Origin of the sequence: Aeromonas sp. S16(2024), from assembly GCF_041403065.1 — a bacterium.
Lineage (GTDB): Bacteria > Pseudomonadota > Gammaproteobacteria > Enterobacterales > Aeromonadaceae > Aeromonas.
This window is the reverse complement of record NZ_JBGLQX010000016.1, coordinates 1-57,278: the sequence shown is the minus strand read 5'-3', so window position 1 is coordinate 57,278 and position 57,278 is coordinate 1. Positions and strand designations below refer to the sequence as shown.

The window sequence follows — 57,278 nt, the reverse complement described above, 5'->3', positions numbered from 1 at the left end:
GTTGCTTGGCGACGCGATCCACCTGGGCCAGCACGGCATCCAGGGGCAGGTGGGGATCCAGGCCCGAACCTGAGCGGGTCAGCATGGCGGGGGACTGGTAATGACCCTGTGCCTTGGCAAATTCGCTGCGCAGGGGGGAGCTCATCCCCAGGTTGCTGGCGCCGCTGCCTATGGTGGTGAAGTCGCTGGCGGAGGGGCGGGAGTGGAAGTACTCCGCCCGCTCGAATTTTTGCGCCAGCAGGGCGCTGCCGATCAGCTGCTGCTTGGCATCGGTCAGCTGGCTGCCGTTGGCCTGCCAGGGGAACAGCAGCTGGGCCAGTCCGGTGACGGCCAGGGGGTAGCCGACACCCAGCAGCAGGGTCAGGGTCAGCAGGGTTCTGATTGCTATCATGATTTTCTTGCTCCAAAAAGGATGGCTGGGGATGCGGGTTCGCCCTGCATCCCGGTTACGTCGTTACACCAGACCCAGGCCTGTGATGACCAGATCGATCAACTTGATGCCGATAAAGGGCACGACCAGGCCACCGAGACCATAGATCAACAGGTTGCGGCGCAGCAGACTGGCGGCAGAGCCCTTCACGTTGACCCCCCGCAGCGCCAGCGGTACCAGCGCCACTATGATCAGGGCGTTGAAGATGATGGCCGACAGAATGGCGCTCTCTGGACTGCCGAGTTGCATCAGGTTCAGTGCCCCCAGCTGCGGGTAGGCGGCGATGAAGAGGGCCGGCAGTATGGCGAAGTACTTGGCCACGTCGTTGGCGATGGAGAAGGTGGTCAGGGCACCCCGGGTGACCAGCAACTGCTTGCCCACCAGCACCACGTCCAGCAGCTTGGTGGGGTTGGAGTCCAGATCCACCAGGTTGCCCGCTTCCTTGGCGGCCTGGGTGCCTTCGTTCATGGCCAGCCCCACGTCCGCCTGGGCCAGGGCCGGTGCGTCGTTGGCGCCGTCACCGCACATGGCGACCATGCGGCCATCGGCCTGCTCCTGGCGGATATAGGCCAGCTTCTTCTCCGGGGTTGCCTCGGCGATGAAGTCATCCACCCCGGCTTCGGCGGCGATGGCGGCGGCGGTCAGCGGGTTGTCCCCGGTGATCATCACGGTGCGGATCCCCATGTGACGCAGGATCTGGAAGCGGGCCTTGATGCCTGGCTTGATGATGTCCTTGAGGTACACCACCCCCAGCAACTGCTCGTGGGTACAGACCAGCAGCGGGGTACCGCCCTGGCGGGCGATGTTGTCGACCGCCTTCAGAATGATCTCGGGCACTCCCTTGCGATCGAGGGAGAGGTAGTTGAGCACAGCATCCACGGCCCCCTTGCGATATTGATGACCGTTGCGATCCAGACCGCTCAACCGGGTCTCGGCGCTGAAGGGGATCACCTTGTCGCTCTCGAGCTGGCTCGGCTTGGCCATGCTCTTGCCGGCCAGGGTCAGGATGGACTTGCCCTCGGGGGTGTTGTCGCCGAGGGAGGCCAGCATGGCGGCCTGGGCCAGCAGGGAGGGATCGACGCCGGGGGCAGGGATCAGCTCGTCTGCCATGCGGTTGCCGAAGGTGATGGTGCCTGTCTTGTCCAGCAGCAGGGTGCGCACGTCACCGGCGGCCTCCACGGCACGACCTGACTTGGCGATCACGTTCAGCTTCACCAGTCGGTCCATGCCGGCGATGCCGATGGCGGAGAGCAGGCCCCCTATGGTGGTCGGGATCAGGGTGATGAAGAGGGCTAGCAGGTAGAGCCGCGGTACCTGGGTGCCGTTGTAGTCGAGGAACCAGGGCAGGGTGGCGACCACCAGCAGGAAGATCAGGGTCAGACCCACCAGCAGAGCATCGAGTGCCATCTCGTTCGGGGTCTTCTGGCGCTTGGCCCCCTCGACCAGCGCTATCATTCGGTCGAGCGTGCTCTCCCCGGGATTGTTGGTCACACGGACCCAGATCTCGTCGGACACGACCGTGGTGTTGCCGGTCACGCCGCTGCGGTCGGTGCCGGACTCGCGGATGACGGGGGCGGATTCACCAGTGATGGCGGCCTCGTTGACGGAGGCGATACCGGCAACGACTTCACCGTCGGCCGGGATCATCTCGCCGCTGCGCACCAGCACCAGATCCCCTTTTTGCAGGCTGGTGGCCGCGACCCATTCGCCCTGGCCATCTTTCGGATCCCGCACCTTGCGTGCCTGGAGCTGGCTCATGCCCGCCTTCAGGCTGTCGGCCCGCGCCTTGCCGCGGCCTTCTGCCAGGGTTTCGGCGAAGTTGGCAAACCACAGGGTCAGCCACAACCAGGCCGTCAGCTGCCAGGCCAGTGAAGGGGTGACCCCGGACAGGGGCTGGCCCAGCAGGGACTCCACGGTCGCCATCACGGCGGCCAGCCAGAGGGTGAACAGGATTGGGCTGCCAAACAGCGCCTTGGGGTTGAAGCGATAGAAGGCTTCGATCATGGCCTGCACGACTTGTGAGGTCTGTTTCTTGCCCTTGCCCTTCACCTTTTCGGTGCGGGCAGGGATGGAGATGGACTTGCTCATTTGAATGCTCCCAGCATCAGATGTTCGGTCATTGGCATCGGTAAAGTGACTGACATGAACAGGGTCATCAGAGCGCTCCCAGTATCAGGAGATGCTCGGCGACGGGGCCCAGCGCCAGTACCGGCAGGAAGGAGAGACCGCCTATCAGCAGCACTGTGATGATCAGCAAGGTGATGAACAGCGGACCGCGGATGGGGAAGTCACCCTCGCCGGCATCCTGTTGGGAGGCGCGCGAGAGCTGACCTGCGATGGCCAGTACCGGAATGATGTAGCCGAAGCGACCGAGCAGCATGGCCAGACCGATGGCGACGCACTGCCAGTTGTCCGCGGCGGCGAAGCCCCCGAAGGCCGAGCCGTTGTTGCCGGCGGCCGAGGCGTAGTTGTAGATCAACCTGGACAGGCCGTGGGGGCCATCGTGACCCAATATGGTGGCGGCATCCGGCATCAGCAGCGTTACTCCTCCGATCACCAAAACCCCGACCGGCATCACCAGCATGCTGGCGACCACCCATTTCATCTCGGTGATCCCGAGGCGCTTGCCGAGATAGGTCGGGGTGCGCCCGACCATCAGGCCGCACAGGAACACGGTCAACAGCACGAACAGCATCATGCCGTAGATACCGGCACCCACGCCGCCGAAGATGACCTCACCGAGCAGCATGTTGATCATGCCGACCATGCCACCCAGCGGGGTGAAGCTGTCGTGCATGGCGTTGACCGAGCCGTTAGAGGCCGATGTGGTCGCCACTTCCCAGATGCTGGAGAGCACGGGGCCGAAGCGGCTCTCCTTGCCTTCCCAGTTGCCTGCCATATTGCTTGCGTGAGTGGTGAGCTGGGCGAGCGCCGGATCCGGTTGCAACTCCTGATAGACGGAGAGGCCGAGCCCCAGCACGAACAGCAGCGTCATGGCGGTGAGGATGGCGCGGCCGTGGCCGGTATCCTTCACGTAACGGCCCAGGGTACAGACCAGGGCGGCGGGAATGGTCAGCAGGGCGACCATCTCCAGCCAGTTGGAGAGGGCGGTCGGGTTCTCGAACGGGTGCGCCGAGTTGACACCGAAGAAACCGCCACCGTTGGAGCCGAGCTGCTTGATGGCGATCTGCGAGGCGGCAGGGCCGAGCGGCAGCAGCTGCTCCTGACCTTCCAGGGCGTGGAACGGCAGATAGGCCGACAGACTCTGGGGAACCCCTTGCCACACCAGCAGCAGCGCCATGATCAACGCCATGGGCAGCAGCACATAGAGGCAGAAGCGCACCAGATCCTGCCAGAAGTTGCCAAGGTGTATGGTCTGCTGGCGGGAGAGGCCGCGGAACAGCGCGACTGCGACGGTGGCGCCGGTGGCGGCGGAGACAAAGTTCTGGGTGGTGAGCCCCACCATCTGGCTGAAGTAGGAGAGGCTGGCCTCACCGGAATAGGCTTGCCAGTTGGTGTTGGTCATGAAGCTGACGGCGGTGTTGAAGGCGAGTTGCCAGTTCAGGCCCGGCAGCTGTTGCGGGTTGAGGGGCAGCAGGCCCTGGGCCATCAGGATCAGGAACAGCAGACCGAAACCGGCGCCGTTGAAGGCCAGCAGGCTGAGGGCGTAGGACTTCCAGTCCTGCTCCCGTCCGTCCGTGCCGCAGCAGGCCAGGGTGGCGCGCTCGACCGGCGCGAGCCAGCGACTCTTGCCCTCGAACACGCGATACATATAGCTGCCGAGCAGGGGTGCCGGCAGCAGGACCAGCAGCACGAAGGCCACCGGATAGATTATTTCTTGCCACATATCAGATCCCTCACTCGTGGTCGCAGTGCATCAGTGCACGCATTGGATAGTCCGTGAGGCCCGGTTGCTCGCAGGCCACCGGATGGATAATTACTTGCCGCATCTTCAAGCCCCTCGCTCGTGGTCGCTGTGCATCAGTGCACGCATTGGATAGCCCGCGAGGCCCGGCTGCTCGCAGGCCACCGGATGGATAATTACTTGCCGCATCATCAAGTCCCTCACTCGTGGCTGCGCGTTAACGCACGCAGCAGATAGCCCAGCAGGGCGAGGACCAGCAGCAGATATAGCCAATTCATATCGACTCCATTGAAATAATTAGCTGCAAGAGTCGATGTAAAACAGCATCGACTCCGTTGGTGTAGTTGACGCTGAAAGGGTATGTAAAACAGGCGTAAAGGCGCCATAAAGGGGCATTGGGGGAGCGTAAAATCGGCGTAAAGAAGGCCGCTTTCAGAGGAAATCGGGTGGGAGGGGAGCAAAAAACCCGGCCTGGGTCGGGTTGGATAGTTGGGTTAGGCCGTTGCCGAAGCTGACCAACCAGCTTCAGATGCACTTAGCGCATGGTCACAAATTCTTCCGCGCTGGTGGGGTGGGAAGGGGAACGCAGTTGTTGAAGCTGGCCTGATAGTGACAGGCCAGCTTCAACCATGCTTATCGCATTGTCACAAATTCTTCCGCACTGGTCGGGTGGATGGCGACGCAGTTGTCGAAGTCTGCCTTGGTGGCCCCCATCTTCATGGCGACGCCAAAGCCCTGCAGTATCTCGTCCATGGCGAAGCCGATGCCGTGCAGACCGACCACCTTCTCTTCCGGGCCGACACAGACCAGCTTCATCCGGGTGGGCTGGCGGTGCTGGGTCAGCGCCGAATACATGGCGGTGAACTGGCTGCGGTAGACCTTGACCTGATCTTCACCGTATTCGGCGATGGCTTCCGGCTCGGTCAGCCCTATGGTGCCGATGGGCGGATGGCTGAACACCACGGTCGGCACCAGATCGTAGTTGAGGTGCTCGCTCGGCTTGTTGTTGAACAGCCGCTCCGAGAGGCGGCGACCGGCCGCGACGGCCACCGGGGTTAGCTGGATGCGCCCCGTGTTGTCACCCACCGCATAGAGGTTGGCGACGGCGGTATTCTGGAACTTGTCGGTGGGGATGAAGCCCTGCTCGTCCAGGGTGATGCCGGTGGCGGCCAGGTTGAGGTTGTCGGTGGCCGGTACGCGGCCTATGGCCCAGATCAGGCAGTCCACAGTGAGGTGACGGCCATCTTCCAGTTGCAGGGTCAGGCTGTCGTCGGCGTTCTTGACCACCGCCTTGGGCACGGCGTGGGTGTGCAGCTTGGGCCCTTCCTGGGCCATGATCTCCACCAGGGTCTCGTGGATCATGGGGTCGAAGTTGCGCAGCGGCGCGTGCTTGCGCACCACCAGGTGGGTCTCTGAGCCGAGGGCCTGCATCACGCCGGCGATCTCGACCGCGATATAGCCGGCGCCGACCACGGCGACCCGCTTGGGCTGGCTTTGCAGATCGAAGAAGCCGTCGGAGTCGATGCCGAGTTCGGCGCCCGGTATGGTCGGGACCTCGGGGCGGCCGCCGGTGGCGATCAGTATGTGATCGGCGCTGTACTGCTCGCCATCAACCTCGATGGTGTTGCTGCTGACGAAACGGGCGAAGCCCTTGATGACGGTGATCTGGTTCTTGCCCAGCACATTCTCGTAGGACTTGTGGATGCGGCCAATATAGGCCTGACGGGACTCGACCAGCTTGGCCCAGCTGAAGTGATTGAGGGTGGTGTCGAAGCCGTAGTCGGCCCCGTATCTCAGGGCATCGGCGATCTGGCCGGCATACCACATGGCCTTCTTCGGCACGCAGCCGACGTTGACGCAGGTACCCCCCAGCTCTTTGGCTTCAATCAGGGCGACTTTCTTGCCATACATGGCAGCCCGGTTGGCCGAGGCGATGCCGCCGCTGCCGCCGCCGATGGCGATATAGTCAAAATGCTGTGCCATTGCGAGGTTCTCCGCTCGTTAAGAATGCAATCACAGCATGATGGGGACAAAGTGGCCGGCTCACAAGAGCCGGCGCTCAGTTCTGCCGGATCGGCAGGCGGATATGGAACTGGGCACCCAGGCCAGGTTCGCTGGCGCAATGGATGCGGCCGCGCAGCAGTTGCACCACCAGGTTGTAGATGATGTGAGTGCCGAGCCCACTGCCACCCTGGCCCCGCTTGGAGGTGACGAAGGGATCGAAGATGCGCGGCAGTATCTCCGGGGGGATGCCGCGGCCGTTGTCACTGTAATCGATGACGAGCTCGTCACCCTGCTGTTCCACCCTGATGGTGATCTTCTTGGGCCTGTCCCAGCCGTCGAAACCGTGGTGGATGGAGTTGAGGATCAGGTTGGAATAGATCTGGGTGAAACTGCCGGGGAAGGAGTAGATGGCCAGCTTGGGATCGCATTGAATGTCGACCTCGCACTGGGCCTTCTTCAGCTTGTAGCCGAGGGAGACCACCACCTGATGCAGGTTGTCGGCGAGGCTGAAGTTGTAGCGCGCCTCGGACGACTGATCCACCGCCACCTGCTTGAAGCTGGCGATGAGCTCCGAGGCTCGCCTCAGGTTGCCCTGCAGCAGTTGCATCGACTCGTCGAGATTCTGGGTGAACTCGTTGAGATAGGAGCGCGACAGCTGCTTGGCCTCGAGGTGCTGCTTGAAGTCCGCCACCCGCTCCTGCAGATAGGAGGAGGCGGTGACGCTGATGCCGATGGGGGTGTTGATCTCGTGGGCCACGCCGGCCACCAGGGAACCGAGGGAGGCCATCTTCTCCGACTCCACCAGGGTCTGCTGCGCCTGTTTCAGGTCGTCATAGGCCTTGCCCAGCTGGTCGTTGGCATCGCTCAGGCTGCGGGTACGTTCCGCCACCTTGCCTTCCAGCTGCTCGCTGAACAGTATGATTTCCCGCTCCACCTTCTTGAGGGGGGTGATGTCATAACCAAAGCCAATCAGATACTTGAGATTCGGCCCCTCGTAGAAGGGGGCGAAGGTCCACTGCAGGACGAGTTCGTGGCCCTGCTGGTCATGCATGGTGATCTCCCTGTCTTCGAGGGAACCCTGGTCCGTCAGGGCGGCCGCCAGCTCGGCCCGCTGCTCCTCGCTGACGAAGAGATCCAGCCAGTTGTGCTGCAGCAGCTCCTCGTGGTGGTAGCCGGTCAGCAGGATGGCGGCGGGGTTGATGCTGGCGATGTTGAGATCCGGCTCCATGCAGCAGATGACCATGTTGGCGGAGTTGATCAGGGTGGCGGAGAAGTCCCGCTCCTGCTGGAGTTGATCCGCCGCCTGATGGCGGGCCGTGAACTCGTCGTTCAGACGGGTGCGCATCTGGTTGAGGGTGGCGGCCAGCGCATCAAACTCGTCCGGGTGCTTGCGGGGCAGGGGACGCCCCTCCAGCGTCAGCTCCACCGCGAGGCGATCCAGGCTCAGTTTCTGGGCGTAGCTGACGATGCGGTTGATATGGCGGATCACCAGGTAATAGATGATGACCAGGATGCAGAGCGAGACGACCAGGGTCTTGATGGTCTGGCTGACCAGGATCAGCACCGACTTCTCGATGAGGCGCTGGTAGACCTGATCCAGGGTGGCGGCGACGAACAGCTTGCCGACCACCTCGCCCTGATAGGTGAGGCTGAATTCGCGGGAGATGTCGTATTGCGCCTGCTCCACCCCCTGGGTCAGCAGCGGCACTTCCGAGTTGCCCAGCATCTCCTTGACCATGACGAACTGCATGTTGGGCAGGTTCATGATGCCTTCGATCTGCACCTTGACCTGCTCTTCATCCAGATTCCACAGGCTGGCTGAGATGGGTTGCAGGAAGGAAGCCTCGATCTGGTCGATGCTGGCCTCTATGACGGTGACGTCCTTGTTGTAATCCCAGGCGAGCTGCAACACCGTGATGACCAGCGCCAGCACTGTACTGCAGATCAGAATGTAGGAAAGCAGACGATAAGAGAGTCCGTTAAGGCCTATGGCCTTGGAGAAGATTCCTGACATGGCATCCTTGCGGTCTGGATTGCGAACGGCCTAGTTTAACTGCTTCATGGACTCATGTCGTGTGCCATCAAATGGATAAAAATAAGGCCCCTTTCGGGGCCTTGTTGCTGTTGGCTGAGGATCAATGGTTTCCTTTCGCCTTGGCCGGAATGGACTCGTCGAATTCCGGCAGCGGTTTGTGCTCCGAGGCCAGGAAGGTGTAGATCACCGGCAGCACGAACAGGGTGAACAGGGTGCCGATGGCCAGACCCGCCACGATGACGATGCCGATGCTGAAGCGCTGGGCCGCACCCGCACCCGCCGCATAGAGCAGCGGGATCAGGCCGGCGATCATGGCCGCCGTGGTCATCAGGATGGGGCGCAGCCGCACCTTGGCAGCCTGCATCACGGCCTGCATCCGGTTCATGCCGTGCAGCAGCTGCTCCTCCTTCGCCACCTCGCAGATCAGAATACCGTGCTTGGTAATCAGACCGACCAGGGTGATGAGGCCCACCTGGGAGTAGATGTTCATGGTGGCCAGGCCCCATGCCAGGGCAATCAGGGCCCCGCTGATGGCAAGGGGGACCGACACCATGATCACCAGGGGGTCACGCACCGACTCGAACTGGATCGCCAGCACCAGGAAGATGATGGCCAGGGCCAGGGCGAAGGTGGCATAGAGCGCATTGCCCTCGGTCACGAACTGGCGGGCTTCACCCATGAAGTCGTAGCGATAGCCTTGCGGCAGCTTCTCTTCGGCGGTGGCCTTGAACCAGTTGATCGCATCCCCCATGGCCACGCCGGGTGCCGGTACGGCGCCTATGGTGGCAGAGTTCAGCTGGTTGAAGTGGGGCAGGGCGCGGGGCTCGCCAACCACTTCAATCTTGATCAGGCTGCCCAGCGGGATCGACTTGCCGTCGGCGGCGCGCACGTAATAACCCTTGATGGACTCGGGGTTGAGACGGAATTTGCGCTCCACCTGGGGGATCACCTCGTAGGAGCGGCCATCCAGATCGATCCGGTTGACGTAACCGTCCGCCATCATGGTGCCCATGGTGATGCCGATGTCCTGCATGGTGATGCCGTAGGCACCCGCCTTGTCCTTGTCGATGCTGATCTTCATGGTGGCCGAGTCGTAGTTCAGATCGAGATCCGAATAGACGAACTGGCCGTTGGCCTGGGTTGCCGCCAGCATCTCACCCGCGATCAGGAACAGGCTCTCGAAGCTGTTCGGGGTGGTGATGACGAACTGGATGGGCAGACCGCTGGAGGCACCTGGCAGTTCGGGGAACTGGAAGGTGGTGATGGCCATCCCGGGGATGTCCTTCACCAGACCGGCGACCCGATCCAGCACCTCTTTCTGGCTCGCCTCACGCTGGCTCCAGGGCACCATGGAGGCGATGCCGAAGGCCTGGTTGGCGTTGAACACCCCGGAGAAGACCTGGGAGTAGGCGATCTCGGGCTGGTCATCCAGCACCTTGTTCACGTCCGCCATGGTGTTTTCGATGTAGTCCAGGTTGGCATTGGACGGTGCCGTCCCCAGCACGGCCATGACGCCCTTGTCCTCGGACGGGGCCAGCTCGCTCGGGATGAACTTGAACAGCAGCGGCAGGCTGCCGAACACGATGACGGCGAACAGTATGACCACGATGCGGCGCTGCATGACCGCATGCAGCATGCTGTCGTAGCGTGCCGTCATCCGGTCCAGCAGATCGTGTACTGTGCGCTCGAACTTGCCCGGTTCCTCGTTGGCCTTGAGCATCTTGGCACACATCATGGGCGACAGGGTCAGGGCTATGATGCCGGAGACGAACACCGCCCCCGCCAGGGTCAGCGCAAACTCCTTGAACAGGGAGCCTGTGATGCCCCCCATCAGGGCGATGGGCGCGTACACAGCCGCCAGGGTCACCGTCATGGCGATGACGGGCACGGCGATCTCCCGGGTGCCTATGATGGCGGCCCGGAACGGTTCTTCCCCCTCCTTGATGTGTCGGTCGACGTTCTCCAGCACCACGATGGCGTCATCCACCACCAGACCGATGGCGAGCACCATGGCGAGCAGTGTCATCAGGTTTATCGAGAAACCGAACATGTCCATCATCATCACCACGCCGATGAGGCTCAGCGGGATTGTGATGATCGGGATGATGACCGCCCGGAAGGAGCCGAGGAACAGGGTGATGACCACCAGTACGATGGCGGCCGCTTCCAGTATGGTCTTGATGACCTCGTTGATAGACTCGTTGATGGCGATGGTGGAGTCATACAGGATGTTGACCTGCATGGTGCTCGGCATGTTGCTCTTCAGGCTCGGCAGCAGCTCCAGCACATCGTGGGCGATGTTGATGGGGTTGGCGGTCGGCGCGGCATTGATGGCAAGTACCACGGCCTCGCGGCCGTTGGCGCTGGCGCGATAGATGTCGTGGCTCTTCTCCAGCGACACCTTGGCAATGTCGGAGAGACGGATCACCTTGCCATCCCGGGTCGCCACCACCAGACGCTTGAGCTCATCGGTATTGCTGACCTGGGTCTCGGCATTGCCGTTGAACAGGGTGAAATAGCCGGTGGCCTGACCGGTGGCCGACTGATAGTTGTTGCTGTTGAGCACAGTCATCACGTCGCTGGAGGTCAGGTCGAAGGCGGCCATCTTGGCCGGATCCAGCCACACCCGCAGGGCAAACTCGACCCCGCCGTAGAGGTCAACCTTGGATACCCCGCCCACGGTGAACAGCTGGGGCTTGATGACCCGCTCCAGGTAGTCGGTGATCTGGCTGGAGTTCAGCTCCGGGCTGGTGAAGCCCATGTAGAGCACCGCTGTGGTGGAACCCGTGGAGGAGGTGACCGAGGGGTCTTCCGCCTCTTTGGGCAACTGGGAGCGCACCGAGTTGACCTTGGCCAGGATGTCGGACAGCGCGGCGTTCGGATCGGTGTTCAGCTTCATGTAGGCCGTCACCGTGGAGCTGCCCAGCTGGCTGGAGGAGGTCATGAAGTCGATGTTGTCGGCTTGCGCGACCGCCTGCTCCAGCGGCTGGGTGATGAAGCCCTGGATCAGATCCGAGCTGGCGCCATAGTAGCTGGTGTTGACCGTGATGACGGTGTTGATCACCTCGGGATATTCCCGCACCTGCATCTTGAAGATGGCCTGGAAGCCCAGCAGGGCTATCAGGAAGCTGAGCGAGATCGCCAGCACCGGCCGTTTTATGAATATGTCAGTAAATCGCATCGCAGATCTCCGCGCTTACAGCATCGGGGTTTGTGCCGGAACGGCAAGGGCATCATTCTCGACCACGTGCACCTTGGTATCGTTGCTCAGGCGAACCTGACCCGACAGCACGATTTGATCGCCAGCCTTGATGCCGGACAACACATGGACATCATTGCCGCGACGCTCACCCGCCTTGACCACCACCTGCTTGGCGCGTTTCACGCCGTCTGCCTCGTGAATGACATAGACGTTCTCGCCATAGAGGGTGAAGGAGATGGCGGACTGCGGGATCACTATCTGGTCTTTCACCGTGGGCAGTATGATGCTGGCGCGGGCGAACATGCCGGAGCGCAGCTGGCCGCCGTTGTTCGGGATGTTGGCTTGCACCTGGATCAGGCCGCTCTGGTAGTTGACCGCCGGCTCGATGGCGGTGATCTGACCGTCAAACTGGGTCTGGGGATAGGCATCCACGTTGATCTTGACGGTCTGGCCGAGGGAAATCTTGGAGATGTCGGTCTGGGGCACGGTGAAGCGCAGGCGCATCACGCTGGTATCTTCCAGTCGCACTATCTCGGTACCGGGTTCCAGGTACTGGCCGAGGAAGACGTTGCGCAGACCCACGACGCCACCGAAGGGGGCGCGGACTTCGCGGCGGGCTATGGTGCCCTTCAGGCTCTCGATATCCGCTTCCAGTGAACGGTAGCTCGCTTCGGCGTCATCCAGCTGATCCCGGGAGATGGAGTTCTTCTGGTACAGGTTCTGGTAGCGCTCGAACTTGGCACGAGCCGCAGGCAGCCTGGCCCGGGAGGAGTTCAGGTTGGCCTTCTCCACGCTGGAGTCCAGGCTCAGCAGCAGTTGATCCGCCTTGACCTGAGCCCCGGATTCGAAACTGATGTTGTCTATGGTGCCTGCCAGTTCACTGGAAAGGGTGACCCCCTGGTTGGGCTCGATGAAGCCGATCGCCTCTATGGTGGGGACCCAGTCCTGCGCCTTGGTCACCATGGCGGTCACCGGGAACTCGGGCTCGGGTCGATTGGCCATGAACTCTGCAATCTTCTTCTGCTTGAACATATTGAAGCCGATGACACTGCCGAACAGGGCGAGTGCTATCAGCAACATGATGGCCATCCACTTTTTCATGAACAGGCTCCTGTGATGGAATAATTAGGGTTTAAAATGGCATTCCAGCTGGCCCGGATGACCGTTTCCAACTGTTCTTGCGTCAACTCAAATTCGTGAGCCTGGCGTTGTTGCACCAGGTTGACCACGCTGCTCAGACTCAGTGCCTCCAGCACCAGAACGGGCAAATCGATGAACAGACCCTGCTGGCGTCCCTGTTCGAAGAAACGCTCAAGTGGGGCCCATGTCGCCATTATGACCGGATCCCTCTCCAATTCAGCCCCCAATGGAGAACTTTCGTACTGCAATTTGCATTTAAGTACATTGGGGTGGCTGGCAAAGAGGGCGTCGATATTGAGCCAGAGGCGTCGATACTGCCGATAGGACACCTCTTCTATCTGCACATCTTCCATGACCAAGGGATGACACTTGAGAATGGTGTGCTGATAAAGCTGGCGGACAAGATCATCCTTGTCGCTGAAGTAGCGATAGATGGTGCCTGCCGCTACCTTGGCTTTCTTGGCAACCGCGGCAATGGAAAGGCCGTAGAAGCCCTGCTCGCCGAGGATTTCGTGCGCTGCCTCGAAAATCCGCTCTTTCTTATCCATGATGATCAGGCTTTGGCGAGTGAATGAACGTTCATTCATTCTAGGTGGAGAAGAAAGCAAGTCAAGGGATGCCGGCCACTTTACTGTCAGAAGAGGATCCAAAAGTGGGCCGAGTGAGGACGTTTTTGGCCGAACGTCTGAAGAAGAGGCATAAAAGTGAACGAAAAGATTGAAAAACAGACACTTGAATCATGGAGATAAAAAAAGAGTGGACAAGGTGGGCGCCATCATCAATAATGCGCCCCGTTCGACAGCGTAGCGCCCGTAGCTCAGCTGGATAGAGCGCTGCCCTCCGGAGGCAGAGGTCACAGGTTCGAATCCTGTCGGGCGCACCATCAAAGTGCGCCAGTTAAGCGGGCGTTGTTGTGGAACAAAACAGCTGTGGTGGCTGTAGCTCAGTTGGTAGAGTCCCGGATTGTGATTCCGGTTGTCGTGGGTTCGAGCCCCATCAGCCACCCCATTTTACAGCTTGTCAGGTATGCGAAGGTGGCGGAATTGGTAGACGCGCTAGCTTCAGGTGTTAGTGCCCCCCGGGTGTGAGGGTTCGAGTCCCTCTCTTCGCACCATACTTGCTGTATGACGAGGATGACCATATGGTCATCTTTGTAGTTTGGAAATACCCATCGGTGATTAGCGCAGCCCGGTAGCGCATCTGGTTTGGGACCAGAGGGTCAAAGGTTCGAATCCTTTATCACCGACCACATTCTGAAAACCTCGCTTAGGCGGGGTTTTTGCTTTTCTGCGTATCTATCACTCCTCTGTCACCTCTTCTTACATTTCTGCAGGCGCCTGTTCGCCGCGAGTTCGTTATGCTTGGCCGGGAGCCACCAGAATAGTGGACACCCGCGACCCATTCAGACACAGGCCTATGCATCATCATGCCACTTCACATCCGATTGCTAGCCCTGATGGCACTGCTGCTCGGCGGCTGTGCCTTGCAGCCGAGACCAGAGAACCTTCTGTTGGGGGCCGCTCCCAGGTCAACGCCGGTTCCACCGGCCACCCTGGTGACCGGCGGCGGCTTCTGCGTGGCCCTGAGCGAGCAGGGTCGCCTGCTAACCGAGCCTTGCGATCAGAGCTCCCGCCAGCTGTTCACCTGGGATGCGGGGGCCTTGCAGCTGGCGCAGGGTTGCCTGATTGCCAGGGAGGATGACGGTCTCGCCGTGGGAGAGTGCCAGGATGACAGCCGTCAATGGCAGTGGCAGGGGGATCGACTGTTCAACCGACAGGTTTCACTATGCCTGGATGTGGCCGGCCGCCGCCACAGAGCCGCGGTGCCGCTGCGGCTGGCCGAGTGCTACGGTGGCGCCAATCAGAGCTTCACCTGGACGCCGACCGGCAGCCTGCTGGATCGCCTTGGACTGCCTGGCCTCAGCGGATGAGGCTGTCCCTCGACTCCTGACGGGACCCGCGCTGGACACCGGGCAGGGGCACCAGACGCCAGACATCCTCGGGACCGGCCCCTTCCAGTGCATCCAGCCGGCTGATGAGCAGGGTCTGGATGCCGTGCAGTTGATCCGCCCGTTGCAGCGTCTCGACCAGCGGGCAGTGGAGGTGCCGGGGTGACTCGTCCAGATAGTGGAGCGGCCTGACCCCCCGCAGTATGGTCATCTGGTTGAGCAGTGGCTGATCATCGGAGAGCGCCCAGATGGGCCCCTGGTGCGCGCCGCGGGAGATGGCGGTGACGGCCTGGCCACCCTTGGTCAGGATGGCGATGCCGCAGGTGTTGTCCAGGCCGAGGCTGGATGTCAGGGGGGTCAGCGCCCTGTGATGACCGGCTTGCACCTGGGGTGTGCTGCCCTGAAGCCAGAGTGGCTGCCCGCCGCCCCCGTCCTGCTCGGCCCCCAGGGTGATGCGGGCCATGGCCTCCACCGCCTCGACGGGAAAGTGGCCGGCGGCCGACTCGGCCGAGAGCATGACGGCATCGGTCCCGTCCAGCACGGCGTTGGCCACATCCAGCACCTCGGCCCGGGTCGGCATGGGGCTGGCGAGCATGGACTCCATCATCTGGGTCGCCGTGATCACCGGCCGACCGAGCAAGCGGCAACGCTGGATCAGTGTCTTCTGCACGCCGGGCAGCCTGGCATCCCCAATTTCGACCCCGAGATCTCCCCTGGCCACCATGATGATGTCGGCGGCATGAATGATCTCGTCCATGGCCTCGATGGAGGCGACCACCTCGGCCCGCTCCACCTTGGCGATGATGGCCGCCCTGCTGCCGGTGGCGCGGATCAGCTGGCGAGCCTCCTGCAAGTCCGCCGCGCTGCGAGGGAAGGAGACGGCCACGAAATCGGCGTCAATCTGCCGGGCAAGGAGAATGTCGGCCCTGTCCTTGTCGGTCAGGGCCGGTGCGCTCAGGCCACCGCCGAGCACATTGATCCCCTTGCGACTGGACAGGGTACCGCCGACCAGCACCCGGGTGTGCACCTCGGTCCCCGCAATCCGCTCCACCCTGAACTGCAGGCGACCGTCATCGAGCAGCAGTATGTTGCCGACCCCGACCTCCGCCACCAGTGCCGGATAGTCGAGCCCGACTCTCTCTTGGTTGCCCTGTGCGGGATCCAGATCTGCGTCCAGGATGAAGCCGTCTCCCGGCTTCAGCTGAATGCTGCCCGCCGCCAGGCTGGCGATCCGGATCTTGGGGCCCTGCAGGTCGGCCAGTATGCCGATGTGCAGCCCGAGCCGGCTGGCGACCTCGCGGATCCGCCCTGCGACTTGCCTGTGCTGCTCGTGGCTGCCGTGGGAGAAGTTGAGGCGAAAGACATTGGCGCCCGCGAGCAGCAACTTCTCCACCATCTCGCAGGAGGAGCTGGCCGGGCCCAGGGTGGCGATAATCTTGGTTTTACGCATGGGGTGACTCTCTTGGGTAGTGCAGGAAACAAAAAAGGTGGTCAAGCGACCACCTTTTTTGCGAGCAGGCATCAGTAGTTGACGACTTTCTTGGCATTCCACACCGTCATGGCGAGCAGCATGGAGACCACAGAGGCTCCGAGCCAGAAGTACTGGGCACTGCTGAAGTCATAGTGGGTGACTCCGTCGACCACGCTGGTCTCGATCAGGGCGGCGGAGACCAGCTCCTGGCCGGAGGCGGCGATGTAGGAGCACAGACCGATGAAGCCCTTCACCGCCCCCACTGCCGTCTTGGGCATCAGGTCGCAGGCGGTCAGGCCGGCCAGGAACACCACCAGACCCCCGATGGAGTAGCCGATCAGGGAGAGGGCGACGGCATCCATCATGCGGCTCTGGGGGCCCCAGAACATCAGGCACATGCCGGCGATGTTGGCCAGGCCGTACAGCAGGGTCGGAATGTGGCGGTTGGCGTTGAACAGCTTGTCGGAGATGACCCCGGCCAGGATGGCGCCGATGAAACCGGCGATGGGGTAGGCGGACATGGCGAAGCCGGCATCGATCAGGCTGTAACCCTTCTGCTCCTGCAGATAGAGCACGGCCCAGGAGCTCATGGCATAGCGGGACATGTACATGCAGGCGCAGGCGGCGGCGATGAGCCAGACCACCGGCTGCTTGAGAATGAACAGCTGGGCGCGGCGGATCTCGGCCGGCTCGACCTTCTTGGCGATCTCGGGCTCTTCGCCGAAGGCGACGGCAGGCTCCGGCAGGGCATAGGTCTGCGGGCGATCCTTCAGGACCAGGTACATCAGGATGGCGGCGACACCGGAGGCGATACCGGCGCCGATGAAGCCGGCCTGCCAGCCGAAGTAGCTGACGACGGTGGCGGTCAGGATCCAGGAGATGCCTTCACCTATGTTGCGCGAACCGCCCCAGATGGAATAGACGGAGCCGCGCTGCTTGGGGGAGAACCACTGGAAGATGGAGACGCAGGAGGGGGCCGAGCCGATGGACTGGAACCAGCCGTTCAGGCCCCACATCAGCACCAGGAAGAAGGTGGCTGTGTTCATGCCCATCAGGATGGTGCAGACCGCGGAGGCGCCCAGGGCGACCGACATGAAGCGGCCTATGTTGGCGTAATCCGACAGGAAGCCGTTGGAGAATTTGCCGACCGCATAGGTGAACAGGAAGGCGGAACCTATCACCCCCAGCTCGTCCAGGGTGACTATGCCGGCATCCAGCAGGGGCTTCTTGACCACGTTAAGGCTCATACGAACCACGTAGAACATGGCGTAGCCCAGTACCAGACCCAGGAAGACCTGCCACTGATATTTGCGATAGATGGATCTTATCTTGTCCGGCGAGGCGTCCATGACCGGCAGGTCGGCTCGCGTCTTGAAGAAGTTGAACATGTTGTGCTCCGTGAAGGTGGGTAGCGGAAGTGCAGAGAGGCTCTGACTGTCGCCGCCATCTTAGGGAGCCTGTTCGGACCCTTACAAAACGCGCTTTTCGGGTCAGTTGTGACTCAAGGGGCCGCTTTCCTGAGTCAGAAATGGCAGCTTTCGCCTGGCCCGCCCATGCGGGATCAAAGACAATAAGCCAGGAGGAGGAGGGGGAATGAGTCAGATCCGGCCCATGGCCCCGGCCGGGTGTTTTTGACCGGATCTCGAATCTTTGATCGTTCGCACACATTCGATGACCACGGGGAGTCAGCCAGCCGTTATGCGTACCCATTGCCGACTGCTATCCATCTTGATGCTGATCTGTGGCGGACTCGGCAACGGGGCCGGTGCCGCCTCGCTGACGGTGCTGACCTCCTTCTCCGAGAGCCCGGTCAGGGCCATGGTAGCGGGGTTCACCGAGGCCAACCCCGGGGTCAGGGTCGAGGTGATCTACAGGCGCACCTTGCCCGCCCTGCGACTGCTGACCCAGGCCGACGGGGCCCCGGTGGACGTGGTGCTCTCCTCGTCCCCCACCTTCTTCCACTCGCTGGACAGGGCGGGCCTGCTGACCGAATTGCCGATCAAGAGCCGGGCCCCCGCCTGGTTGAGCCCGCATACCATGGGGCTGGAGGAGAAGGTGGCAGTGGTCGGCTATTCCGGCATCGGCATCATGTACAACAGGCGCTATCTGGAAAAATACCGGCTGCCGGTGCCGACCAGCTGGCAGAGCCTGGCCGACCCCGCCTTCATGGGCCATGTGATGATGAGCTCCCCCTCCCAGTCCGGCACCACGCACATGATGGTGGAGAGCATACTGCAGCAATATGGCTGGCAGCAGGGCTGGGCCATGCTGATGCAGATCGGCGGCAACCTGTCCGCCATCACGGCCCGCAGCTTCGGGGTCAGCGACGGCATCAGTCGCGGGCTGGCGGGGGCTGGCCTGGTGATCGAGAGCTACGCCCGCACCAGCAAGGCCCGCTTCGATTACATCGGCTTCACCCCCCTGCCACAGGCGGCCATATTGCCGACCTACCTGGCGGTGACCCGCAGCAGCCGGCAATCGGCGCTGGCCGGTCACTTCATCGATTACCTGCTCTCCGCCGAGGGGCAGGCCATAGTCGGCACCTCGGAGATGGCCAAGGTGACGCTCACCGAGCCGAAGCTGGCGCAGCAGACCGAGTTCGTGATCGACAAGGCGCTGCTCTATGGGCGCGCCAACCTGTTGAAGGCGCTGTTCGATCAGACCATCACCCAGCAGTTGCCCAAGTTGCGACTCACCTGGCAAGGCCTCGCCGAGGCGGAGGCCGGAGGGGATGTCGAGCGGGCCGCTCTGCTGGCCAAGGCGAGGGCCCTGGCCAGCACGCCCCCCCTGAGCGAGGCGGAGGCGCGGGAGCCTGCCACCCTGGCGCTGTTTGATGCCATCTACGAGCAGGACAGGCCCAATCCCCAGGCCGAGCGTCTGCAACATCGGTGGCGCCAGCTCACCCGGGACAATCTGACGGCCGCCATGGTGCTGGTGGAACAGGCGGCCAAACCGTGAGGCGCTGGCGGCTGCGCTGGCCCGGCACCCTGGGGCGGCGGCTCAGGCTCTCCTTCGTGGCCATCCTTGTCCTGGCCCTGGCCATGGGGGGCACGGCCTATGTGATGTGGGACAGGCTGGGCCGCCAGGTGGGGCTGATCGTCGAGGAGAGTCTGCCGGCCATCGATGATGCCTACCGGCTGGAGCGGGCCAGCTCCCGTTTGCTGCTGCAACTGGCCCAGCTCAGGGACGCCCCCACCCTGGGGGATTACCAGCGGCTCTCCCGCCAGGTATCGGTGACCCTGCGGCAGATGCGCCAATCCGCCCTCTCCAGCAGCCCGGACAACCGGGAAACCCCCAGCCAGCGCCAGGCCTTCGCCGAGCTCGGCGAGCGGGTCGAGCGCCACGCCGGCTACCTGCGCCAGCAGCTGGATCATCAGGAGATGCTGAGCCAGATGCGAAAGCGCAGCGCCTGGCTGCACCAGGATCTGGTCGAGGAGGTAGCCCCCCTGCTGCAGGAGGTGGAGTGGCACCTGACCGGCATGGTGGCGAACCAGGAGCAGCGGGAGACCCTGGCTGAGGTGATCAAGGAGTTCTCCGCCCTGCAGGATCTGACCTTCAAGGAGAACGAGCTGCAGGGCCTGGTGGAGGAGGTGATAGCCCAGCGTTATCAGCAGGATCTGGAGAGCGCCTTCCTGTTCATCGGCTACAAGATCGACGAGATCGACGGCCTGACGGCCCGTCTCGCCGATTACCCCTCGACGGTGAGCTATCGCCAGATCCTCGAAGAGATAGTCACCCTGGTCAAACCCGGCGGCCAGCTGCAACAGCTGCTGGCCGCCGACGTGCAGACCCATCAACGGCTGGAGGCGCTGCGCCCCCAGTTGGATGAATCCGTCTCCCGCTACCATGCCAGGGTGAGCCGGGTGGTGACCGAGGCCAACCAGGCGCTGCGCACCCTGAGCCATGACAGTCATCGCATGGTGGCCACCGGCAAGACCGTGATCCTGGTGGGGCTGAGCCTCTCTGTGCTGATCGGGGGCCTGGTGCTGGTGGTGCTGATCGGGCGGCGGCTGATCCGGCGCCTGGACATCCTGGGTCAGGATCTGGCCAGGGTCGCCGCCGGGCAGCTGGATCAACCGATCCGCACCCTGGGGCGGGACGAGATTGGCCGCCTGGGGGAGAGCCTGCGCAGCTTCTGCGAGCAGTTGCAGCAGATGGAGAAGAGCAATGCCCTCAACCTCATCAACAACACCCAGGCCTCCCTCATCACCTGTCATCAGGACGGGACTATAGAGTCCGTCAACCCGAGTGCCCTGACCCTGTTCCAGCAGAGCGCCATCGCGCCGGAACAGCCGCTGTGGCAGCTGTTCCCCGGCGAGGGCTGCGCCGTGCTGGCGGCCCAGTTCCAGCCCGATCAGCCGTTGCAGCGCTTCGGCAGCAGCGAATGCACCCTGGCCGTCGAGCTGGCGGGGCAGATACGCTACCTGCACTTCAACTTCCGCCGCTTCGAGCAGGCCAGACGATCCAAGTTCATCATCACCATCACGGATGTGACCCGCCAGGAGCTGACCGCCCGGGAGCTGGGGCTGCTGGTGGCGGAGCGTACCAGGGAGCTGACCGAGAACAACCGGCGGTTGGCCGAGGAGGTGACCCAGCGGGAGCAGGCCCAGCGCAACCTGCTGCAGACCCAGGACGAGCTGATCCAGGCGGCCAAGATGGCGGTGGTCGGCCAGGCCATGACCAGCCTGGCCCATGAGCTCAACCAGCCGCTGTCGGCCATGATGACCTACCTCTACACCAGCCGGATGGCGCTGGCGACCGGGGAGAGCCAGCGGCTCGGCCAGGAGCTGGACAAGATAGAGCGACTCGCTCAGCGGATGAACCGCATCATCACGGCGCTGCGCAACTTTGCCCGCAAGTCGCCACAGCTCGACGCCCTCTGCCGGCTGGACCTGCACGAGCTGGCGGAACAGTCCCTGCTGCTGGTGGAGAACCGCGCCAGGCACGAGGCTTGCCAACTGCACAACGAGCTGCCCCCCGGGCTCTGGATCCAGGGCGACCCCGGTCTGGTGGAGCAGGTGCTGGTCAACCTGCTGGTGAACGGCCTCGATGCCATCGCCGGGCGGGAGTCGCGCCAGCTGCGGCTGATACTGCTCGAGCGGGGGAGTGCGCGGGTGCGCATCGCTCTGTGTGACAGCGGCCCCGGTTTCGCCGAGGCCATATTGCCCAGTCTGTTTACCCCCTTCACCAGCTCCAAGGAGGTGGGGCTGGGACTGGGGCTGACCATCTGCCGCTCCCTGCTGGCGCGCTGCGCCGGTGAAATAGGGCTGGCCTCTGCCCTGGAGGGCGGTGCCATGGTGGTGCTGGAGTTTACCGTCGACCCATCGGCGCTGCCGATGACGTCTGCCTATGATGACGCGCGGGAGTGAGAACCATGCTGTTGACCCGTAGTCGCCCCACCGATGTGCTGCTGGTGGATGATGACGAAGATGTACTGGAATCCTATTGCCATCTGCTGAACTTGTCGGGCTACAAACCCAGGGGGCTCGCCGATCCTGAGCAGGCACTGGCTCTGCTCGACGACCAGTGGCCCGGCGTGCTGGTGTCAGACATCTACATGCCGGCGATGAATGGCCTGGATCTGCTGGCCCAGGTGCAGCAGATAGATGCCGAGATCCCGGTGATCCTGATCACCGGGCACGGGGACATCCCCCTGGCGGTCAGGGCGGTCAAGCAGGGGGCCTTCGATTTTCTGGAGAAGCCGCTGCACCCCGAGGCCCTGCTGGATCTGCTGACGCGCGCCATGGCGCACAGGCGGGAGGTACTGGCCAGGCGCGGCGAGATCCAGACGGCCGTGGAGCATCAGCTGATCGGCACCAGCCCCCAGATCGTCGCCCTGCGTCATCAGCTCAACCAGCTGGCCCAGACCGACAAGGATCTCATGCTGGAGGGGGAGCCGGGCACCGGCCGCCATACCCTGGCCGAGCTGCTGCACCGCATCGGCGCCCGCAAGGAGCAGAGGCTGCAACTGCACGACTGCGCCGCGGCCCCCGACCTTGCAGCCTTGAAAGAGAGCCTGGCGCTCAGCCGTGGCGGCACCCTGGTGCTGAATGCGCCCGCCAGGCTGACGCCTGAGTGCCAGCGCTGGCTGGGGGGCCATCTGCTGGAGCAGGAGCGCAAGGGGGACAAGGAGCAACGCACCCTAGCCCTGTTTGACGAGGCGCCAGAGCAACTGGTGGAGAGCCACCAGCTGATGCCGGAGCTCTATTACTACCTCTCCCAGGTGCGGCTCAAGCTGCCCCGGCTGGCGGAGCGCAGCTGCGACATCATCCCGCTGTTTCGCGCCTTCCTCCATCAGGGTTGCAAGCGCATCGGCCGGCCCGCCCCCCAGGTGGATCGCGCCTACCTGGAGACGCTCAAGCGCCATCAGTGGCCGGGCAACATCCGGGAGCTGCGCAACGTGGCCGAGCTCTATGCGGTGGGCATCATCAAGCTGGCGGGGGTCGAGCGCGCCATCCCGGCCGCCAGCGCCAGGGAGCCCCTCGACGACCTGGTGGAGGAGTACGAGAAGCGAGTGATAGAGGACACCCTGTTTCTCTTCTCCGGGCGGGTGAGCGAGGCCGCCAGCTACCTCGGCATCCCGCGCAAGAAGCTCTACCTGCGCATGAAAAAGCACAATCTCGAGAAGGAGCAGTTCAAGCCTCGCGGCTGAGGTGTCAGAGCTTGAACTGTTGCACCGTGGTGGCCAGTTGCTGGCTCTGGTCTTCCAGCTGGCCACAGGTCTGGCGAATGATCTCCAGGTTCTCCAGCATGGCACGACCATTGCCTGCGACGACGCTCAGATTGTGGTTGATCTCGGTGCTGACGCAGCTCTGTTCATGGGCTGCATCCCGGATCTGGCCGTTCATCTCGTTGATGATGGTGATCGCCTGGGTCATCTGGCTCAGGCTCTCCCTGGTCTGGTGTGCCTGAGCGACAGCCTGGGTGCCGCTCTGGCTGCTGGCCTCCATCTTCTGCACGGCCAATTGGCTGCCCTGTTGCAGCCGCTCGATCATCTGCTGTATTTCACCCGTGCTGTGCTGGGTCTTGCTGGCCAGGGTGCGGACCTCGTCGGCTACTACGGCAAAGCCGCGCCCCTGCTCCCCGGCCCGGGCCGCTTCGATGGCCGCATTGAGTGCCAGCAGATTGGTCTGTTCGGCAATGCCGCGGATCACCTCCAGCACCGAAGAGATGTGCCCGACATCTTGCTCCAGCCGCTGAATGCCCTGTTCCGAGCTGTGGATATCCCGCGCCAGTGACTCCATCGCCGTGACCGTATTCATCAGGTCCGCCGTGGCGCTCTTTACCTGGCCGGCCGCCTCGGCCGAAGCGTGCTCGGTTCGGCTGGCGTGCGTCACCATGAGGGCGCTGGTGGCGTTCTGCTCCTCCACCGCGGCGGCAATTTGATCGCTTTGGCGCTGCTGATCTTCGGCATTGCCGAGCATCTGTTCCATCAGGGAGTGCAGCTGCCGTGATGCCGACTGCACAGTGCTGGCGGTCTGGCTGACATCGCTGACGATCCTGTGTACCTGATCGATGAAGCGGTTAAATGTGGAGCCGAGGGTACCAATCTCGTCGCGCGAGGTGATGGTGAGGCGTCGGGTGAGGTCTCCCTCGCCCTGGGCGATATCCTCAAGCGCCTGCTGCATCTGGTTGAGGGGTCTGAGGGTGAGCCGGGTGACTGACCAGGTAAGTACCAGGGCCAGCAGTATGGCGATGAGTGTGCCCAAGCTCAAAACCTGCTGCGCATGCTGGCTCGATGCCTGAACCTCCAGTCTGAGGGCCTGCTGGGATAGCGCGATCGCATCCTTGAGCACATTGAGTTGCTTGCGGATGGTGGTGAACTGTTGCTGTGATGCTTGGAAATGGCTGGCAAGCAGATGGCTGCTCTCATGGGGAGTGGCAAACACGGCCTGATAGTGTGCGAGCCAGAGATCAAACTCCGCCAGCATGAGGTCAAGATTGCTCTGGTACTGCTTGCCGAGGAGGCCTGCATCGATCAGGGTTTGCACCTGGACAAGCCTGTTTTTCGCCTTGTGGCCATTATCCTGAAACTCCGCTAGCTGATGCGTCACATTTTCGGTGGTGAGGCCACCCACGCTTAGCCCCTGGCCTGCGGCAATGACCTGATAGAGGTCACGATAGGCATCTTCCAGGGAGTTTTGTACCGGCAGTATCTGCTCGACAACGGTGCGATTAACCCGCTGCTGCTCGCTAAAACTGGTGTAGGCAACGGCAACTACGCTGGACATGATGATCAGCACAATCAACACGGGTAAGCGGGTTTTGGTTGTGAGGGACAAGCGATTGAGAAGTGTCATGGCGGTGCGTCTCGCAAGGGGGGTAAATAACGTGCCATTGTCGGACTTCATGTTTTAAAAGGGCTCATACGGGTGTCTCGCTGTTGGGTAGGAGCCATAAAAATTTGAGTTATTACCGGCACATAAGGGTGCAGTCGGTGTAGATAGGGGCGAAACTTGTTCGAGTAGTGAGCAGTAAGTTCTGTTCTGTCAGCCAAGAGGTGCATCATGAGATGTCCAAGGTGTCTGAAAGAAGGGGTTGAAAAAGCATTGGATGAACGGGTCGGTCGGGCCTGTGCCCTGGGTTGTGGCGCGGCGGGGGGCTATGCCTGTGCGGCGACCTTTGCCAAGATCGGGGCCGGGCTGGGGGCCACGCTGGGTGGCGTGGGGATACCCATAGGCGCCATCGCGGGTGCCCTGAGCGGCGCCCTGGTCGGTGGTGCAACCGGTGGTGGGGTCGGGCTATGGTTGGGTCGCACCCTGGATCGGCAGATCTCCCGGCAGTACTGGTGCAAGGAGTGCAGCCACAGTTTCAAGCGATGAGGCGCTCGCGCGCCTTGGTTCCATGGCGATCCCGAGGGAGATCGCCATGAAGGCGGAGATCAGGCCGCGCCTGTCTGATCGATGGCGAACAGCTGCTCCAGATAGACGGCGACGCCATCCTCATCCGAACTCAGGGTTCTGTCGTGTTCGCTCAGGGCCAGCTTGAGGCGATCATGGGCGTTGCCCATCACCACACCCCGACCCACCATGCTCAGCATCTCGAAGTCGTTCATGCCATCACCGAAGGCGACCGCCTGGGACATCTCAAGCCCATGCTGTTCCAGTACGGCGCGCACGGCATTGCCCTTGTGTACCCCGGCGTGCATCACCTCGAGGCAATCCGGCAGGGAGAAGGTGACATTGATCCGATCACCATAACGCTGGTTGAGCTCTGCCTCTATCTGCAGCAGCTTCTCGTGCTCGCCGATGTAGAAGACCTTGTTGATCTTGTCCAGCGGGTGGCTGGCGAGATCGGTCAGGCGATAGCTGAAGCCGGAGTCGTGATGGAACTGCAGCAACCAGGGCATCTCCTCTTCCACCAGCCATTCGTCGCCGTAGTAGACGTTGATGTGGATGGAGGGGTCGCGCTCCAGGGCGATCAGTTCGGCTGCCACAGTGCTCGGCAGCGCCTGGTTGAAGACGAGAGTGTCCTGCTTGTCGTGTACCACGGCGCCGTTGGAGGTGATGAGGTAGATATCCAGTCCCAGAGCATCGCGGATGCTGCGCACATCCACATGATGGCGACCGGTGGCCACCACGAACTTGACCCCTTGATCGACCAGACGGTGCAGGGTATCTCGGGTGCGGGGGGAGATCTGGTGCTGCCCGTTGAGCAGGGTACCATCGAGATCGGACACAACTACCTTGAACATCATTACCTCGGCATCAGTGGAACGCCGGGGCAGTGTACCCCAGCGTCTTGCGTCACCCCATTTATTTAGGGATCCAAAAAATAACCAGTCCCGGGGTCTGCTGTCGTGCTGGTACAGGCCGCGCCTGGGTGGCAAGTGACGCCATTTGGGACGCGGGACGCTGACCATTCCCCTGGCAAGTCACGCAACGGGCCGCTAGAAGCGGGCGAAGAAGTCCAGGGTCGCGGTCAGAGCCTGCAGACGCTGGGCATCGGCCTCGATGAACAGCTCGTGCCAGCCCCCCTCGATCCGCAGCGGCTTGCCCCCTTCACACTGGAGCCGGGCACAGAAGTTGTCCTGGGCCTGGTTATCGACAATGCCGTCTTCCCCGGCCTGGATCAGCAGTAGCGGTGTCTTGATCCTGTCTGCCTCCGCGATGGCGGCATCCCCGGCCTTGATACCCTCGCGGATCCAGTGCGCCGTCACTCCACCCAGCTTGATCTGCGGACGCTGCTCATAGAGCTGGCGGAATGCCTGGTAGCGGGGCTCGCTGTGGCTCAGGCCGTTGTCGGCAAACTCATGGGAGACATAGCCAGTCTGGCCCGGGCCATAGGGGGGCTCGCCCCACCAGCTGCCGACCGTATCCATGGTGGCCGCCAGCCCCTGGGCCAGCCACTTGGGCAGGCCGCCGAGGTTGATGCCCATCATGGGAGAGGAGAGCACGGCCGCCTTGATGTCGTCCGGCCAGCGCTCCAGATAGCGGGCCGAGATGGCGCCGCCCATGGAGTGGGCCAGCAGGAACAACTTGGCAGGCTTGTCCGCCAGTATGACGTCATCATGGAACTGCTTCAGGTCCAGCACATAGTCGTCGAAGTCGGCGACATAGCCCTTCTCCTTGTCCGTCAGCAGGCGATCTGACAGCCCTTGGCCGCGGTGGTCAATGAGGTAGAGGCTGTAGCCCTGGCGCCACAGATCCCAGGCCAGCTCCTGATACTTGAGGTAGCTTTCGACCCGGCCGTTGACGATGAGGATGGCGCGATCAACCTTTGCCTGGCGCAGGGTGGCGTAGCGGATGGTGACCCCGTCCTTGCCCTTGAACGCTCCCTCTACGGCATGGTCGCGCCAGAAATCCGGCAGGGTCTGTTGATGGAGGGCGGGGACTTCGGCTTCCGTGGTCAGCTGGTAGGGATTGGTCACGGCAAGGGCTCCGGCAGAAAACAGGGTCAGGGCCAGCAGGGGCAGAGCGTTAAATTTCATCGGTTGGATACTCCATATCCAGGGGATCGTCCTGTTGTGCGGCCCAGCCCTTGCGGGTCAGCTGCATCCGCTGCCACCAAGCTTCGTCCGCCAGGATCTCACCGGCCGGACCGAGCTGGGGATAGGGCATCTCTTTCTCTTTGCAGAGCTGGGCATAGATGGGGTAGCCCCCCTCGAACAGTATGCTGTTCTGCTCCTCCAGGTCGAGCGGGCAGCCGCGCTGGTAGCAGCCGGCCAGCTCGCGCTGGCGCTGGGCCTCGTAGAGGATGGCGGCGGCGGCCACCGAGACGTTGAGGGACTGCACCATGCCCACCATGGGAATGACGATATGGTGATCGGCCAAGGCCAGCGCCTCTTCGCCGATGCCGTGCTTCTCCTGACCCACCAGGATGGCGGTGGGCTTGGTGTAGTCGATGGCGCGAAAATCCACCGAGCTCTCCGAGAGGTGGGTCGCCAGGATCTGCATGCCGGAGGCTTTCAGTTCTGCCACGGCGGTGCCTATGTCCGGGTGCAGCTTGACGTCGACCCAGTTCTGGCTGCCGCGGGCGGTGCCCTTTCGCTTGTGGATCCAGGTCTTGGGCCAGACGGCGTGGACCCGGTGAATGCCGATGGCATCGGCGGTGCGCACTATGGCGGCCAGATTGTGAGGCTTGTGGACCTCTTCCATGCAGACGGTCAAATCGAGCTGGCGCTGGGCCAGCATGTCGGAGATCCGTTTAAAGCGTTCAGGTGTCATGTCAGTTTCTATGCAGTGAGTCTTGTGCACGCATCTCTTGCATACAGACGGTCAAATCGAGCTGGCGCTGGGCCAGCATGTCGGTGATGCGCTTGAAGCGTTCGGGGGTCATGGCTTGTCTCTATAAAAGCAGCAGGCGGCTTGCGCCGCCTGTGTTCAGTTTTTCTGTCGGCTCACCCTGAGCACATTGGGCATCACCCGGATCTTGCGCATTATGTTGGCAAGGTGGATGCGGCCCTTGGTGGTGATGAGCAGGGTGACCAGATAGACCCGGCCATCCTTCTCTTCTGTGCTGATGGCGTGGATGTTGGCGCCGGTGGCGGCAATCACGTTGGCCAGCTCCGCCAGGGCACCCTGGTGGTTGACGATCTCGATGCTGATGCCGGTGCGGAACTCCTGCTCCTGCTCCTTGTCCACTTCCCACTGCACCGGCAGGTACTTGTCCGGCTCGCGGCTGTAGCCCTTGATGTTGCGGCAGGACTCCTGGTGAATGACCAGTCCCTTGCCCGGGCTGATGTGGGCGATGATGGCATCCCCCGGGATCGGGCGACAGCAGTTCGCGAAGGTGACCAGCATGCCGTCGGCCCCCTTGATGGGCATCTTCTTGCTGCTGGATTTCGGTTGCTCTTCCGGCGGCAGCTCGTCACCCAGCATGCGGCGCGCCACCATGACGCTCATGGCATTGCCCAACCCCACGTCGGCCAGCAGGCCCTGCAGGTTCTCGTGCTTGGTGTCGGCCAGCACCTGCTTGATGCGCGGCTCGGGGATGTCTTCGATGTTCTTGGCGCCGAGCGCATGGTTGAGCAGGCGGCGTCCCAGCACCACCGACTCTTCGGTGCGCAGGTTCTTGAGGAACTGGCGGATCTTGGAGCGTGCCTTGGTGGTCACCACGAAGTTGAGCCAGGCCGCGTTGGGGCGGGCGCCCGGCGCCGTGATGATCTCCACCGTCTGACCCGAATGCAGCGGGCTGCTCAGCGGATAGGGGTGGCGGTCGACCCGGGAGCCGACGCAGGCGTGACCGATGTCGGTGTGCACCGTGTAGGCGAAATCCACCGGGGTGGCGCCGGCGGGCAGCTCCATGATGCGGCCCTCCGGCGTGAAGACGTAGATCTCGTCCGGGAACAGGTCGGTCTTGACCCCTTCGATGAACTCAAAGGAGCTGCCGGCGCTCTGCTGCAACTCCAGCAGGCTCTGCATCCAGCGCTGGGCGCGGATCTGGGCCGTGGTGCCCGAGCTGTCGCCATCCTGCTTGTAGGCCCAGTGGGCGGCAACCCCCTTGTCGGCCATCTGATCCATGAATTCGGTGCGGATCTGCACCTCCACCGGTACCCCGTGCGGTCCCACCAATGAGGTGTGCAGGGACTGGTAGCCGTTGCTCTTGGGAATGGCGATGTAGTCCTTGAAGCGGCCGGGGCGGGGCTTGTAGAGGCTGTGCATCTGCCCAAGCACCCGGTAACAGGTGTCTATGTCCTTCACCCTGACGCGGAAGGCGTAGATATCCATCACCTCATGGAACTGCAGCTCTTTCTTCTCCATCTTGTTGTAGATGGAGAACAGGTTTTTCTCGCGACCGCTGACCTGGGCATCTATGCCGGCCTCGCGCAGGCGACCCTCAATCTCGCTCTCGATGGAGTCGATGATCTCGCGGCGATTGCCGCGGGCGCGGCGTACCGATTCCCGCAGCACCCGTGAACGCATGGGATAGAGCGCCTCGAAGCCCAGCTCTTCCAGCTCGTTCTTCATGGTGTGAATGCCGAGGCGGTTGGCGATGGGGGCGAAGATCTCGAGGGTTTCCCGGGCGATGCGGCGACGCTTGTCCGGCCGCAGTGAGCCGAGGGTGCGCATGTTGTGGGTGCGGTCGGCGAGTTTGATCAGGATGACCCGGATGTCCTGGGTCATGGCCATCACCATCTTGCGGAAGTTCTCGGCCTGGGCTTCCTTGCGATCGCGGAACTTCAGCTTGTCGAGCTTGGAGACGCCGGCTACCAGTTCGGCGACGGCGTTGCCGAACAGCTCGGCGAGATCGTCCTTGGTGACCGGGGTATCTTCGATGACGTCGTGCAGCACGGCGGCCATCAGGGTTTCGTGATCGAGTCGCATGTCGCCGAGAATGCGGGCAACGGCAACCGGGTGGGTGATATAGGGCTCGCCGCTGGAACGCATCTGTCCCTGGTGAGCGTCACGGGCCACCACATAGGCTTGCCTGAGCTTCTCAACCTGCTCTGAAGGCAGGTAGGAACTGGCTATTTCTTTAAGGTTTTCAAATAAATACAAGACAGTCCCCGCAGCGGTGAAACGACAATCCGTGGAATTGAGGGTATGCCCTCGAGTTTGCGAGGTTTTCGAGCGGTTGTAAATGGGAAGAACAGTCGGCACCCGGGCGGGCGCCGACTATGAGAAATAACTGACTTAACCGCGGCCTTCGGCGATGGCAGCAACGGCAGCCAGCTCGGCGGCTTCCTGCTCTTGCTGCTCGTAGCGGTCCTGGGTATCCATCACCTGGTTGTTGACCAGACCCAGTTCGATCTCGCGCAGGGCGATCACGGTCGGCTTGTCGTTCTCTTCGTCGACCAGGGGATCTTTGCCTTGTACCGCGATTTGACGGGCGCGGCGTGCGGCGACCAGCACCAGGTCAAAACGGTTACCTACCTGTTTTACAGCATCTTCTACAGTAACGCGTGCCATGCAGGACTCCAGTGTTTGGGCTTTCTGTGTTTGAAAAAGCAGTGTTTAAAAATGACGCAAAAGTTTACTTGTTTTTGGCCTATTCTGCCAGTAGCTGTTGCAGCAAGTTTTGTTGGGCCTGCTGCTGCTGGCGCAATTCCAGCCGCTGGCACTCTATGATGGCCCTGAGCTGGAACAGCGCCTGCTCAAAGTCTTCATTGATAATGACATAGTCATACTCGTCGTAGTGCACCATTTCGGCAATGGCTTTCGCCATCCGGCCGGCGATCACTTCGCTGCTGTCCTGGCCGCGGCCGATCAGGCGGCGCTCCAGCTCTTCCCGGCTCGGCGGCAGGATGAAGATGGACTTGGTCGGCATCTGCTCGCGGATCTGGCGGGCGCCCTGCCAGTCGATGTCGAGGAAGACGTCGATGCCTTGGGCCAGGCAGGCCTCGATGGCGGCGCGGGAGGTGCCGTAGTAGTTGCCGAACACCTCTGCCCACTCCAGAAAATCACCGCGCTCGATCAGCGCCTTGAACTCTTCCACCTGCACGAAGTGGTAGTGCACCCCGTGCTCTTCGCCGGGGCGGGTGGCACGGGTGGTGTGGGAGACGGAGAGCTGCATCTTGCCGGCGTCGTTGTGCTGGGTCAGCAAGGCATTGAGCAGGCTGGACTTACCGGCCCCGCTCGGGGAGGAGATGATATAGAGAGTGCCTTGTTGCGCCATGTCTGTACCTTTAACGGATGACCCGTGTTTTGGTTGTAGCAGAGGCTGCCGTCATGTGCCCGAAAGGGAGACAGTTGCTCGCAAAACGCGGGAAATTCTTGAGTCGGGAGGTTGTAAAGGCGGCGAATATTAGCAGATGGGGGCGGATAAAAAAACGGCCGGAATCATATTCCAGCCGATCAAAGTATTCGTTGCTTGCTGCGGGAGCGTTACCCACATCGGCCGCTATTCTGCCCCCGGCACTCGGCTTGGGCCATCAGATTATCCCTGCCTCAGGGTTCGGAATTTCCGAGTTGCCCCTCAGCCCGGCAGCTGGCGCTCGGCACAGAGCCGATCGAAGGCTGCGATGACCCGTTCGCTGGTTATCTTGCGCATGGCGTCCGGATCCTTGAGGCGGGTACGCCAGTCAAGCGCCGCCAGCGGCTTGCCGGTCTCCTGCTCGATCAATTCCTGATAGACGCTGACCGCGTGTTCGCGGCACAGATAGGGGCCGGTGCGATCCGGGTTGTGATGGGCGTAGAGGCCGATCACCGGCGTGCCCACCAGGGTCGCCATGTGGGTAGGGCCGGTATCGGGGGCCAGCACCAGGCTGGCTTCCTTGATGAGTGCCAGCAGTTGCTTGAGGTTGGTCTGCCCCACCAGATCCACAGGTTTGCTCCGGCTCAGGCGCTGGATGTCGGCAGCCAGATCCCGCTCCAGCCTGGCCGGCCCGCCGCAGAGATAGACCTGAAACCCCTTGCTGGCGGCGTGATCCGCCAGGGCGGCATAGCCTTCGGCGGTCCAGTTCTTGAACGCCTTGCTGGCGGCGGCGCAGATGAGCAGGGTCGGTTTGCCGTCTATCTTCTCCCGGGCCCAGGCCTGATGCTCGGCGCTGATGGGCAGTTGCCAGTCCGGGGTCAGATCCTGGATGCCAAGCTCCCTGGCGAAAGCGAGAAAGCCATCCAGCACATGGGGAGAGGCCGGGGACGGCACTTGATGGTTGGTGAACAGCCACTGGCCGTCGTTAGCCCGCTCTTTATCGAACCCGAGTTTGATCTTGGCCCTGATGCCCAGGGTGGCGATGCTGGCCCGCAGGGCCGCCTGCAGGTGCAGCAGGGCATCGAATTTGCGGCCCCTGAGGGTGCGCCAGAGATCGCGATAGCCACGCCAGCCCTTGCTCTTGTCGAAGGGGATCACCTCCACCCCGGGCAGATCGGCAAACAGGGTCGCCTCTATCTTGCCGGTTACCCAGGTGATGCGAGTCTGTGGCCAGGCTCGCTGGATGACGCGCACCAGCGCCAGCGCATGGCAGCAATCCCCGATGGCGGAGAGCCGCAGGATGCAGATAGAGGAGGGCGGCGTTTGGAACAGCGGCATGATGTGGCGCAACGGTGGCAAAATGGATGGATGGCATTATGCAAACTCCCTTGTGGATTGTAAAATTGCGCCAGCTGCCCGACCGGCACAGTCCCCATGACGGGATGCATTGCGCCCCACTATCGACCGGAATACTCATGATGCTGACACAGACCGCCCACAACCAGATCTGCTGGTATGCCGAAGGCGCCTTCCGCGACCCTTCCCCCGCGTTGTTCGATCCGGCCTGGTGGCAGACCCATCGGCAGGTGGTGGGCTCTGCCATCGGCCGCGGGGTGACCTGGTTCGTGAAGGATGAGTCGCGCCACCTGGTGCTGCGCCACTATTATCGCGGCGGCATGGTGGGCAAGCTGGTGCGCGATCGCTTCTGGTTCGAAGGGGTGGAATCGAGCCGCGCCATGGCCGAATACCGTTTGTTGGCCCAGCTGAGCGAGCAGGGGCTGCCGGTGCCACGGCCGTTCGCGGCCCGCATGGTCAAGCAGGGGCCCTTCTATCGCGCCGACATCCTGATCGAGCGCATTCGCGGTGCCAAGGATCTGGTGGCCCTGCTCAAGCAGGGGCCGCTCGCCGACGAGGTGTGGCACAAGGTGGGTCAGACGGTGCGCCGGCTGCACGAGGCCGGGGTCTATCACGCCGATCTCAACAGCCACAACCTGCTGCTCGACAAGGAGGGCAAGGTGTGGGTGATCGATTTTGACAAGGGGGCTATCCGCTCCCCCGGCAGCTGGCAGCAGGCCAATCTGGAGCGGTTGCTGCGCTCCTTCAACAAGGAGTCCCAGCTGCATACCAGCTTCCATTTCGTGCCGGAAAACTGGCAGGCCCTGATGGCGGGCTATCAAGGCAAGAGGGGCTGAGATCGGCCTCCATTTCGTGTCTGGAGGTTGGCAGGCGCTGATGGCGGGCTATCAAGGCAAGACGGGCTGATCTCGGCCTCCACCTCGTGTCCGGAGGTTGGCAGGCGCTGATGAAGGGCTGTCAGGGCTAAGGGAGTGGCTGGGGTGGATGAAAGGGCACCAGGGAAAAGCGAGTTGACCCTGTTGCTCGGCGCAATCGCCAATGTTACTTATTGAGTGTTGCTGTCTGGGCAGACAGTCAGATCCGGTGTCGAGGCGCGTGATGGAAAGGTATGAGACTCCCGGGGTTGAGGTCATTACCCCGCTTGAGGTGACGCTGAAGGCAGAAGCCATGGCGATGCTGGAGGCCGGGATCTGGACCTGGTCGGCCGAACAGGGCCTGAGGCGCGATCCCTCCTGCCTGCAACTGCTGGGGTTGGCGGGGAACGAGCTGGATGATCTCGGCTGGCTGGCCCGGGTGCACCCGGATGACGGGCCCCGCCTGGGGGAGGCCATCGACGCCTGCCGGGAGGGGCGCAGCAGCGGGTTGCGGCTCGAGTACCGCATCCTGCACCATCAGGGCCACTACATCCGGCTGGAAGAGCGGGTGCGCCGCGACGAACGAGGCCAGCTGCTGGGGGTGGTGCGCCATCTGGACGCGGCCATGCCCCAGCTGGACGATCGCCACGACACCGACCCTCTCACCGGGCTCGAGAGCCGCAGTCACTTCGAGTCGCTGCTGGACGAGCGGCTGGCCAGCGAGAGCGGCAGCTTCTGCCTGCTGCAGTTCACCGTGGATCACCGCAGCAAGATATTGCAGCTGTTCGGCGAGGCCGCCTGCGACGCCATGCTGGCCAAGCTGGCCCGCATAGTGCGCCGCGAATTGCGGCGGGAAGATCCCTTCGCCCGTTGGGACGAGGACGGTTTCATCCTGATGCTGTCCCAGACCGATCGGCTGAGCGGCCTCGAGATTGCCGAACGGCTGCGTCTCGAGATCGCCGATGCCAGCCTGTTGCCCGAGCGGCCAGTGACCGTCAGCATAGGCCTGGTGCAGAGCCAGAGCGCCGAGCAGCTCGATCACCTGCTGGCCCGGCTGGCCTCCTGCCACGGTCAGGCCAGACGGGAACGCAACACAGTGGTTGGCTGATTTTTAGTCAGCGCTCACTCACCCGCCGACGCCTGTGGTTCAAAGGAGGCCTGCATCGGCAGGCCTGGTGGTTCGTCAGTCCGTGCTGCGCGCCGGCTGACGCTGGCAGACCCAGAGGGAGGCCAGCATCAGCAGGGCGCCGAGGCTGAGCCTGAACAGATCCGTATCCTTGCCCCAGAGCACCAGATTGACCAGCAGACCGGCCGGGATCAGGGCATTGTTCATGATGGCCAGCACGCCGCTGCTCACCAGGGTGGCTCCCTTGTTCCACAGGAAGTAGCCGAGCCCGGATGCCCCCACCCCCAGCCAGAGCAGTATGCCCCACTGCAATCCACTCGTCGGGTATTGCGGTTGGCCCAGCAGCCACCAGGCGGGCAGGGCGATCACCAGGGCCCCCAGATAGAAGCAGCCGAACACCGCCAGCTGGGGCGGTTGCTGCGCCTCTCGCGCCAGCAGCACCTTGTAGCCCACCTGGCCCAGGGCGAAGCAGAGATTGGCTCCCTGCACCACCAGGAACCCCAGCACATAGCTCTCGGTCAGGCCGTCGAAGCGGATGATGGCCGCCCCCAGCACCGCCAGCAGCGCCCCCCACAGGTAGGTCGGCTTGAAACGCCCCTCCAGCAGATCGTGGATCAGGGTGACGTAGATGGGGGTGAAGATGGTGAACACCAGCACTTCCGGCACCGTCAGCAGCAGGAAGGAGTGGTAATAGAAGAGATACATGATGCCGAGCTGGATGGCGCCGAGCGCCATCAGCTTGACCACCAGATCGGGGCGCAGCCAGCGGCGGCGCAGGAAGGGCAGGAACACCAGGCTGGCGAGGGCGATGCGGGTCAGCACCGAGAAGTAGGCGTCCACCTGGCCGGCGAGGTAGACCCCGATCAGGCTGAAGGAGAAGGACCAGAGCAGGGTAACCCCTATCAAGTAGTTCATGTGATTGAATTGTCGTCAGTTGTCAATTTGGAGGGCGCTATGATGGCCGAGTTGGAAAGCGCGATCCAGCGTTTATGGGGGCAGTTGCCACAGATAGGTGTGTTTGCCTTCGAGGCGAGCAACGGGGCGGGTTCCGCGACCGACTGGAACGGCCGTGGGGAGGGGGAAGTGAGGGTGACCGATCATCGGGGTGGCTGGCTGTTTACGGAGCAGGGGCGCTATACCACGCCCCATGGCCGGGTGCTCACCATGCACAACAGCTTCTGGTGGCAGCGCGGCGAGCGGGGGATCAGCCTCTCCCACCTTCGCCACCAGGCGCCGGTGCTGCTGTTCGAGCTGCTGCCCCAGGGAGACGGGCGCTGGCTCACCGCCGAGGCGCACCTGTGCGGTCAGGATCACTACAGCGCCGAGCTGACGCAGACCGATGGCGGTTTTCTGCTGGGTTGGGAGATCAGGGGCCCACGCAAGAACGAGCGGCTCAGCTACCGCTACTGGTCGGAGGGTGGGAAACCGGCATAAAAAAACCGGCGCAGAGCGCCGGTAGCGGGGACAAATCGGAGGTTTTTTTTAAAACGGTCCCAAAAACAGGAGAGATACACTCTCGTCACACATTCAGAGATGGCATTCAGGCATTCAGGGCATAGCTCAGCATGGCCTGCAGCTTGCTGTCGAAGAACCAGGGCAGGGTCAGCATCAGCAGGCCGAGCAGTCCGGCCAGCCGGTGGCGATACTGCCAGCCGGCTATCAGTACCAGACCGCCGCACAATGTGGTCAGGATGCCTGACATAGGCTGGCCTCCCGACGGGCACGACGCTGCTGTGCCCACTGGTTCAGGGCGACCGAGCCCAGGATCAGCGCCAGTGCCACGGCCGTGGTGGAGTGCACCTGCTCGCCAAGGAAGAGGGCACCCAGCATGACGCCGAACAGCGGCACCAGGTAGTTGCTGAAGGAGGCGAAGGTCGGGCCCGCCTTCTGGATCAGCGCCATGTAGAGGAAGTAGACCAGACCGGTACAGAACACCCCCAGCACGGTCACGGCACCGATAGCCTGCTGGCTCGGCAGGGTCAGGGCGCTCAGATCGGTGACGAAGGGCGCGGCCAGCAGCAGCTGGATGGCTGACGAGATCAGTATGTTGCGGGCCACCACCACGGGGTGGTCCTTGGCGAAGCGCTTGATCATCAGCAGGCCGATGGCGAAGCAGCTGGCGCCGAACAGTATGGCCATGGCACCGAGCAGACCGGCGTTCATGCCGTTGGCCAGTTTCGGCCAGAACAGCACCAGCACGCCGACGAAGCCGATGACCACGGAGAGCAGACCGCCCTTGGTGATTCTTTCACCAGAAATAAACAGGGGCGCAGCCAGAATGGTCACAAAGGGGATACAACCCATGACCACGGCGGCGATGGCGCTGTCCACATACTGCTGACCCCAGGCCACCATGATGAAGGGGATGGTGGCATCGAGCAGGGCGATCAGCATATAGGTACGCCAGGGGGTGTGCTCGCTCTTGAGGCGCATGAACAGGCAGAGCAGACCCAGGGTCAGGCTGCCGCACAGGGCGCGACCGGCCGCCACCATGATGGGGGGCAGTTCGGTAACGGCCTGATGCATGAAAATGAACTGGGAGCCCCACAACAGGCCTATCGCCAGCAATAACAGATAGCTACGCATGTTAATCTCCGTGTAATTCGCCCGCGCATTCTATGCAATCTGCTACTATGCCAAAAATGAATTGTCGTCATTCAACTATGGCCAATATCGATGGAACTCCCCCTTTCCCGCCTCGACCTCAACCTGCTCAATGTGTTCGACATGCTGATGCAGGAGCGCAACGTCACCCGAGCCGCCGAACGATTGCATCTCTCCCAGTCCACCGTCAGCCATGCCCTGGGGCGATTGCGCCAGGCGCTGGATGATCCCCTGTTCGTGATGAGCCGGCGGGAGATGATGCCGACCGAGCGGGCCAAGGCGCTGGCCGGGCCGGTGCGCCAGGCGCTGGCCATGCTGGAGCAGGGCCTGCGCCAGGCCAAGGGATTCGATCCCGCCAGCGCCCAGCGGGTGTTTCGCATCGCCACCCCGGGTTCGGTGGAGCACGGCCTGGTGCCGCCCCTGGTAGAGCGCATGGTCCAGCAGGCGCCCCATTGCCGGCTGGAGGTGTGCGAGCTGGCGGACAGCGACTACGAGCGGGAGCTGGAGAAGGGGGAGCTGGATCTGGTGATCGGCTTTGCCGGCGCCAACCACCTCTCGCCCCGGCTATGGCGCGAGGAGTGGTTCAGCAATCCCCTGGTCTGCCTGTCGCCGCTTGGCAGCTCGCTGCCCGATGAACTGGGGCCGGACGAGCTGGTGAGCCGCCCCCACATCCACACCTCCAGCTGGGGGCACAGCCAGGCCATGGTGGATCTCTGGCTGGCCCGCTTCGGGGTGGCGCGGGAGCTTGGAGTCAGGTTGCCGAGCTTTATGGCGGTGCCGCAGCTGATGGCGACCGGCCGCTATCTGGTGGTGGTGCCCGAGATGATTGGGCGCCACTTCTGCCGCCACTATCCGCTGCGGCTGCATCAGCTGGAGCCCGCCATTCCCATCGTCTATCTGATGGCGGGCCACCCGCTCAGCGCCCACGACGAGGCGATCGGCTGGTTCAAGGGGCTGCTGCACCGGCTCGCCTTCGAGCGTTACGGTGCAGACGCGCTGGGGGCGCCGACTCAGCGCAGCCCGGCGAAGTAGTCCAGCCCCATGGCGCTCTTGACCTCTGCCAGTACCTCGTCGGTGAGGGCGCGGGCCTGCAAGGTGCCCTGATAGAGCAGAGCCAGCAGCTTCTCCTTGTCGGCGATGGCCGCCTGACGCCGCTCCCGCATGGGGGCGAGCAGGGTCTGCAGACAATCGTTCAGCACCTGCTTGCAGCGCATGTCGCCGAGGCCACCGCGTTGGTAGTGGGCCTTCATCTCGGCCACCAGCGCCTTGTCCGGGTGGAAGGCATCCAGATAGGCGAACACCGTATTCCCCTCCACCTGACCCGGATCGCTCACCTTGAGGTGATTGGGGTCTGTATACATGGCGAACACCGCCTGCTTGATCTCATCGCTCGACATGCCGAGCTCTATGGTGTTGCCGAGGGACTTGGACATCTTGGCCTTGCCGTCTATGCCGGGCAGGCGTCCGGTGTCGCTCAGGATGGGCTGGCATTCGGTCAGCACCTCTTTTCCTACCAGCGTGTTGAAGCGGCGCACTATCTCGTTGGTCTGCTCCAGCATGGGCAGCTGATCCTCGCCGACCGGCACATGGGTGGCGCGAAAGGCGGTGATGTCGGCAGCCTGGCTGACCGGGTAGACCAGGAAGCCCGCAGGCAGGCTGCGCTCGAACCCTTTTTGCTGGATCTCCGCCTTGACGGTGGGGTTGCGCTCCAGCCGGGCGACGCTGACCAGATTGAGGTAATAGGTGGTTAGCTCGGCGAGGGCGGGCAGGGCGCTCTGCAGGCAGAAGGTGGTCTTGGCCGGATCCAGGCCGGCGGCCAGGTAGTCGGCCATCACCTCCAACACGTTGTCGGTCACCTTGGCCGGGTTGTGGCCATTGTCGGTCAGCGCCTGCAGATCGGCGATCATCACGAACTGGCGGTAATGGTGCTGGGCCTCGACGCGCTGGCGCAGGGATCCGACGTAGTGGCCTATGTGCAGTTTGCCGGTGGGGCGATCGCCGGTCAGGATAACGGGGTTGTGCATGTCACTCTCTCCAGTGGGGTGGGCCGGGAGGCGACAAAGGGATGAAAACAATGACCGCCTCTCGGCGGTCACGGTGTTTTCTTTGGTAAAAATTACATAGAAAAGCAGTGCCGCCTGTTTATAAGCAGCACCACCAGTAGTTGTGATTGACGATGGTCATGTTCATGGCAAATCAAGCTACGCCTGTTTGATCACTTCTGCAAGGGGACGACCAGCAGATCGCAGGGCACCGTATTCATCAGCTGACGGGCGCTGGAGGTGAGCAGGCTCCAGAAGCTCTGGCGGTGGCCGCATACCAGCAGATCTATCTGGTAATCCTTGACCGCCTGATTGACCCGCTCGCTCAGATCGCCGCAGATCACCAGCTTCTTCTCTATGGGGTAGTCCACCGAGGCGAGGAAGGCCTCCAGCTTCTCCTTCGCTTCGGCGATCACCTGATCCTGCACGTTGTCGATATCGATATCGATCATCTCGGTGTAGAGATCCTTGAGGTCCACGTCCACATGGATCACCGACAGCTTGGCGCCATTGGAACGGGCCCGGTCGACCGCCTTGTCGATCACCTTGCGGTTGTCTTCCGATAGGTCGATCGCCGCCAGTATGTGCTTGTAATAGGTTCCACTCATGGGAATTCTCCTCACTGATCCTGGGTTCACTATACCAATGTCCGCTGAAACTAAAACGGCGATGTCACCACAGTTTCAGGATTTGCATGGCAATCCCGTACTCCCTGGTTGCCATTGCGGATAAAGGGTCGCACATATTTTGAACAGGAGTTTGAAGCCGATCACAGCCACTCTATTGCCCCGACCCAGGGAGGGGAATAGGATGTGCCCGTGCTTCGCAATGAACACAACACAACAAAAAGCATCTGAATAACGCTTTGGGGAGCCTAGTGCTCCCTCTTGTTTTTCTGCCCCCTTTTCTTGCCCCTATGCCACCCGACATCAAGGTAATCCCCGGCTTCTTGGTTATGCTCTAGCCAATTCCCGTGGCGATGCCGCCGACCCTCGCTGCGGCTGCTCCCCGTATTCCATCGATCCCTTGGAGATTCATTCATGATCATTCATCCCCAGATCCAGGGCTGTGTGGCCCGCAACTGCCATCCCATCGGCTGCCGCGCCGCCGTGCAGCAGCAGATCGCCAGCGTCAAGGGGGCGGGCCCCTTCAACGGGCCGAAACGGGTGCTGGTGCTGGGGGCCTCCTCCGGGTTCGGACTGGCGTCGCGCATTGCACTCGCCTTCGGTGCCTGTGCCGATACCATCGGTATCTCGTTCGAGCGCGGGCCCTCCGACAAGGGGCTCGGCAGCGCGGGCTGGTACAACAACATCTGGTTTCGCCAGGCGGCGGAGCAGGAGGGTCGCATCGCCATCAACCTGATCGGCGATGCCTTCTCGGACGCCCTGCGCCAGCAGGCCATCGACGCCATCCGTCAGCAGCTGGGGCAGGTGGATCTGGTGGTCTACTCCCTGGCGAGCGGCCTTCGGGTGCTGCCGGATGGTCGCCAGGTGCGCTCGGTGCTCAAGACCACGGGCCAGCCCTTCAGCGGCTGGGGGCTGGATCTGGAGCAGGACGCCCTGGTGCAGCAATCCCTGGCACCCGCGACCCCGGAGGAGATCCGCGACACCGTCACCGTGATGGGCGGTGAGGACTGGCAGCTCTGGCTGCAGGCGTTGCAACAGGCCGATTGTCTGGCCCCAGGGGTGCAGACAGTCGCCTACTCCTACATTGGCCCTGAATCCACCTATCCCCTTTATCGGGACGGCACCATCGGCTACGCCAAGGAGCACCTGCACGCCACCGCAGAGACCATCAACCTGCAGCTGGCCGAGCTCGGCGGTCACGCCTGGGTGTCGGTGTGCAAGGCGCTGGTGACCAAGGCGAGCGCCTATATTCCGGTGTTGCCGGTTTATCTGGGCCTGCTGATGGGGGTGATGAAGGAGCGGGGCGTGCACGAGGGCTGCATCGAGCAGATGCAGCGGCTGTTTGCCACCAAGATGTACGGGCCCCATGGGGTGGTGGCCGACGGCAACCGCCTGATCCGGATGGATGACCACGAGCTCGACCCGGCGGTGCAGGCCGCCGTCTCGGCGCTCTGGTCCAAGGTAACGCCGGACAACTTCCACGCCCTGGGAGACTTCGCCGGGCTGCGCCAGGACTTCATGCAGCTCAACGGCTTCGAGCTGCCGGGCGTCGACTATGGGGCGCCAGTGGATGTCGCCTCCCTGACCGAGCTGCTGCCCTGAGTCAGGTGCCTGTGTCAGGCGACGTTGCAGGCTGGTTGATTGGGGGCCGGAGCCAGCCAATATAGTCTGGTTGCGTCCCTGGTGTCTGATGCACGGTCATCAAGCAGACGTTATGGCTTCAGGCTCTCAGCCTCAGGCGACGTTGCAGGCAGGCTGGTTGGGGGCTGGTGCCAGTATGGTCTGGTTGCGCCCCTGACGCTTGGCCTGGTACATGGCCATGTCGGCCCTGTGGATCAGCTGGCTGAGGCTGTCATCGTCCGGTGAGCGCTCCGCCACCCCTATGCTGATGGTCATGTGGGGGGCGGCCAGGTAGGCGATCCGGTTTCTCAGCTGTTCGGCCAGTTGCCAGCAGGTGGCGCCGTCCTGCGTCATGGCCACCAGAAACTCCTCCCCTCCCCAACGCCCGACCTGTTGCAGGTCAGGTGCCCAGCTCTTCAATTCCCGGGCCAGCTGCCGTATGGCCTGGTCACCGGTCTGGTGGCCGTGCCTGTCGTTGATCTGCTTGAAGTGGTCGATGTCGATGATGAGCAGGGTCAGTGGCGCATCCAGCTGCCACTGCTGCTCCAGCTGCTCCAGCAAGGCGCGGCGGTTCGGCAGCCCGGTCAGCTGATCGAAGGTGGCGAGCTTGTAGAGGCGGCGCGAGCTGCGGTGCAGCCTGTGGGTGGTGAGCCCGAGCAGGATCAGGGCGCCAGCCAGCAGGACGACCAGCATCAGCTGGTAGTAGCGGGCACTCTGCTGATACAGCAGTTGCTGGCGCTTGTTCTCGTTCTCCTGCTGCAACGCCAGGTTGCTGGCCTCGCTGCGGGCCAGATCCATCTCGACCTGGAAGGCGGCGGCATGCTGGCTCAGGGTCTGGTTGAAGTGCTGTCTGTAGTGCTGCATGTAGCGGGTCATGACACCATAGGCCTCGGGGTAGCGTCCCAGGTCTGCCAGCAGCCTGGCCTGCATCGCCTTGCCCTCTATGCTGACCGGGCCTGGCTGGGCCGTCAGCAGTTGCAAGGCCAGCTGGGTCTCCCCCCGTCCCTGCAGGGTTCTGGCCCGGATCTCGGTCAGCCGGGAGGCGGCCTGAGGGTAACCCAGCCCCTCATAGATGGCCTGCGCCTCCTCCAGGCTCTGCCAGGCCGAGTGCCAGTCTCTCTGCGCGTTGAACACCATGGCCCTGTAGCCGAGGACGATGGCGCGATAGTGGGGCGAGAGCCCGGGGGTGGCCAGCAGGGCATCGAGCAGCTCGCTCGCCCGGTCGGGGCGCCCCATGTCGATGTAGAGTCGCGCCATGTTGGCCCGGATGATGGCCTGACTGTTGGGTTCGTTCAGTTGCGCCATCTGCCCGAGGGCATCCTGATAATAGGTTTCGGCCTCCCGATGGAGGCTGAGATCGGCATAGAGGTTGCCAAGGGTCATCATCAGGCGGGCACACTGCAGGGTGGAGAGGGCGCTTCTTGGCCCTTTTTGCTTGAGCTGGAAGGCGGTCTTGAGCTCGGCGATCGCCTCCTTCATCTGCTGGGTACGGTAGAGGGCGAGGCCATTGAGGGCATGCCACTCGGACTCCTGCTGGACATGGCCCATGACGGCCGGCCTGAGCTGGCTCAGCAGCTGGAGGGCCTGCTCGGGGGCCTCGGTATCCAGGGTCAGGGCAATCTGCTGCAATCTGAAGTCGAGCAGGCGCTGGCTCTCCTGCTGGGCACTGGCCAGCTCGCGGGCGCGGGCGTTGTCCAGCAGGGCCTGCTGGTAGTGGCCCAGAGCGGCCTGGGCCGGGGCTCTGGCGTAAAACAGCTCCATGTCCTGCTGCGGGCTGGCGTCGAGGCGTTGCAGATAGCCGACGGGATCCCGCGCCGCCTGCAATTCTGCCTCTTCCAGCAAGGAGGGAGTGGCCTGCAACTGGGTTATCCAGAGCAGCGCCAATGCCATAATGAATCTCATTGAATCCTTTCCCCGACCACTGGCGCCATCATAATGGCTGACGCCACCTACACCATGTTTCTTTGCTTCTCTATAACCGTATGGGGGACAGGATGAGGCGAGGCCGGGCCACAACTGCGAGCGCTGACCGTCGTATCTGGTTGCGTCAGGCTGCAACAGTGGCGACAATCGTGACCAAATCACAGTGGAGAATCATCATGTTGGCCAAAGCCATGATCGAGAAGTTGAACGAGCAGATTAATCTTGAATTCTATTCCTCCAATCTCTACCTGCAGATGAGCGCCTGGTGCGAGGACAAGGGCTTCGAAGGGGCTGCCACCTTCCTGCGCAAGCACGCCGCCGAGGAGCGCCAGCACATGGAGCGTCTGTTCACCTACGTGAGCGAAACCGGCGGCATGCCGCTGCTGGGGGCCATAGATGCGCCTCCCCACGAGTTCAACTCGCTGGGGGACATCTTCCGCACCACCCTGGAGCACGAGTTCCACATCACCAAGTGCATCAACGGCCTGGCCCATGTGGCATTCACCACCCAGGACTACTCCACCTTCAACTTCCTGCAGTGGTACGTGGCCGAGCAGCACGAAGAGGAAAAGCTGTTCAAGAGCATCGTCGATCGTCTGTCGCTGGTGGGCGAGGATGGCAAGGGTCTCTACTTCATCGACAAGGAGCTGGCCGAGCTGGCCAAGGGCGCCCCTGCCAGCATCATGGACGGCAACGCCTGATAGTCGTGGACACTTAGTGTTCAGCCAGTACAATACGGCCCCCTTGTGGGCCGTTTTCGATTGATGCAGCCATGAAACCACCGCTGTGGTTTCGGCCATGCGATGACGGCTCCTTGGCAGGGGCCGTTTTTCTTTTGATGGGTGCGTGATGATGAAGCAGTTTGATGTGGTGGTGATCGGGGCCGGTGCGGCTGGCTTGATGTGTGCGGCCCAGGCCGGTTATCGGGGGCGAACCGTGCTGCTGCTGGACAACGCCAAGAAGCCGGGCCGCAAGATCCTCATCAGCGGCGGCGGTCGCTGCAACTTCACCAACCATCAGGCCGGTCCCCACGCCTTCCTCTCCGGCAATCCGCACTTCTGCAAGTCGGCGCTGGCGCGCTACACCCAGCAGGACTTCATCGATCTGGTGGACAGGCACGGGGTGAATTATCACGAGAAGACCCTGGGCCAGCTGTTCTGTGACGAGAGCGCCAAGGAGATAGTCGAGGTACTGCTCACCGAGTGTGACTGGGCCGGGGTGACCCTGCAGTGCCAGACCGAGATCCTCTCCGTCAGCAAGACGGATGACGGCTTCCTGCTCGACACCAGCAAGGGCGAGATCGCCTGCCACTCTCTGGTGGTGGCCACCGGCGGCCTCTCCATGCCCAAACTCGGCGCCACCCCCTACGGCTTCAAGCTGGCGGAGCAGTTCGGCCTCAATGTGCTGCCCACCCGCGCCGGTCTGGTGCCTTTCACCCTGCATCAGGAACAGAAAGAGGCCTTCGCCGATCTCGCCGGGGTCAGCCTGCCGGTGGCGGTGACCGCCGAGGATGGCACCCGCTTCAAGGAGGCCATGCTGTTCACCCACCGCGGCCTCTCGGGCCCCGCCATACTGCAGATCTCCTCCTTCTGGCTGGCGGGAGAGAAGATCCACATCAACCTGCTGCCCGAGCTGGATATCCCGGCGGCCCTCAAGGCCTGGGCGCTGGCGCACCCGGCCCAGGAGCTGAAAACCGTGCTGGGGCGCGAGCTGCCCAAGCGTTTCGTCGACAAGCTGGTGGAGCTGGGACAGCTCAACAGCAAGCCGATGCGTCAGTACAACGAGCGGGAGCTGGAGGCGGTGGCCACCCTGCTGGGGGACTGGCAGATACTGCCGAACGGCACCGAAGGCTATCGCACCGCCGAGGTGACCCTGGGGGGGGTGGATACCAACGAGCTCTCCTCCAAGACCATGGAGGCGCGCAAGGTGCCCGGTCTCTACTTCGTCGGCGAGGTGGTGGACGTGACCGGCTGGCTCGGCGGCTACAACTTCCAGTGGGCCTGGTCATCGGGCTGGGTGGCGGGGCAGTATTGCTGACCAGCCTTAGTTCTCATCAACTTCAGACGCGGCCTCTCAGGCCGCGTTTTTTATGGACGGTCTTCCGTGAGGGGCATCTATTAACCCTTTCTGATGGTCGGCAAAAAAGCGGTCAGCAGGCCGATCAGCGGCAGGTAGGCGCAGAGCTGGTACACGGTTTCTATGCTGGTCGCATCGGCCAGCTGGCCCAGCAGGGCGGCGCCTATGCCCCCCATGCCGAAGGCGAAGCCGAAGAACAGACCGGAGATGGTGCCGACCTTGCCGGGCACCAGCTCCTGGGCGTAGACCAGGATGGCGGAGAAGGCCGACGCCAGGACGAGGCCGATGATCACCGAGAGCACCGAGGTCCAGAACAGGTCGACGTGGGGCAGCAGCAGGGTGAAGGGGGCAACGCCCAGGATGGAGATCCAGATCACCCGCTTGCGGCCGATGCGGTCACCGACAGGCCCACCGAGCACTGTGCCCGCCGCGACGGCGAACAGGAAGGCAAACAGATGGAACTGGGCGCTATCCAGCGACAGGCTGAACTTGTCCATCAGATAGAAGGTGTAATAGCTGCTCAGGCTGGTCATGTAGAAGAATTTGGAGAACATCAGCAGGCCCAGGATGGCCAGCGACCAGCCGATCTGGCGGCGGCTCAGGCCGCTGCCGGCATGGGCCTTCATCCGCTTGTGGAAGTTGGCACCGTGCTGGCTCGACCAGCGCCCGACCAGGCAGAGCACCATGACGCCCACCAGGGCGAACAGCGAGAACCAGGCCGCGCTGCCCTGTCCCTGCGGCACTATGATGAGCGCGGCGAGCAGCGGACCTATGGCCGAGCCGAGGTTGCCGCCGATCTGGAACAGGGATTGGGCCAAGCCCGGCTGGCTGCCGGCCGCCATGCGGGCGACCCGGGAGGATTCCGGGTGGAAGACGGACGAGCCCATGCCGATCAGCATGGCCGACAGCAGCACGGCGCCAAAGCTGCCCGCCTGTGACAGGGAGAGCAAGCCGATCAGGGTAAAGCCCATGCCGAGGGGCAGCGAATACGGCATGGGCCTGCGGTCTGTGTAGAAGCCGATCAGCGGCTGCAACAACGAGCCCGTGAACTGGTAGGTGAGGGTGATGAGCCCAATCTGGGTGAACGACAGGTCGAGGCCGAGCTTGAGCAACGGATAGATGGCCAGCAGCACAGATTGCATCATGTCGTTCAACAGGTGCGAGAAGCTGATGGCGGCAATCACCGGATAAGTGGTGGTGTTCAGGGGGTCGGCCGAGGGCGTCGCGGTGACAGAGGTATCGGTGCTCAAGGTCTTGTCCATGGGTGAGGTATCTGCTGTTTCATACTCCCTCTACCATGCCCTATCCCGGTGCATCTGGACATAACCAAAGTGGGCGAACGCCGGCGCTGCTCTCGATCGGCGTGCAAGCCGTTCATGCTGAAGGTGTGTGGATGGCAGGTCAGATCTTGTGCTTGGCGCGTGGCGGATTAGTATAGAAAGCCTGCCGCCGCTATCCGGCCCATCGCCCGCCATGGAGGGAACATGTTCGAAAGCCTGGGAGTCATCAATGTCTGGACCTATCTGGTGGGGCTCTTCTTCATCATCATAGCGCCGGGTCCCAACTCGATTTATGTGCTGCGCACCGCCGCCGTGCGGGGCATAGGGCCTGGCTATCGCGCCGCCCTCGGCGTCTTCGTCGGCGATGCCATCCTCATCTTCTGCGCCTACCTGGGGATCGCCTCCCTCATTCGCACCACCCCCTTGCTGTTCACCCTGGTACGCTATCTCGGCGCCATCTACCTGCTCTATCTGGGGGTGAAGATCCTCCATGCCAACTTCATAGCCAAGGGCGAAGGGCAGGAATCCGCGGTGGAGCTGGGGGAGCGCTATTTCTCCAAGGCCCTCACCTTAAGCCTCACCAATCCCAAGGCGATCCTCTTTTACGTCTCCTTCTTCGTGCAGTTCATCGACTTCAGCTATGCCCACACCTGGATCTCCTACCTGGTGCTGGCCGGCATGCTGGAGGCCATGAGCTTCGTCTATCTCACCCTGCTGATTTTCGGCGGCACCCTGATGGCGCGTTTCTTTGCGCGCAAGGCGCGTCTCGCCAAGCTGGGTAACGGCCTGATCGGCCTCTTCTTCATGGGCTTCGCGGCCAGGCTGGCGACCCTGTCGTCCTGAGCCCGTCCTTTCCTGCTCCATCGGGCTGAATATGGCAGCGCTATGCCTCCCCGGCACCTGCCTGCGGTACACTAGGGCCCGATGAGAGGGCCTCTCTCTTTTCAATCCTGCCGCCGTGGTCTCATGTCCCTGATTTGATCGGGGTCAGCCGTCCACGGCCAGATTCCTTCTATAGTGCGCCCCTTTGTGGCCATAGGCCGGAGGGCCCCATGCTCGAAAATCAGATGATGTTGTTGGCGGTGTTTGAACGGGCGGCGCTGATGCTGATGACGCTCTTCCTCCTGACCCGTACAAGGCCGTTCCAGCGACTGTTCCAGAAGCGGGATCACACCCCGGCTGAGCTGGTGCTGGTGGCCGCCATCTTCGGCCTGTTTGCGGTGTTCAGCACCTACACCGGCATTCCGGTGGAGGGGGCGCTGATCAACGTGCGGATCATCGCCATCATCTCGGGCGGCATACTGTTCGGCCCCTGGGTCGGCATCCCGGCCGGGGTCATCTCCGGCTTGCACCGTTACCTCATCGACATGGATGGTCACACCTCCATCCCTTGCCTCATCGCCAGCATCATCGCCGGTCTGCTGGCGACCTGGTTGCACCTGAGATGCCGCAAGTCGCGACTCTGGCTCTACGGCATACTGGCGGGCATGGCCTGCGAGGGGCTGACCATGCTGCTGATCTGGCTGCTGACCGAGCCCCATGCCGTGGGTGTGGAGATCGTCAGCCACATCGCCTATCCCATGATCGCCGGGACCCTCTGCATCGGTCTCATCATCAAGCTGGTGCAGGATCTGGACGACGAGAAGGAGCTGATTGCCGCCAAGCAGGCCAAGCTGGCGCTGGACATAGCGAACCAGACGCTGCCCTTCTTCCAGAACATAGATCGCCACTCTCTCGGTCAGGTGTGCGCCGTGATCCGGCGCGAGATCGACGCCGATGCGGTGGCCATTACCGACACCCGGGACGTGCTGGCCTACGTGGGGGTGGGCAAGGATTACTACGAGCTGGACGAGCACCACGCCATCAGCGACATGACCCAGAGAGCCGTGCTGCTGGACCAGATCATCATCAACAACGATCTGCGCCAGTATCACCTCTCCGATTTTCACTCTGTCATCATCATCCCGCTGCGGGAAAACGGCGCCGTCAGCGGTACCCTCAAGATCTACTATCGCCGTACCCACAGCATCACCAGCTCCCTCAAGGAGATGGCGGTGGGCCTCTCCCAGCTCATCTCCACCCAGATGGAGGTGTCGCGCATCGAACAACTGAAAGAGATGACCCGCAAGGCGGAGTTCACCGCCCTGCAGAGCAAGATCAACCCGCACTTCCTGTTCAATGCCCTCAACGCCATCTCGTCCTTGATCCGCATCCGGCCCCAGCAGGCGCGCCAGCTGATCGCCAATCTGGCGGACTATCTGCGCTACAACCTCAACAAGGGGGACGAGCTCATCGACATCCAGGAGGAGCTGCAGCAGGTGCGCGACTACGTGGCCATCGAGCAGGCCCGCTTCGGGGACAAGCTGGAGGTGGTGTTCGAGGTGGACGACGTCCACATCCAGGTGCCGAGCCTGCTGTTGCAGCCCCTGGTGGAAAACGCCATCCTGCACGGCATCCAGCCCCGCAGCGCGCCTGGCCGGGTCACTATCGAGGTGAAGCAGCTGGCGGGGGGGATTCGGGTGGCGGTGCGCGACACCGGCTACGGCATCAGCCAGGCGGTGATCGACGGGGTGGCCGCCGGCCGGGTGGAGAGTCGCAGCATAGGCCTGATGAACGTGCATCAGCGGGTCAAGCTGCTGTACGGGGACGGCCTGCACCTCAAGCGGCTGGAGCCGGGAACCGAAGTCTGTTTCTATCTGCCGGATCAGGAGGCGATGCCATGCTGAGGGCCATCATGGTTGAAGATAAGTGTGTGCTGCGAGAGGGGTTGTCATGCTGAAAGCCATCATTGTCGAAGATGAATGTTTGATACGGGTGGTGCTGGCCTCTCCTGCGCGCCTTCAGGGGGCAATGCCATGCTGAAAGCCATCATAGTGGAAGACGAATATCTGGCTCGCGAGGAGCTGATCTATCTGGTGAACCAGCACAGCCAGATCGAGATAGTGGCAAGCTTCGAGGATGGGCTGGAGGCGTTCAAGTACCTGCAGGATCACGAGGTGGACGTGGTGTTCCTGGATATCCAGATCCCCTCCATCGACGGCCTGCTGCTGGCCAAGAACCTGCACAAGTCGAGCCATCCGCCCCATATCGTCTTCGTCACCGCCTACAAGGAGTTCGCGGTGGAGGCGTTCGAGCTGGAGGCGTTCGACTATATCCTCAAGCCCTACAACGAGCCGCGCATCATCAATCTGCTGCAAAAGCTCGAGCATGCGGGCAAGTCGCAGCCGGGGCAGGGGGAGGTGAGCATCCCGCACAATCGCACCGTCAATCTGGTGAAGGGGGAGCGCATCATAGTCACCCCTTGCGAGCAGATCTACTACGCGGAAGCGGACGAAAAGCTCACCCATGTCTACACCCGCACCGATCGCTACGTAATGACCATGGCTCTCAGCGAGTTTGTCAGCCGCTTGCCGGCGGAGGGGTTCTTTCGCTGCCACCGCTCCTACTGCGTCAACATCAACAAGATCCGCGAAATCGTCCCCTGGTTCAACAGCACTTATCTCATCCGGCTCCATGATCTGCCGTTCGAGGTGCCGGTCAGTCGCAGCAACATCAAGGCGTTCCGTCAGCTGATGCGGCTCTGATTGTCATTCATGCCCGCCGATCTGCATTTCATGCCTTAATCGGTCGGCGGGAGTGGCGTCTTGCCTATAGTGGCCCCAGTTTCCTTAAGGCCATCGACCGAGACGCATCATGACCATCGATCTGAATCGCACCCGCTACCTCACCCTGTTGGGGACCATCATCACCCAGTTCGCGCTGGGATCCGTTTACACCTGGAGTCTGTTCAACGCCCAGCTCTCCGACAAGCTGGACGAGCCGGTGAGCCAGGTGGCCTTCGCCTTCGGCCTGCTCAGCCTCTCCCTGGCGGTGGCCTCCTCCCTGGCGGGCAAGCTGCAGGAGCGGTTCGGGGTGCGCAACGTCACCCTGGGGGCCGGCGTGCTGCTCGGCATCGGCTTCTTCCTCACCGCCCATGCCAGCAATCTGGCCATGCTCTACCTCTGCGCCGGCATTCTGGTGGGCTTCGCCGACGGGACCGGCTACCTGATGACCCTCTCCAACTGCGTGAAGTGGTTCCCGGAGCGCAAGGGGCTCATCTCCGCCTGCTCCATCGGTGCCTATGGCCTCGGCAGTCTCGGCTTCAAGTACATCAACCTGCTACTGCTGTCGAACAACGGGCTGGAGGCGACCTTCCAGCTGTGGGGGCTGATCGCCATGTCCATGGTGCTGGTGGGCGGCATGCTGATGAAGGATGCGCCCCAGCAGGCCGCTTCCGTGCAGCAGACCGAGAGCCGCGATTTCACCCTGGCCGAGGCGATGCGCAAGCCCCAGTACTGGATGCTGGCACTGATGTTCCTCACCGCCTGCATGAGCGGCCTCTACGTCATCGGCGTGGCCAAGGACATCGGCGAGAAGATGGTGGGTCTGCCAGCCGTGGTGGCCGCCAACGCCGTCGCCATCATCGCCATGGCCAACCTCGGTGGCCGTCTGGTGCTGGGCATACTGTCCGACAAGATGTCCCGCATCCGTGTCATCACCATAGCCCAGCTGATCACCCTGGCCGGCATGGGATTGCTGCTCTTTGTGCCGCTCAATGCCAACCTCTTCTTCGTGGCGGTGGCCTGCGTCGCCTTCAGCTTCGGCGGCACCATCACAGTCTACCCTTCGCTGGTGAGCGACTTCTTCGGGCTCAACAACCTGACCAAGAACTACGGCGTCATCTATCTGGGCTTTGGGCTGGGCAGCATCATAGGCTCCATCGTGGCCTCTCTGTTTGGCGGCTTCATGGCGACCTTCAACCTGATTCTGGTGTTGCTGGTGGTGGCCCTGGTGCTCTCCCTCACCATACGGCTGCCGGCTCCCGTTGCGGTTTCTGCCGAACGGATCTGACCCCCTCGTCTGAAGACATCACCATAAAAAAGACCCGGGCATTGGCCCGGGTCTTTTCGTTGGTACCAGCGGCGCTTAGCGCGGCGGCAGTCCCATCAGGGCGCGCAACTGGTGCACGGTGGCCTCGACCGCAGGCCAGTCGCGGCCGGTGACTGTCACATGGCCCATCTTGCGGCCGGGGCGGGCGTCGCCCTTGCCATAGAGGTGCAGGTGCACGCCGGGCAGGGCCAGGGCGCCGGCCCAGTCAGGGGTGCCGTCCTGCCACAGATCCCCGAGCAGGTTGAGCAGGATGGCGGGGCACACCTCGGCTTTTGCCGGCAGCGGCAGATCGCACAGGGCACGCACCTGCAGCTCGAACTGGCTGCAACCGGCGTTGTCGATGCTGGGGTGGCCGGAGTTGTGGGGGCGGGGCGCCATCTCGTTGACCAGCAGCGCGCCGCCGACCAGGAAAAACTCCACCGTCAGCACCCCCACATAGTCGAGGGCGGCGATGATGTGCTCGGCGATGCGCTGGGCTTCCGCCTCCAGGGCGGGCACATTGGCCGGGGAGCGGGTCTGATCCAGGATGCCGCCGCTGTGCCAGTTCTGCACCAGGGGCAGGGCGCTGATGGCACCGCTCGGGCTGCGGGCCAGGGTGAGGGCAAACTCCCCTTCCAGCGGCAGGCGCTTCTCCAGCACGCAGGGCACGCCGCTGGCGGCCAGGGCCGCTGGCAGCTCGTCGGCCTGGTGGATAGTCCACTGTCCCTTGCCGTCATAGCCTTCGCGGGCCGTCTTGAGAATGGCGGGGAAGAGGTCGCTGGGCAGGGCCGGCAGCGGCTCGCCCGGCAGCAGAGTCAGGTTCGGGGCGACCGGCACGCCGGCGCGGGTCAGGAAGGCTTTCTCTTCCCGGCGATCCTGGCAGACGCGCACTGCGCTGGCCGCAGGGCGCACCGGCAGGTGCTGCTCCAGCAGGGCCAGGGAGGCGGCCGGCACGTTCTCGAACTCGCAGGTGACGGCATCACAGCGACTGGCCAGATCGCGCAGCGCCTCGGCGTCGTCATAGGCCGCCACTATCTGGGCGTCGGCCGCGGCGCCGGCGATGCTGGCGGGATCCGGATCCAGCACTATCACCTGATAACCGAGGCGATGGGCCGACATCACGAAATAGCGGCCGAGCTGGCCGCCCCCCAGCATGCCGAGGGTAGCGGGGGGCAGTATCATGCCGGGTCCTCCAGTTGCAGGGCCAGCACCCGATCGCGCTCGTTGGCGCGGAAGCTGTCGAGCTGCTGGTGATAGCGAGGGGCGTCGCCATCCTGGGCAACCGACAGCAGGGAGACGGCAAACAGACCGGCGTTGGCGGCCCCCGCCTCGCCGATGGCGAAGGTGGCGACCGGCACCCCCTTGGGCATCTGCACTATGGAGAGCAGAGAGTCCATCCCCTTGAGCTGACGGGTCGGGATGGGCACACCCAGCACAGGCACCGTGGTCTTGGCGGCCAGCATGCCCGGCAGGTGGGCGGCCCCGCCGGCCCCGGCGATGATGGCGCGCAGGCCGCGTTCGCGAGCACTGGCGGCATATTCGAACAGCAGATCCGGGGTGCGATGGGCGGAGACGACACGCGCCTCATAGGGCACGCCGTGCTCCTTGAGGATGCGGGCTGCCGCTTGCATCACGGGCCAGTCGGAGTCAGAGCCCATTACCAGGCCGATCATTGGGGGGGTCGTCATTACGGCTTCCTCGGGGGTGTCAAACGTTTGCCGCATGTTACCAAAAAGCCGTGGGACCTGGCTCAACATTTCTTGCGTCTGACCCCTTCGGATTGCGCCTAACTGAGGCCATGACAGAGGCGCAGGGCAGTAATTGTGCCACTCGACACCCTCTGGTGGGAAAAAGTGATGACAGCAATCCAGATGGCTATACATCCAATCCTGCTCTGCCTATAATCCCCCCGCTTTGGCGCATCATGCTTAAAAGGGAATCCGGTGAGAATCCGGAGCTGGCGCGCAGCGGTAAGGGGGAACGAAGCGACATCAGGGCACTGCCGTCAGGTGGGAAGCCGTCGCCGTAGGCCATCAGCCCCCAAGCCCGAAGACCTGCCAAAGTTCGTATTTCGGGCCGAGAGAAACCGGCCACGAAGTAGATGCTTACGCGAACTTAAGGATCTCTCATGTCCAAGAAATTATTGGCGGCTGCCCTGTTGCCAACGGCGGCCTTTGCCCAGTCTTCCCTTCCTGCCAATGACACTATGGTGGTCACCGCCAACCGGGTGGAACAACCCGTCAGTTCTGTGCTGGCTCCCGTGGTAGTGATCGATCGCGCCGAGATCGAATCCCGCCAGGTATCGAGCCTGACGGATCTGCTCAAGACCCTGCCCGGGGTACAGATCACCACCCTGGGTGGCCGTGGCCATATCAGCAGCCTCTTCATCCGCGGCACCAACTCCAACCACTCCCTGGTGCTGATGAATGGCCGTCCCATCGCCGCCATGGTGGCCGGCACGCCGGATCTCAGCCAGATCCCCCTCGGCAACATAGAGCGGGTCGAGTACATCCGCGGGCCGCGCGCCGCCGTCTACGGTTCCGATGCCATAGGTGGCGTCATCAACCTCATCACCAAGACCTCCGCCAAGAGTGGCAGCGAGACCCACCTGAAGGGGGGCGCAGGCAGCCATGGTTATGGTCAGGGCCAACTGCGTACCGTGCAGGCCCTGGGCCAGCAGACCGACATGAACCTGCTGGTGGGCTATGAGCGGACCGATGGGTTCGACGTGGTGGCCGGTGCCCAGCAGCCGGATCGGGACGGTTTCGACAGCCTCAATGGCCAGGTCGGGATGAACCATGCCTTCAACGACGCCTGGAGTGCCGATTTCAACGCCCAGGGTTATGACAACCAGACCGAGATGGACGACGCCTATCAGTCGGCCGACCAGAGCCGGGTGAAGGCCTTCCAGTACGACGGTGGCCTCAAGTTCCAGAGCGCGACCCTGACCAGCCGGTTGGAAGCCAGCTATGGCGAGAACAAGCTGAAGAGCTGGCTGGAGAGTCAGGGGGAATCCAGTGCCCAGCCGATCCACACCGGCTTGACCCGCTTCTCCTGGATCAACAGCTGGAGCGGCATCGAGGGGCTCAACCTGACCGGTGGCGCCGACTGGCAGCAGGAGCAGATGAAGTCCGATTCGCGCAGCTATGGTCAGGCCTTCAATGCCCCGGATCGCGACAACACAGGTCTGTTTGCGGTGGGCAGTTATCGCTGGCAGGCCCTGCTGTGGGAGCTGTCCGGCCGCACCGATGACAACGAGCAGTATGGCCGCCACAACACCTGGTCCGCCGCCAGCGGGCTGGACATCGACGACAACCACAATGTGCGCTTGAGCTACGGCACCGGCTTCAAGGCACCGACCTTCCTCGATCTCTACTATCCCGGTTATGAGAACCCGGATCTGAAGCCGGAAGAGAGCAAGAACCTGGAGCTGGACTTCTCCGGCCGTTACACCGCCTGGGATTGGTCAGTGAACCTCTATCGCAACCAGATCCAGAACCTGATCTCCTGCCAGAGCGCCTTCTCCAACTGCAAGCCGGACAACACGGATGCCGAGATCCGCGGCGTGGAAGTAGCGCTGGGGCTGGAAACCGGTCCGCTCCATCATGACCTGAGCTTCGATTACACCAAGACCGAAGACAAGAACGACGGCGGTCAGCCGCTGCTGCGCCGCGCCAAGCAGAAGGCGAGCTGGCTGACACAGGTACAGCTGGGCCCGGTGGATCTGTCGACCGAGCTGCTCTACGTGGGCAAGCGTGACGACAAGAACTTCAGCAGCTTCCCAGCAGAGCGGGTGGTGTTGAGCTCTTACACCCTGGTCAATCTGGGGGCCAGCTACGGGGTGACGCCTGCGCTGACCCTGGGCGGTCGCATCGACAACCTGTTCGATCGTGACTATGTCCCGGCCTATGGCTATGCCTCACCGGGCACCGAGTTCAAGCTGACCGCCGACTACCGTCTCTGATCCGCTGCTCTGCTTATATAGAGAGGAAAAAGCGAGGCCCCGTCCTGTACGGGGCCTTTTCTATTGGCCGCCGGCGGGAGTATGATCGCCGACTCGCATCCAAGGGGGAGCTCTGGTGGCCAATATTCTCGTGTTCGACTCCGGTATGGGCGGCTTGACCGTCTATGGGGAGATCCGTCGCACCCTGCCGGCGCACAACTATTTCTACTGCTTCGACAACGCCCACTTCCCCTATGGCGAGCTGAGCGAACCAGAGCTGATCTCTGCCTGCACCGGCTTGGTCAGCCACATGGTGGCCGAACACGCCATCGATCTGGTGGTGATCGCCTGCAACACCGCCAGCACCATAGCCCTGCCATCCCTGCGAGCCACCCTGAGCATTCCTGTGGTGGGCGTGGTGCCTGCCATCAAGCCTGCCGCCGCCCTGACCCGCAATGGCTGCATCGGTTTGCTGGCAACCCCGGGCACCGTCAGCCGCGAATATACCCACGAGCTCATCGCCCAGTTCGCGCCGGGCAAGCGGGTGTTGCTCAAGGGGGCAACCGAGCTGGTGATCGAGGCCGAGCGCAAGCTGGCGGGACAGCCGGTCAACATGGGGTTGCTGCGAGAGGTGCTGGCTGACTGGATGGAAGGGGAGGAGAGGCCGGATACCCTGGTGTTGGGCTGCACCCATTTCCCGCTGCTGGGGGATGAAATCCGGCAACTGATGCCGGAGTGCCAACTGGTGGACTCGGGCAATGCGGTGGCAAGACGGGTGGCCCATCTGCTGGCCGCGCTTCCATCCGCCCTCACCGGTGAAGGACAGGGCCGCGCCTATTGCAGCCTGCTGGATGCCCGGGCCCAAAAACTGACAGCCCCCTTGGAAGCATGGGGGCTGTCATCACTCGAAGAGGTGCTGTGCTGAGTCTTCAGGCGTCGACGTCGGCGCCTTCCCTCTCATCCCTGTCCCGCTTGTCGTTGGCTTCACGTACCTTGAGGGTGCGCTGCTGATACTCCTTGTCATTGAGCGCCGCTATGGCCTTGGCCGCATCGGCGACCGGCATCTCAACAAATCCGAAGCCCCTGCGCTTGCCAGTGGCCTTGTCTTTCATCAGACGGACGGAAATCACCAGGCCCTGCTCGGCAAAGAGCTCGCGCACGGCAATCTCGTTGGCACGGTAGGGCAGGTTGCCTACATATAAGGTGCATGTCTCTTGGCTGGCATTCTGCTCGGCCACAGCGGCAGGAGCCCGGTTAAGGAACAGCGGTACTACAAAACCACCAATGGCCAGACCTACGGCAAAAATGACTTCGGCTTTCAGGGAAAACTGCAGGGCCTGGGCAACCAGATAACCGACCAGCGCCAACACCAGAGCGAGAACGGCCGCCTGCACATAAACGGGAAACTTGGATAAATTCATCTTTAAAGACCTTTTGTAAATGAAAGCAAAAAAGGTGCAACACTCTATTCACCTCCATGGTAACCAGCTTTACGACAGGACGCTACCATGGACCACTTGGGACACATTATCCGCTTCAGTATGGCATTCCTTAAGCAAGGAAGACCCGGTTAAATGCCAATAAAACAGAACTGAAATCATTGGCTTGTGGATAACATTGTATATATACACTGGGTAAGCTGTTTCTAACTGGATAATTTGAAGTTTCCGTGACTTTCTTCAAAAAATCCCTTGTCATCGTGATCCGGCTCCCTATAATGCGCCCCTACCAGCACGGCGGAACACGCCGG

46 protein-coding genes, 4 tRNA genes and 1 riboswitch (1 of these 51 running past the window's edge) are annotated in these 57,278 nt (G+C 62.6%); of the genes, 22 read left to right on the top strand and 28 right to left on the bottom strand.

Annotated features, from left to right (window positions below; genetic code table 11):
• From ACB030_RS13205 to ACB030_RS13170, 8 genes are all read right to left on the bottom strand, one after another.
• On the bottom strand, positions 1–391 hold the 5' portion of the coding sequence (locus ACB030_RS13205) for a potassium-transporting ATPase subunit C (RefSeq protein ID WP_043132716.1). The gene continues 125 nt to the left of window position 1, outside the view; 391 of the gene's 516 nt are visible here — the first part of the coding sequence; the start codon lies at positions 389–391; its stop codon lies off the left edge, out of view.
• Between the two features lie 63 nt (positions 392–454).
• A complete protein-coding gene (kdpB, locus tag ACB030_RS13200; protein ID WP_371160363.1) occupies positions 455–2,518 on the bottom strand; it encodes a potassium-transporting ATPase subunit KdpB in 2,064 nt (687 codons plus the stop codon).
• A gap of 67 nt (positions 2,519–2,585) precedes the next feature.
• Positions 2,586–4,277 carry a potassium-transporting ATPase subunit KdpA gene (gene kdpA / locus ACB030_RS13195; RefSeq protein WP_371160361.1) on the bottom strand — a complete coding sequence of 564 codons (1,692 nt, stop codon included), beginning with the start codon at positions 4,275–4,277 and terminating at the stop codon, positions 2,586–2,588.
• A gap of 651 nt (positions 4,278–4,928) precedes the next feature.
• Positions 4,929–6,278, bottom strand: a complete 1,350-nt coding sequence (gorA, locus tag ACB030_RS13190) for a glutathione-disulfide reductase (RefSeq protein ID WP_371160359.1) — start codon at positions 6,276–6,278, stop codon at positions 4,929–4,931.
• Between the two features lie 76 nt (positions 6,279–6,354).
• On the bottom strand, positions 6,355–8,313 hold the full coding sequence (locus tag ACB030_RS13185) for an ATP-binding protein (protein ID WP_371160357.1): 1,959 nt from the start codon (positions 8,311–8,313) through the stop codon (positions 6,355–6,357).
• A gap of 121 nt (positions 8,314–8,434) precedes the next feature.
• Entirely contained in the window at positions 8,435–11,515 is a 3,081-nt protein-coding gene (locus ACB030_RS13180; protein WP_371160355.1) for a multidrug efflux RND transporter permease subunit, read from the bottom strand.
• A gap of 15 nt (positions 11,516–11,530) precedes the next feature.
• The gene (locus ACB030_RS13175; protein WP_139437094.1) at positions 11,531–12,637 is read right to left on the bottom strand and encodes an efflux RND transporter periplasmic adaptor subunit; all 1,107 of its coding nucleotides are present in this window, start codon (positions 12,635–12,637) and stop codon (positions 11,531–11,533) included.
• A complete protein-coding gene (locus ACB030_RS13170) occupies positions 12,634–13,224 on the bottom strand; it encodes a TetR/AcrR family transcriptional regulator (protein ID WP_139437092.1) in 591 nt (196 codons plus the stop codon). Before ACB030_RS13170 ends, ACB030_RS13175 begins: the two co-directional genes overlap by 4 nt.
• Positions 13,225–13,482: 258 nt before the next feature.
• Between ACB030_RS13170 and ACB030_RS13165 the strand changes: the two genes are divergently transcribed.
• The 5 genes from ACB030_RS13165 to ACB030_RS13145 all read left to right on the top strand — a co-directional run bounded on the left by ACB030_RS13165 (position 13,483) and on the right by ACB030_RS13145 (position 14,606).
• Positions 13,483–13,559, top strand: a tRNA-Arg gene (locus ACB030_RS13165).
• Between the two features lie 49 nt (positions 13,560–13,608).
• Positions 13,609–13,684, top strand: a tRNA-His gene (locus tag ACB030_RS13160).
• Between the two features lie 20 nt (positions 13,685–13,704).
• Positions 13,705–13,790 (top strand) — tRNA-Leu (locus ACB030_RS13155).
• 58 nt (positions 13,791–13,848) lie between these two features.
• Positions 13,849–13,925, top strand: a tRNA-Pro gene (locus ACB030_RS13150).
• A 177-nt stretch (positions 13,926–14,102) separates the two neighbouring features.
• A complete protein-coding gene (locus tag ACB030_RS13145) occupies positions 14,103–14,606 on the top strand; it encodes a ricin-type beta-trefoil lectin domain protein (RefSeq protein ID WP_371160352.1) in 504 nt (167 codons plus the stop codon).
• Here the strand turns inward: ACB030_RS13145 and pyk are convergent.
• Both pyk and ACB030_RS13135 read right to left on the bottom strand, forming a co-directional pair.
• Positions 14,596–16,074 (bottom strand): pyruvate kinase, encoded by a 1,479-nt coding sequence (gene pyk, locus ACB030_RS13140; protein ID WP_371160350.1) that lies wholly within the window; start codon positions 16,072–16,074, stop codon positions 14,596–14,598. The genes ACB030_RS13145 and pyk overlap by 11 nt on opposite strands.
• A 71-nt stretch (positions 16,075–16,145) precedes the next feature.
• Positions 16,146–17,483: an MFS transporter gene (locus tag ACB030_RS13135; protein WP_265436387.1), complete on the bottom strand. Its 1,338-nt coding sequence runs from the start codon at positions 17,481–17,483 to the stop codon at positions 16,146–16,148.
• A gap of 310 nt (positions 17,484–17,793) precedes the next feature.
• On the opposite strand from ACB030_RS13135, the gene ACB030_RS13130 reads away from it, so the two are divergent.
• From ACB030_RS13130 to ACB030_RS13120, 3 genes are read left to right on the top strand one after another with little or no spacing between them, the layout of a single operon-like run.
• On the top strand, positions 17,794–19,053 hold the full coding sequence (locus ACB030_RS13130; RefSeq protein ID WP_371160348.1) for an ABC transporter substrate-binding protein: 1,260 nt from the start codon (positions 17,794–17,796) through the stop codon (positions 19,051–19,053).
• Entirely contained in the window at positions 19,050–21,464 is a 2,415-nt protein-coding gene (locus tag ACB030_RS13125; protein WP_371160346.1) for an ATP-binding protein, read from the top strand. The genes ACB030_RS13130 and ACB030_RS13125 overlap by 4 nt, the downstream gene beginning before the upstream one ends.
• 5 nt (positions 21,465–21,469) lie before the next feature.
• Positions 21,470–22,747 carry a sigma-54-dependent transcriptional regulator gene (locus ACB030_RS13120; RefSeq protein WP_371160344.1) on the top strand — a complete coding sequence of 426 codons (1,278 nt, stop codon included), beginning with the start codon at positions 21,470–21,472 and terminating at the stop codon, positions 22,745–22,747.
• A gap of 4 nt (positions 22,748–22,751) precedes the next feature.
• On the opposite strand, the gene ACB030_RS13115 is transcribed toward ACB030_RS13120, so the two are convergent.
• Entirely contained in the window at positions 22,752–24,326 is a 1,575-nt protein-coding gene (locus ACB030_RS13115; protein WP_371160342.1) for a methyl-accepting chemotaxis protein, read from the bottom strand.
• Between the two features lie 276 nt (positions 24,327–24,602).
• Here ACB030_RS13115 and ACB030_RS13110 point away from each other — a divergent pair, with 276 nt between their 5' ends.
• A complete protein-coding gene (locus ACB030_RS13110; protein ID WP_371160340.1) occupies positions 24,603–24,917 on the top strand; it encodes a hypothetical protein in 315 nt (104 codons plus the stop codon).
• 59 nt (positions 24,918–24,976) lie between these two features.
• Here ACB030_RS13110 and ACB030_RS13105 read toward each other — a convergent pair whose 3' ends face one another.
• The 7 genes from ACB030_RS13105 to ACB030_RS13075 all read right to left on the bottom strand — a co-directional run bounded on the left by ACB030_RS13105 (position 24,977) and on the right by ACB030_RS13075 (position 32,520).
• Positions 24,977–25,789 carry a Cof-type HAD-IIB family hydrolase gene (locus ACB030_RS13105; RefSeq protein ID WP_371160338.1) on the bottom strand — a complete coding sequence of 271 codons (813 nt, stop codon included), beginning with the start codon at positions 25,787–25,789 and terminating at the stop codon, positions 24,977–24,979.
• A 195-nt stretch (positions 25,790–25,984) separates the two neighbouring features.
• The gene (locus tag ACB030_RS13100) at positions 25,985–27,025 is read right to left on the bottom strand and encodes an alpha/beta fold hydrolase (RefSeq protein WP_371160336.1); all 1,041 of its coding nucleotides are present in this window, start codon (positions 27,023–27,025) and stop codon (positions 25,985–25,987) included.
• Positions 27,015–27,761 carry a tRNA (guanosine(18)-2'-O)-methyltransferase TrmH gene (gene trmH, locus ACB030_RS13095; RefSeq protein WP_371160334.1) on the bottom strand — a complete coding sequence of 249 codons (747 nt, stop codon included), beginning with the start codon at positions 27,759–27,761 and terminating at the stop codon, positions 27,015–27,017. The genes ACB030_RS13100 and trmH overlap by 11 nt, the downstream gene beginning before the upstream one ends.
• Before the next feature lie 156 nt (positions 27,762–27,917).
• The gene (gene spoT, locus ACB030_RS13090; RefSeq protein ID WP_371160332.1) at positions 27,918–30,035 is read right to left on the bottom strand and encodes a bifunctional GTP diphosphokinase/guanosine-3',5'-bis pyrophosphate 3'-pyrophosphohydrolase; all 2,118 of its coding nucleotides are present in this window, start codon (positions 30,033–30,035) and stop codon (positions 27,918–27,920) included.
• A gap of 135 nt (positions 30,036–30,170) precedes the next feature.
• The gene (gene rpoZ, locus ACB030_RS13085; protein ID WP_005307060.1) at positions 30,171–30,446 is read right to left on the bottom strand and encodes a DNA-directed RNA polymerase subunit omega; all 276 of its coding nucleotides are present in this window, start codon (positions 30,444–30,446) and stop codon (positions 30,171–30,173) included.
• Between the two features lie 79 nt (positions 30,447–30,525).
• On the bottom strand, positions 30,526–31,152 hold the full coding sequence (gmk, locus tag ACB030_RS13080) for a guanylate kinase (protein WP_139437069.1): 627 nt from the start codon (positions 31,150–31,152) through the stop codon (positions 30,526–30,528).
• Between the two features lie 300 nt (positions 31,153–31,452).
• Positions 31,453–32,520: a glycosyltransferase family 9 protein gene (locus ACB030_RS13075; protein WP_371160437.1), complete on the bottom strand. Its 1,068-nt coding sequence runs from the start codon at positions 32,518–32,520 to the stop codon at positions 31,453–31,455.
• A gap of 128 nt (positions 32,521–32,648) precedes the next feature.
• Between ACB030_RS13075 and ACB030_RS13070 the strand changes: the two genes are divergently transcribed.
• Positions 32,649–33,362, top strand: coding sequence for a 3-deoxy-D-manno-octulosonic acid kinase (locus ACB030_RS13070; protein ID WP_371160435.1), 714 nt, complete (start codon positions 32,649–32,651; stop codon positions 33,360–33,362).
• Between the two features lie 262 nt (positions 33,363–33,624).
• Complete coding sequence (locus ACB030_RS13065; RefSeq protein ID WP_371160329.1) at positions 33,625–34,488, top strand: GGDEF domain-containing protein; 864 nt, start codon at positions 33,625–33,627, stop codon at positions 34,486–34,488.
• Positions 34,489–34,563: 75 nt separating this feature from the next.
• Here the strand turns inward: ACB030_RS13065 and ACB030_RS13060 are convergent, their stop codons facing one another.
• Positions 34,564–35,421, bottom strand: a complete 858-nt coding sequence (locus ACB030_RS13060) for a carboxylate/amino acid/amine transporter (protein WP_371160327.1) — start codon at positions 35,419–35,421, stop codon at positions 34,564–34,566.
• A 42-nt stretch (positions 35,422–35,463) separates the two neighbouring features.
• Between ACB030_RS13060 and ACB030_RS13055 the strand changes: the two genes are divergently transcribed.
• On the top strand, positions 35,464–35,940 hold the full coding sequence (locus tag ACB030_RS13055) for a DUF6314 family protein (protein WP_371160433.1): 477 nt from the start codon (positions 35,464–35,466) through the stop codon (positions 35,938–35,940).
• A gap of 106 nt (positions 35,941–36,046) precedes the next feature.
• On the opposite strand, the gene ACB030_RS13050 is transcribed toward ACB030_RS13055, so the two are convergent.
• Both ACB030_RS13050 and ACB030_RS13045 read right to left on the bottom strand, forming a co-directional pair.
• The gene (locus tag ACB030_RS13050) at positions 36,047–36,208 is read right to left on the bottom strand and encodes a hypothetical protein (protein WP_005326376.1); all 162 of its coding nucleotides are present in this window, start codon (positions 36,206–36,208) and stop codon (positions 36,047–36,049) included.
• A complete protein-coding gene (locus ACB030_RS13045; RefSeq protein ID WP_139437058.1) occupies positions 36,193–37,092 on the bottom strand; it encodes a DMT family transporter in 900 nt (299 codons plus the stop codon). Before ACB030_RS13045 ends, ACB030_RS13050 begins: the two co-directional genes overlap by 16 nt.
• Positions 37,093–37,182: 90 nt before the next feature.
• Here ACB030_RS13045 and ACB030_RS13040 point away from each other — a divergent pair, with 90 nt between their 5' ends.
• Positions 37,183–38,142 (top strand): LysR substrate-binding domain-containing protein, encoded by a 960-nt coding sequence (locus tag ACB030_RS13040; protein WP_371160324.1) that lies wholly within the window; start codon positions 37,183–37,185, stop codon positions 38,140–38,142.
• On the opposite strand, the gene trpS is transcribed toward ACB030_RS13040, so the two are convergent.
• Complete coding sequence (gene trpS, locus ACB030_RS13035) at positions 38,121–39,134, bottom strand: tryptophan--tRNA ligase (protein WP_371160322.1); 1,014 nt, start codon at positions 39,132–39,134, stop codon at positions 38,121–38,123. The genes ACB030_RS13040 and trpS overlap by 22 nt on opposite strands.
• A 191-nt stretch (positions 39,135–39,325) precedes the next feature.
• Positions 39,326–39,760, bottom strand: coding sequence for a universal stress protein (locus ACB030_RS13030; protein ID WP_025325220.1), 435 nt, complete (start codon positions 39,758–39,760; stop codon positions 39,326–39,328).
• Positions 39,761–40,192: 432 nt separating this feature from the next.
• On the opposite strand from ACB030_RS13030, the gene fabV reads away from it, so the two are divergent.
• Positions 40,193–41,380, top strand: a complete 1,188-nt coding sequence (fabV, locus tag ACB030_RS13025; protein WP_371160320.1) for an enoyl-ACP reductase FabV — start codon at positions 40,193–40,195, stop codon at positions 41,378–41,380.
• A 132-nt stretch (positions 41,381–41,512) separates the two neighbouring features.
• Here fabV and ACB030_RS13020 read toward each other — a convergent pair whose 3' ends face one another.
• Positions 41,513–43,288, bottom strand: a complete 1,776-nt coding sequence (locus tag ACB030_RS13020) for a diguanylate cyclase domain-containing protein (protein WP_371160431.1) — start codon at positions 43,286–43,288, stop codon at positions 41,513–41,515.
• A gap of 209 nt (positions 43,289–43,497) precedes the next feature.
• On the opposite strand from ACB030_RS13020, the gene ftnA reads away from it, so the two are divergent.
• Both ftnA and ACB030_RS13010 read left to right on the top strand, forming a co-directional pair.
• The gene (gene ftnA, locus ACB030_RS13015) at positions 43,498–44,022 is read left to right on the top strand and encodes a non-heme ferritin (protein ID WP_005326403.1); all 525 of its coding nucleotides are present in this window, start codon (positions 43,498–43,500) and stop codon (positions 44,020–44,022) included.
• Between the two features lie 151 nt (positions 44,023–44,173).
• A complete protein-coding gene (locus tag ACB030_RS13010; RefSeq protein ID WP_171277162.1) occupies positions 44,174–45,358 on the top strand; it encodes an NAD(P)/FAD-dependent oxidoreductase in 1,185 nt (394 codons plus the stop codon).
• Between the two features lie 80 nt (positions 45,359–45,438).
• Here ACB030_RS13010 and ACB030_RS13005 read toward each other — a convergent pair whose 3' ends face one another.
• Entirely contained in the window at positions 45,439–46,659 is a 1,221-nt protein-coding gene (locus ACB030_RS13005; RefSeq protein ID WP_171275155.1) for an MFS transporter, read from the bottom strand.
• 222 nt (positions 46,660–46,881) lie between these two features.
• Between ACB030_RS13005 and leuE the strand changes: the two genes are divergently transcribed.
• The 4 genes from leuE (at position 46,882) to ACB030_RS12985 (ending at position 51,567) form a co-directional block, all read left to right on the top strand.
• Positions 46,882–47,520 (top strand): leucine efflux protein LeuE, encoded by a 639-nt coding sequence (gene leuE / locus ACB030_RS13000; RefSeq protein WP_171275156.1) that lies wholly within the window; start codon positions 46,882–46,884, stop codon positions 47,518–47,520.
• Positions 47,521–47,729: 209 nt separating this feature from the next.
• Positions 47,730–49,403: a LytS/YhcK type 5TM receptor domain-containing protein gene (locus ACB030_RS12995; protein ID WP_371160315.1), complete on the top strand. Its 1,674-nt coding sequence runs from the start codon at positions 47,730–47,732 to the stop codon at positions 49,401–49,403.
• 129 nt (positions 49,404–49,532) lie between these two features.
• A complete protein-coding gene (locus ACB030_RS12990; protein ID WP_139437044.1) occupies positions 49,533–50,261 on the top strand; it encodes a LytTR family DNA-binding domain-containing protein in 729 nt (242 codons plus the stop codon).
• Positions 50,262–50,370: 109 nt separating this feature from the next.
• Positions 50,371–51,567 (top strand): MFS transporter, encoded by a 1,197-nt coding sequence (locus tag ACB030_RS12985; RefSeq protein WP_371160312.1) that lies wholly within the window; start codon positions 50,371–50,373, stop codon positions 51,565–51,567.
• 75 nt (positions 51,568–51,642) lie between these two features.
• On the opposite strand, the gene ACB030_RS12980 is transcribed toward ACB030_RS12985, so the two are convergent.
• Both ACB030_RS12980 and purE read right to left on the bottom strand, forming a co-directional pair.
• Positions 51,643–52,767 (bottom strand): 5-(carboxyamino)imidazole ribonucleotide synthase, encoded by a 1,125-nt coding sequence (locus ACB030_RS12980; protein ID WP_371160310.1) that lies wholly within the window; start codon positions 52,765–52,767, stop codon positions 51,643–51,645.
• On the bottom strand, positions 52,764–53,273 hold the full coding sequence (gene purE / locus ACB030_RS12975; RefSeq protein WP_025325239.1) for a 5-(carboxyamino)imidazole ribonucleotide mutase: 510 nt from the start codon (positions 53,271–53,273) through the stop codon (positions 52,764–52,766). The genes ACB030_RS12980 and purE overlap by 4 nt, the downstream gene beginning before the upstream one ends.
• A gap of 210 nt (positions 53,274–53,483) precedes the next feature.
• Positions 53,484–53,662: riboswitch (cobalamin riboswitch) on the top strand.
• 51 nt (positions 53,663–53,713) lie between these two features.
• On the opposite strand from purE, the gene ACB030_RS12970 reads away from it, so the two are divergent.
• Positions 53,714–55,549, top strand: coding sequence for a TonB-dependent receptor domain-containing protein (locus ACB030_RS12970; RefSeq protein ID WP_371160308.1), 1,836 nt, complete (start codon positions 53,714–53,716; stop codon positions 55,547–55,549).
• Between the two features lie 115 nt (positions 55,550–55,664).
• Entirely contained in the window at positions 55,665–56,453 is a 789-nt protein-coding gene (gene murI / locus ACB030_RS12965; RefSeq protein ID WP_371160306.1) for a glutamate racemase, read from the top strand.
• A 4-nt stretch (positions 56,454–56,457) separates the two neighbouring features.
• Here murI and ACB030_RS12960 read toward each other — a convergent pair whose 3' ends face one another.
• Complete coding sequence (locus ACB030_RS12960; RefSeq protein ID WP_025325242.1) at positions 56,458–56,949, bottom strand: RNA-binding protein; 492 nt, start codon at positions 56,947–56,949, stop codon at positions 56,458–56,460.
• Between the last annotated feature and the right edge of the window lie 329 nt (positions 56,950–57,278).

Excerpts from the sequence above, each read along its gene's own strand:
- fabV (WP_371160320.1), top strand. The coding sequence starts at position 40,193 with ATGATCATTCATCCCCAGATCCAGGGCTGTGTGGCCCGCAACTGCCAT.
- ftnA (WP_005326403.1), top strand. The coding sequence starts at position 43,498 with ATGTTGGCCAAAGCCATGATCGAGAAGTTGAACGAGCAGATTAATCTT.
- ACB030_RS13175 (WP_139437094.1), bottom strand. The coding sequence starts at position 12,637 with ATGAAAAAGTGGATGGCCATCATGTTGCTGATAGCACTCGCCCTGTTC.
- ACB030_RS13065 (WP_371160329.1), top strand. The coding sequence starts at position 33,625 with ATGGAAAGGTATGAGACTCCCGGGGTTGAGGTCATTACCCCGCTTGAG.
- leuE (WP_171275156.1), top strand. The coding sequence starts at position 46,882 with ATGTTCGAAAGCCTGGGAGTCATCAATGTCTGGACCTATCTGGTGGGG.
- ACB030_RS13030 (WP_025325220.1), bottom strand. The coding sequence starts at position 39,760 with ATGAGTGGAACCTATTACAAGCACATACTGGCGGCGATCGACCTATCG.
- kdpB (WP_371160363.1), bottom strand. The coding sequence starts at position 2,518 with ATGAGCAAGTCCATCTCCATCCCTGCCCGCACCGAAAAGGTGAAGGGC.
- ACB030_RS13145 (WP_371160352.1), top strand. The coding sequence starts at position 14,103 with ATGCCACTTCACATCCGATTGCTAGCCCTGATGGCACTGCTGCTCGGC.
- ACB030_RS13055 (WP_371160433.1), top strand. The coding sequence starts at position 35,464 with ATGGCCGAGTTGGAAAGCGCGATCCAGCGTTTATGGGGGCAGTTGCCA.
- ACB030_RS12980 (WP_371160310.1), bottom strand. The coding sequence starts at position 52,767 with ATGATACTGCCCCCCGCTACCCTCGGCATGCTGGGGGGCGGCCAGCTC.
- trpS (WP_371160322.1), bottom strand. The coding sequence starts at position 39,134 with ATGCACAACCCCGTTATCCTGACCGGCGATCGCCCCACCGGCAAACTG.
- kdpA (WP_371160361.1), bottom strand. The coding sequence starts at position 4,277 with ATGTGGCAAGAAATAATCTATCCGGTGGCCTTCGTGCTGCTGGTCCTG.
- ACB030_RS12960 (WP_025325242.1), bottom strand. The coding sequence starts at position 56,949 with ATGAATTTATCCAAGTTTCCCGTTTATGTGCAGGCGGCCGTTCTCGCT.
- ACB030_RS13105 (WP_371160338.1), bottom strand. The coding sequence starts at position 25,789 with ATGTTCAAGGTAGTTGTGTCCGATCTCGATGGTACCCTGCTCAACGGG.
- ACB030_RS13010 (WP_171277162.1), top strand. The coding sequence starts at position 44,174 with ATGAAGCAGTTTGATGTGGTGGTGATCGGGGCCGGTGCGGCTGGCTTG.
- ACB030_RS13020 (WP_371160431.1), bottom strand. The coding sequence starts at position 43,288 with ATGGCATTGGCGCTGCTCTGGATAACCCAGTTGCAGGCCACTCCCTCC.
- ACB030_RS13115 (WP_371160342.1), bottom strand. The coding sequence starts at position 24,326 with ATGTCCAGCGTAGTTGCCGTTGCCTACACCAGTTTTAGCGAGCAGCAG.
- ACB030_RS13100 (WP_371160336.1), bottom strand. The coding sequence starts at position 27,025 with ATGAAATTTAACGCTCTGCCCCTGCTGGCCCTGACCCTGTTTTCTGCC.
- ACB030_RS13070 (WP_371160435.1), top strand. The coding sequence starts at position 32,649 with ATGCTGACACAGACCGCCCACAACCAGATCTGCTGGTATGCCGAAGGC.
- ACB030_RS12990 (WP_139437044.1), top strand. The coding sequence starts at position 49,533 with ATGCTGAAAGCCATCATAGTGGAAGACGAATATCTGGCTCGCGAGGAG.
- purE (WP_025325239.1), bottom strand. The coding sequence starts at position 53,273 with ATGACGACCCCCCCAATGATCGGCCTGGTAATGGGCTCTGACTCCGAC.
- gorA (WP_371160359.1), bottom strand. The coding sequence starts at position 6,278 with ATGGCACAGCATTTTGACTATATCGCCATCGGCGGCGGCAGCGGCGGC.
- ACB030_RS13130 (WP_371160348.1), top strand. The coding sequence starts at position 17,794 with ATGCGTACCCATTGCCGACTGCTATCCATCTTGATGCTGATCTGTGGC.
- rpoZ (WP_005307060.1), bottom strand. The coding sequence starts at position 30,446 with ATGGCACGCGTTACTGTAGAAGATGCTGTAAAACAGGTAGGTAACCGT.
- ACB030_RS13040 (WP_371160324.1), top strand. The coding sequence starts at position 37,183 with ATGGAACTCCCCCTTTCCCGCCTCGACCTCAACCTGCTCAATGTGTTC.
- ACB030_RS13050 (WP_005326376.1), bottom strand. The coding sequence starts at position 36,208 with ATGTCAGGCATCCTGACCACATTGTGCGGCGGTCTGGTACTGATAGCC.
- gmk (WP_139437069.1), bottom strand. The coding sequence starts at position 31,152 with ATGGCGCAACAAGGCACTCTCTATATCATCTCCTCCCCGAGCGGGGCC.
- ACB030_RS13135 (WP_265436387.1), bottom strand. The coding sequence starts at position 17,483 with ATGTTCAACTTCTTCAAGACGCGAGCCGACCTGCCGGTCATGGACGCC.
- ACB030_RS12985 (WP_371160312.1), top strand. The coding sequence starts at position 50,371 with ATGACCATCGATCTGAATCGCACCCGCTACCTCACCCTGTTGGGGACC.
- ACB030_RS13005 (WP_171275155.1), bottom strand. The coding sequence starts at position 46,659 with ATGGACAAGACCTTGAGCACCGATACCTCTGTCACCGCGACGCCCTCG.
- ACB030_RS13045 (WP_139437058.1), bottom strand. The coding sequence starts at position 37,092 with ATGCGTAGCTATCTGTTATTGCTGGCGATAGGCCTGTTGTGGGGCTCC.
- ACB030_RS13060 (WP_371160327.1), bottom strand. The coding sequence starts at position 35,421 with ATGAACTACTTGATAGGGGTTACCCTGCTCTGGTCCTTCTCCTTCAGC.
- ACB030_RS13120 (WP_371160344.1), top strand. The coding sequence starts at position 21,470 with ATGCTGTTGACCCGTAGTCGCCCCACCGATGTGCTGCTGGTGGATGAT.
- pyk (WP_371160350.1), bottom strand. The coding sequence starts at position 16,074 with ATGCGTAAAACCAAGATTATCGCCACCCTGGGCCCGGCCAGCTCCTCC.
- ACB030_RS13180 (WP_371160355.1), bottom strand. The coding sequence starts at position 11,515 with ATGCGATTTACTGACATATTCATAAAACGGCCGGTGCTGGCGATCTCG.
- ACB030_RS12995 (WP_371160315.1), top strand. The coding sequence starts at position 47,730 with ATGCTCGAAAATCAGATGATGTTGTTGGCGGTGTTTGAACGGGCGGCG.
- trmH (WP_371160334.1), bottom strand. The coding sequence starts at position 27,761 with ATGACACCTGAACGCTTTAAACGGATCTCCGACATGCTGGCCCAGCGC.
- ACB030_RS13185 (WP_371160357.1), bottom strand. The coding sequence starts at position 8,313 with ATGTCAGGAATCTTCTCCAAGGCCATAGGCCTTAACGGACTCTCTTAT.
- ACB030_RS13170 (WP_139437092.1), bottom strand. The coding sequence starts at position 13,224 with ATGGATAAGAAAGAGCGGATTTTCGAGGCAGCGCACGAAATCCTCGGC.
- ACB030_RS12970 (WP_371160308.1), top strand. The coding sequence starts at position 53,714 with ATGTCCAAGAAATTATTGGCGGCTGCCCTGTTGCCAACGGCGGCCTTT.
- ACB030_RS13110 (WP_371160340.1), top strand. The coding sequence starts at position 24,603 with ATGAGATGTCCAAGGTGTCTGAAAGAAGGGGTTGAAAAAGCATTGGAT.